Here is a 56,404-nt window from a genome sequence, read left to right as displayed (position 1 = left end):
AGACCTCGGGCGCGTGATGGGCCTGGCTGTGAGAAAACACCCGCGCCCCATGCGCCACCCCGCCCGATTTCGGATCCGCCGCACCATAATACACTCGCCGGATGCGCGCCGCAGCCAGCGCCGCCGCGCACATGGCACACGGCTCCAGCGTCACATAGAGGTCATGTCCCACCAACCGCTCGGACCCGGCGGCGGCGCAGGCCGCGCGCAACGCCACGATCTCGGCATGCGCGGTGGGATCGCAGGTCTCGCGCGTGCGGTTGCCCGCAGCGGCCACCACGCGCCCGTCGGGGGCCACGATCACCGCGCCCACCGGCACCTCGCCGCGCGCGCCCGCCGCGCGCGCCTCCGCCAGCGCCTGATCCATGTGCGATCTGAAAACCATGCCCGAACCTGCCCCGATCATCCATCTTCCGCAAGCGCGGCAAATGGTCTATTGCGCGGGCATGAGCAACACCCCTCCCCCCGGCGAGCGCATCGCCAAGATCCTGTCGCGCGCGGGCGTCGCCTCGCGCCGCGAGGCCGAACGCATGATCGAGGCCGGCCGCGTCGCGGTCAACGGCAAGGTGATCGACAGCCCGGCGCTGAACGTGACCGAGCGTGACCGCGTGACGGTCGATGGCGCGCCGCTGGCCGCCGCCGAACCGGCGCGGCTGTGGCTCTATCACAAGCCCACAGGGCTGGTGACCACGGCGCGCGACGAAAAGGGGCGCAAGACCATTTTCGACGACCTGCCCGAGGAGATGCCGAGGGTGATGAGCGTGGGCCGCCTCGACCTCAATTCCGAGGGGCTGTTGCTGCTGACCAATGACGGCGCCATCAAGCGGCAGCTGGAACTGCCCTCGACCGGCTGGCTGCGCCGGTACCGGGTGCGGATCAAGGGCACGCCCAAGGACGAGGATTTTGCACCGCTGCGCCAAGGGCTCGTCATCGAGGGCGAGCGGTTCCAGCCGATGATCGTGACGCTCGACCGTCAGCAGGGCGCAAATGCCTGGCTGACAGTCGGCCTGCGCGAGGGCAAGAACCGCGAGATCCGGCGCGCGATGGAGGATATCGGGCTGGTGGTGAACCGGCTGATCCGTATCTCCTATGGTCCGTTCCAGCTGGGCACCCTTGCACCCGGCAAGGTCGAGGAGGTGCGCCGCCGCGTCCTGCGTGACCAACTTGGGCTGGATGCCGAGGACAAGCCAACCGACGAACGCCCCGCCCGACCTCAACGCCAGCGCAAGCCGGGCTCGTCAACACAAGCGCTTTCTCGCGGAAACTCTTCGGCAAAGGGTCGCGCGAGTGGCCCCCCCAAACCCCGCGGCGAAGGCACAGGCAAACCGCGCGCGGCCGGGACGGCCAAACCCGGCACAGGACGGCGCAATGCGGGCCCCGGCGCCCGGCCTGCCGCAAAACCGGGCGGCAAACCGCCCCGGCGCCCCGGCGGCGGCAAACCGCGTTCCTGAGCCGCAGTTCGTAACCTTCCCCCTAGCAAGCCCGCGCCGCATCGCCTAGATTCGCGTCGATAGCCGCTCGGAGGGGAAACCATTGTCGCAGACCGGTGTGCAGAAACTGGCCTATGCCGCGCTGTTGGTGCTGCTCTTTGGCGTGAGTACCGGCTGGCTGGGAGGGCTCTGACCCGATGGCACGACGGTATGGCGGCAAATTCAGCCCCGAGGCAGAGCAACAGCCCGAACCCGCCCCGCGCGGCCAGTTCGACGGCGCCCGGGTCGATCCGGCGGGTGCCCGCGCCAACGCGCTGTTCGTGCCCGCGATTCCGCTGATCTTTACCTCGCTGAACGATGGCGCCATCGGGCTGGTGCTTGGGCTGGCGGCGGCCGGCCTTTGGACAGGCGCGGCGCTCTTGCTGCGCGAGGGGTTGAGGGCCGAGGCCGCCTATCACGCGCGCCGGGTCGCACGCCGTCCCGCAATTCCCCGCAAGCTGTTCGCCACCGCGCTGACCGGGCTGGGCACCGCGCTTGCGGTCTATAAATCCGGGATGATGTCAGGCGAAGCGTCGATCCTGGCAGGTGTGCTGTTCGGGGTCGCGGCCTCGGCGCTGCATCTTCTGGCCTTTGGCCCCGATCCGATGCGCGACAAGGGGATGGAGGGGGTCGACACCTTTCAGCAGGACCGGGTCGCGCGTGCCGTGGGCGAGGCCGAGCGGGTGCTGGACGAGATGTCCGACGCGATACGTCGCGCCGGTGATCGGCAACTGGACGCACGGGTCGAGAGGTTTCAGGCCACCGCGCGCGAGCTGTTTCGTACCGTCGAAGAGGACCCGCGCGATCTGACCGGCGCCCGCAAATACCTGACCGTCTATCTGCGCGGCGCCCGCGACGCGACGGTGAAATTTGCCGATATTCACGCCCGCACCCGCGATGCCGGCGCGCGCGCCGACTATCTGGCCCTGCTCGATGATCTTGAGCAGAACTTTGCCGCCCGAACCCGCAAGATGCTGCTGGATGACCGCAGCGATCTGACCGTAGAAATCGACGTGCTGCGCGACCGCTTGCAGCGCGAAGGCGTCCGGCTCGACTGACCGGACCAACCCGAAAGGAACCCCGATGTCCGACAGCATTCAGAAGAAAGCGGCCGAGGCGGTTGGCCTGGTCGAGGAAGTGACCGCCGTCATCCTGCCCGAACCCCGCGCCGAAGTGATACCGCTGGCCGAAGCCGACGAACCGGTCGGAACCGAGATCCGGCGCCGCATGGGCGAGATCGACATGGGCGACACCAATTCGATCGTGCGTTTCGGATCCGGCGCGCAGGCCGAGTTGCAGGAGATCAGCCAGGCCATGCTGGCCGATGTCCGCAACAAGGATGTGGGACCGGCAGGTGACAGCCTGCGCAGCATCGTCACCACCATTCGCGGATTTTCCGTCAGCGAACTGGACGTGCGCCGCGAACGCAGCTGGTGGGAAAGGCTTATCGGCCGTGCCGCCCCCTTTGCCAAGTTCACCGCCCGGTTCGAAGAGGTGCAGGCCCAGATCGACAAGATCACCGACAACCTGCTGGGCCACGAACATACGCTGCTCAAAGACATCAAGTCGCTCGACCTGCTCTATGAAAAGACGCTGCGGTTTTACGACGAACTGGCGCTTTATATCGCGGCGGGCGAGGAAAAGCTGACCGAACTGGACAGCCAGGCCATCCCGGTACTGGCCGCCGCTGTCGATGCGGCACCCGAGGGCGAACAGGTGATGAAGGCACAAGAGCTGCGCGACCTGCGCGCCGCCCGCGACGATCTGGAGCGCCGGGTGCATGACCTGAAACTGACCCGCCAGGTGACGATGCAATCGCTGCCCTCGATCCGGCTGGTGCAGGAAAACGACAAATCGCTGGTGACCAAGATCAACTCGACCCTAGTCAATACCGTGCCGCTCTGGGAAACCCAGCTGGCGCAGGCGGTCACCATCCAGCGCAGCGCCGAGGCCGCCGCCGCCGTGCGCGACGCCAATGACCTGACCAACGAGCTTCTGACCTCGAACGCTGCCAACCTGCGCGAAAGCAACAAGCTGATCCGGCAAGAGATGGAGCGCGGTGTTTTCGACATCGAAGCGGTGAAAAAGGCCAACGCCGACCTGATCGGCACCATCCAGGAAAGCCTCCAGATCGCCGACGAAGGCAAGGCCAGGCGTGCCGCCGCCGAGGAAGAGCTCAAGAAGATGGAGGCCGAGCTGCGCGACACGCTGGCCGCCGCCCGCGCCCGCGCCGATGGCACCGGCGACAATGCCGGCACCGCGGTTCCGGGTTGAACGGGTGAGCGGACACCGACAGATAGCCAGAACCTGCGCCGCCGTTCTTGCGGCGCTTACGCTGCTGGCGGGCTGCGACATGCCGCCCAAAAGCTCGCCGGTGCCGCCTTCGCGCCCCGCCGGGCTGGCTCCGGCGGGCGACGAGGTCACGCCGCGCTCTGCCGCCAGCGCCGATCTGGCCCGCTATTATTCGGCGGTGCAGAACGATCTGCTCACCCGGGGCCTCTTGCGGACCGACGGGGGCGGTCCCGACACGCCCTATGATGCCGAGGATCTGGAGCGCAACTTCATCAACATCGCCTTCTTCAACGAATATGACAGCGGCGCCGGTCTGCCTACCGGCGGCCGGTCGCAAGGCTTTCTCAGCCGCTGGCCCGGCCCGGTGAAGGTGGGGGTCGAGTTCGGTCCCTCGGTACCGCTCGACCAGCGCGCCAAGGACAAGGGCGCGGTCGAGAACTACGCCGCCCGGCTGGGTCGTCTGACCGGGCACCCGGTCTCGGCGGTGACGCGCGGCGCTAATTTCCACGTCTTCGTAGCCGGGCTGGATGACGGCCCCTTCGTGCAGGAGCGTCTGCGGCATCTGGTGCCAGGCATTCGCGACCAACAGCTTGACCTGTTCGTGAACCTGCCGCGCGATATCTATTGTTTCGTCTTCGCCGCCGCCGATCCCGACCGGCCCTATGGCTATATGCGGGCGGTGGCGCTGATCCGGGCCGAACATCCCGACCTGGTGCGGCTCAGCTGCGTGCACGAGGAGATGGCCCAGGGTCTGGGGCTGGCCAATGACAGCCCGGCGGCACGCCCGTCGATCTTCAACGACGATGACGAATTTGCCCTGCTCACCGATCAGGACGAGAAACTCTTGTCCATGCTCTATGATCCGCGCCTGACGCCGGGCATGAGCGCCGAAGAAGCCCGCCCGGTGATCCGCATCATCGCGCGAGAGAAACTGGGGCTGTCGCTCTGACCCCCACTTGAGAAAGGACCACTCGACATGGGTATATTCGATTTCCTGTCCGGCCAGTTCATCGACGTCATCCACTGGACCGATGACACCCGCGACACGATGGTCTGGCGGTTCGAACGCGAGGGCCACGAGATCAAGTACGGCGCCAAGCTGACCGTGCGCGAGGGGCAAGCGGCGGTGTTTGTCCACGAGGGGCAGCTGGCGGATGTGTTCACGCCCGGGCTCTACATGCTCGAAACCAACAACATGCCGATCCTGACCACGCTGAACCATTGGGATCACGGGTTCAAATCGCCGTTCAAATCCGAGATCTATTTCGTCAACACGACCCGGTTCAACGACCTCAAATGGGGTACCAAGAACCCGATCATGCTGCGCGACCCGGAGTTCGGACCGACCCGTATTCGCGCCTTTGGCACCTATTCGGCTCGGGTCACCGACCCGGCGCGCTTCCTCTCCGAGATCGTCGGCACCGATGGCGAATTCACCATGGACGAGATCAGCTTCCAGATCCGCAACATCATCGTGCAGGAGTTCTCGCGGGTGATCGCGGGTTCGGGCATTCCGGTCCTGGACATGGCCGCCAACACCGCCGATCTGGGCAAGCTGATCGCGGCGCAGGTGGCGCTGCCACTTACTGAATACGGGCTGGAGATGCCCGAATTCTATATCGAGAACATCAGCCTGCCACCCGCGGTCGAGGCCGCGCTCGACAAGCGAACCTCGATGGGGCTGGCGGGCGATCTGGGCAAGTTCACCCAGTATTCGGCGGCCGAGGCGATGACGGCCGCCGCCTCCAACCCTGCCGGTGGTGGGATGGCCGCCGGCCTTGGCGCCGGCATGGGCATGGCCATGGCCCAGCAGATGGCCCAGCCCGGCCCCTGGGGCGCTGCCCCCGCTACGGCCGCGCCCGCTGCCCCCCCGCCGCCGCCTGTCGAACATGTCTGGCACATCGCGGTCGACGGGCAGACCTCGGGTCCGTTTTCCAAGGCCAAGATGGGCCGAATGGCAACCGAAGGCACCCTGACCCGTGAAACCTATGTCTGGACACCGGGTCAGGACGGATGGAAACGGGCCGAGGATGTACGCGAACTGGCTCAGCTTTTCACTGTTCTGCCGCCGCCGCCACCACCGCCCGGAGCGTGAAGCGACGGAAATCACCGGCTGGTCCGTTGCATCCGGGCATGACTTGTCAGAGGAGCTTCTGAAATGACCTCACGCGCCGCCTACTCCCGTCTTCAGATCGCGCTGCACTGGGTCATCGCGATCCTGATCCTTGCCGCCTGGCTCACGCATGAGAACATGGGTCGCGCCCTGGAAAGCCGGATCAAGTCCGGCGCCACCGGGTTCGAGGGCAACACGCCGCATGTCTGGCTCGGCATCACGGTCTTTGTCCTCGTGCTGATCCGTATCGTGGTACGCCGCGTGCAGGGCGCCCCCGGCCCGCTGCCCGGCTCGACGCCATTGATGGAGATGGCCGCCACCTGGGGTCACCGCCTGCTCTATCTGCTGATGGTGCTGACGCCGGCCTTGGGCGCGGTGGCCTGGAACGCCCATTCCGAAACCGTGGGTGAGCTGCACGAGACGGTGGGAAGCGCCCTGATGCTGGTGGCGCTGGCACATGCGTTGGTTGCGATCTGGCATCAATATGTCAAAAAGGACGGAAGCTTGACCCGGATCACCAGACCACAGGGCTGAGGCATGACCGATCTCCCCCCGCTACCGCCCGGTGCCGCCCCGGCACCGGTGCAGGAACACCGCTTTCCCTGCGCCCAATGCGGCGCCGATTACCGGTTCAACCCGGGCGCGGGTACGCTGGTCTGCGACCATTGCGGCCATACCGAACCCATGCGTGGCGACCCGTGGAAGGGCGCCAGCCTGCGCGAGCTGGATTTCGAGGCCGCGATGGCAAAGGCCCTGCCCGAGGCCGAGATCGAGGAGACCCGCGTCCTCTCCTGCCCGAATTGCGCGGCTCAGGTGGAGTTCGATCCCGATACCCATGCCGCCGAATGTCCATTCTGTGCCACACCGGTGGTGACCGATACCGGCATCCACCGACATATCAAACCGCGCGGCGTGCTGCCCTTCTCTCTGGATGAACGCAGCGCTCACCAGGCCATGACCGACTGGCTGGGCCGGCTCTGGTTCGCGCCGAACGGGCTGCGCGACTATGCCCGCAAGGGGCGCCGGATGCAGGGCATCTATGTGCCTTACTGGACCTTCGACGCTGATACCAAATCCAGCTATCGGGGTGAGCGCGGCACCATCTATTACGAAACCCGCAGCGTGGTGCGCGACGGCAAGACCGTGACCGAACAAGTGCCAAAGATCCGCTGGTCACCGAAATCGGGTCGGGTGGCGCGGTTCTTCGACGATGTTCTGGTGCTCGCCTCGCGCTCGCTGCCGAAATCGCACACCGATGCGCTGGAACCCTGGGATCTGGCCGCGCTCGAACCCTATCGCCCCGAATATCTGGCCGGGTTCCGGGCCGAAGGCTATACCGTCGACCTCGCCGAGGCGCATGGAGAGGCGCGCGCGCACATGGCCCGCATCATCGAACGCGACGTGCGTTTCGATATCGGCGGCGACCAACAACGCATTCACGCCATAGACACCACGGTGTCGGACGTGACCTTCAAGCATATCCTGCTGCCAGTATGGCTCGCCGCCTACAAGTACCGCGGCGCCACCTATCGGTTCGTGGTCAACGGCCGCACCGGGCGTGTACAGGGCGAACGCCCCTGGTCGGCGATCAAGATCACAATTGCGGTGACCCTCGGCCTGCTCGTCGCAGCAGGGATAGGTTACCTGATGGCGCTCAACCAGTAACGCCACCCTTTCCTCTTGCTGCAAATATCCCCACCGGACGCAGAAGATTTTTCGTCGAAAAATCTTCCACACCTCAATACCCGGCCCGCGCGGTGCGCGCGGGCCGGGCAGGCAGGGTCAACCGCGCGAGATCGCGATTTTCTGTGCCACGGCCGGGGCCTCCTTGGCCCGTTTGGGCACGCGGACATGCAGCACCCCGTCCTTCATCGTTGCCTCGGCCTTGCCACCTTCGGCATCCTCGGGAAGGCGGAACGAGCGGCGGAACGCGCCGTATTGCCGCTCCGAGAAATACCAGGTGTCGCCCTTTTTCTCTTCATGGGTGCGCTTCTCGCCCCGGATGGTCACGACACCATTCTCCACAGACAGTTCGATATCGTCCTCGGACACACCCGGCAGTTCCATTGCGATGTCGTAGGCATTGTCATTTCCCGAGGCCTCGGTCGCGGGGCTGAGCCAATCCGCCAGCCGCGCACCGAAATTCCGGAACGGATCGTAAAGCGACGGCCAGAGGCCAGCGTGATCTGATTTTTCAACCATTGTCGGTCCTCCTTTGATGGTTTGATCTGATTCTGACACAGCCGCCGTCGCGCCTCCTTGATCCGGCGCAAATTGCCCGCCGATATGCTTGCGTCCGCCAATGCTCCCGGCCATTGTGCCGGGAAGAGGAGACCTATCCGATGACCCTGACCGAGTTCGAAGCGCTGCTCAGCGCGCGCCACTCCTGCCGTGCCTTTCGCGCCGATCCGGTGCCACGCGCCGAAATCGAGCGGATCGTCGCTGCCGCCTGCCGTGTACCCAGCTGGTGCAATGCGCAACCCTGGCAGGTGACGCTGACCAGCGGGGCCGAGACCGATGCCTTTCGTGCCGCGCTGATGAACGAGGCCATGACAGGCACACCCGGACCTGACCTTGCCTTTCCCTCCGGTTATTCCGGCGTCTATCAGGATCGCCGCCGCACCTGTGGCTGGGCGCTTTATGAGGCGGTGGGCGTCGAAAAAGGGGATCGGGCCGGCTCGGCGGAACAGATGATGAAGAACTTCTCGCTGTTTGACGCACCCCATTGCGCCATCATCTCCAGCCCGGCCGAGCTGGGTGGCTATGGCGCCATGGATTGTGGCGGTTTTGTCGCGGCATTCACGCTCGCCGCACAGGCGCTGGGGGTGGCGACCATCCCGCAAGCCGCCGTGGCCTCGTATGCGCCGTTCCTGCACCGCTACTTCGAGATCCCCGAGGACCGGCTGATCCTCTGCGCCATCTCCTTTGGCTATGCCGATACCGACCATCCGGCCAACAGCTTTCGTACCGAACGCGCCGCGCTCGACGAAATCGTCGACTGGCGCGGATAAGGGGCGTCGATGCGCGCCCTGATCCAGAGAGTCTCTCATGCCTCGGTCACCGTCGACGGTTCGGTGGTCGGTCAGACGGGGCCCGGCCTGCTGGTGTTGGTCTGCGCCATGGCGGGCGATGGCGAGGCGCAAGCCGACCAGCTGGCCGCCAAGATCGCCAAGCTCCGCATCTTCAAGGATGCGGCGGACAAGATGAATCGTTCGGTCCTGGATATCGGCGGCGCGGCGCTGGTGGTCAGCCAGTTTACCCTGGCCGCAGATACCCGCAGCGGCAACCGTCCGGGTTTCTCCAGCGCCGCCCCTCCTGCCGAGGGCGAGCGGCTGTACGAATATTTCGCCGCGCAACTGGCCGCGCAGGGGATGCCGGTCGAAACCGGCCGGTTCGGCGCCGACATGAAGGTCGAACTACTGAATGACGGGCCTGTCACCATCTGGATGGACATATGACAACGGCGCATGATCAGGCATTGGCGATCTGGCAAGCCGGGGTCGATGCAGTCGGTGGCTATGCCGCCACCTTTGCCGCGCTTGACGATCTGTCCCGCCCCGATCGCATCCTAGCGGTGGGCAAGGCCGCCGCCAGCATGGCGCGCGCCGCACTTGACCACTTCGGGCCGCTGCCCTGTCTGGTGGTCACCAAGGATGGCCATGGCGCCGAACTGCCTGCCTCGGTCCAGTTGATCGAGGCCGCGCATCCAGTGCCCGACGCCCGCAGCCTGATGGCGGGCCGCGCCCTGCGGCAGGCGGTCGCGGCGATGGCCGAGGGCAGTCACCTGCTGTTGCTGGTCTCGGGCGGCGCCTCCTCGCTGGCCGAAGACCTGGTGGCGGGAAAGACGTTGGAGGATCTGGCCGTGCTCAACCGCGCGATGCTGGCCGAGGGGCTGGACATCACCGCGATGAACGCCCGCAGGCGGCAGATTTCCCGGATCAAGGGCGGCGGGCTGCTGGCCGGTTTCAAAGGCAAGCGCGCCGATGTGCTGGCGATCTCGGATGTGCCGGGCGACGACCTGATGGTGATCGGCTCGGGCATCGGGGCGCTGCCTGATGCGTACGGTTTTGCCGCCAGCACACGCATCGTCGCCTCGAATTCGGTAGCACGGGCGGCGGCCTGCGATTGTGCGCGCGCGCTTGGTCTGGAGGTATTGCGCAACGAGGAAACCCTGCATGACGATCTGGCGGCGCTGGTGCCTCGCATCGGGGCGCGGCTGCGGGCGATGCCGCGGGGTGTGCTGGTTCTGGGCGGAGAGCCGACCGTGGTCCTGCCGCCGAATCCGGGTCGGGGTGGTCGCAATCAGGCGCTGGCCCTGGCCCTAGCCCGAGAGATCGCGGGTGACCCCGGATTGGTGGTGGTGGTCGGCGGCACGGATGGCACCGATGGTCCCACCGATGCGGCGGGCGCCATCGTCACCGGCCAAACCTGGGGCAAGGGCGCTGCCGAGGCGCTCACCGCAGCCGATAGCGGCAACTGGCTGGAACGGGCCGGGGCGTTGCTGGTGACCGGCCCCACTGGCACCAATGTAATGGACCTGCTGGTCGCGCTTCGCACCTGAAACGTCGCAATCCAACCCTGCGCCCACACAACAGCCTGAGAGAGTTGCGCATGACGCAAAAGAATACCCTGCGCGAGATCGAAGAACTGGCCGACAAGGGCATCACCCTGTCCGATGGCACCCGCCTGTCGGCCCGGGTTTGGCGTCCGGTCGATGCGGGCGACGATCCGGTGCCCGCGATCCTGGAATACCTGCCCTATCGCAAGCGCGATGGCACCTGCGCCCGCGATGCGCTGACCCATCCGTGGATCGCCAAGCGCGGCTATGCCTGCATCCGCGTCGACATTCGCGGCAATGGCGACAGCCAGGGCCTGATGGAGGACGAGTACACCCAACAGGAACTGGACGATGCCGTCGAGGTGATCCACTGGCTGGCCAAGCAACCCTGGTGCAGCGGCGCCGTTGGGATGATGGGGATCAGCTGGGGCGGGTTCAATTCGCTTCAGGTCGCGGCGATGCAGCCCGCGCCGCTTAGGGCGATCATCACGCTCTGTTCCACCGTCGACCGCTATGCGGACGATATCCATTTCAAGGGCGGGTGCCTGCTCAACGAGAACCTGGGCTGGGGGGCCACGATGTGGTGTTTCTCGTCCCGCGCGCCCGATCCGGCGCTGGTAGGCGATGCCTGGCGCGACATGTGGCTGGAGCGTCTGCGGGCGCAAACCTTCCTGCCCGAGACCTGGTTGCGGCACCAGACTCGCGACGCCTATTGGCAACATGGCTCGATCTGCGAGGATTTCAGCGCGGTCAAAACGCCCACGCTGGCCATCAGCGGCTGGGGCGACAGTTACATGAACACGGTACCGCATCTGGTGGAAAACCTGCAAACGGTGGCTAAGGGCATCAACGGGCCATGGATTCACAAATACCCGCATTTCGCCATTCCCGGCCCCCGCATCGGATTCCTGCAAGAGGCACTGCGCTGGTGGGATCGCTGGCTGAAGGGCATAGAGAACGGCGTCGAGGATGAGCCTGACTATCGCGCCTATGTGATGGACGGCATCCCGCCCGAGACCAAAAGCCGGTTCCGCCCCGGACGTTGGATCGCTGAACAGACGGGTGCGACCCGCCACCTCCCGATGGAAACCCTGCATCTGAGCGATGACGGGCTGGGACCCAAAGGACCGCTGACCGCGCAGGTCAGCACGCCCTTGCACGCGGGCATGGATTGCGGCGAATACGGGTCGTTCTGGGCCGGGCCGGAATTGCCGGGCGACCAGCGGCTGGACGATGCGCTGTCGGTGACCTTCGACAGCGCCCCACTGCCCCAGCGGATGGATATCGTCGGCGCCCCTCGCCTCCGGCTGCGGCTGAGCGCGGACAAGCCGCAGGCGCAGATCGCGGTGCGGCTGAACCATGTGCTGCCCGATGGCACCTCGGCCCGGATCACCTGGGGCGTGCTGAACCTGACCCATCGCGACAGCCATGCGGCACCGCAGGCATTGGAGCCGGGGCGGATCTATGACATCGCCTTCGACCTGGATCATATCGGATATCGCGTGCCCGCCGGGCACCGGCTGAGGGTGGCAATCTCGTCGTCATACTGGCCGATGATCTGGCCCTCGCCAGAGCGCACCTGCCTGACTCTGCACGAGGCCGCCATCGACCTTCCTCAGCGGCCGGCAGGCGAGACGGACGAATGGGTCTTTCCGCCCGAAGATGCAGACCCGCCCTGGCAGATCCGCACCCTGCGCGAAGGCTCGAACACCCGCCGCACCGAGATCGACAAGGCCACAGGCGCTGTAAGGCTGACCATCGTAGACGATGCCGGCCTGGTTGAGGACATGGAACATGGCGCCATCTCTGGCACCATCGCGCGCGAGGAATGGGTGATTCACCCCGACGATCCCGCTTCGGCCCGTGGTATCTGCCACTGGACCGCGGAAACCGGACGGGGCGATCTTTCTTTACGGACGGAAACCCGGAGCGAAATGTGGTCGGACGCAGAGCATTTCTACCTCAAAGCCTCGATTGAAGCCTATGAAAACGACGTAAAGATATATGAGAACGACAAATCCAGCCAAGTTCGGCGTGATATGCTCTGACCGCAGGAAAGACAGTCGCCAGACATTCCCGCTTGCCCGAAGGGGCGAAATACGCAAACCTTGATTCGTCAGTCAACAAAAACCGTGCTGTAAGAACGCGCGACCACTCAACAGGGGAGATTTAGATGAACGAACAACTCGAACATATGGCCGGACGGGTCACCGCCGGCAAAATGACCCGCCGCGAGTTCATGGGCAAGGCCGCCGCATTGGGCGTGTCGGCCGCCGTGGCCAGTTCGATATTTGCGCAGGCGGCACGAGCCTCGGAGCCCAAGCGCGGCGGCGTGGTCAAACTTGGCTCGGTCGGCGGTGAGTCGACCAACTCGCTCGACCCCGCCACCTATGCCAGCCAGGTACCCTATCACAACGGCAACCAGTTCGGCGATACGCTGGTGAACGTGGCCCCGGACGGTACCATCGAGAACCGGCTGGCCGAAAGCGTCGAGGCCAGCGCCGACGCCAAGACCTGGAGCTTCAAGATCCGTCAAGGCGTCGAATTCCACAACGGCAAGACCCTGACTGCCGAGGACGTGCTGAAGACGATGCAGCGCCACTCGAACGAGGATTCGAAATCAGGCGCGCTCGGCATCATGAAGGGCATCGAGTCGATGAAGGTCGACGGCGATTACTTCCATGTCACTCTGGGAGATGCCAACGCCGACCTTCCCTATCTGATGGCCGACTATCACCTGATCATCCAGCCCGATGGCGGCATGGACGATCCGGGCGCGGGCATCGGGACCGGCGCCTACAAGATGGAAGTCAATGAACCGGGCGTGCGCCACGTCTATTCGAAATTCGCCAACTACTGGGGCGATGACGGCTTTTTCGACGGCGTGGAAATCCTGGTCATCAACGATGCCACCGCCCGGACCGCAGCACTTCAGTCGGGCCAGGTGCATATCATCAACCGCGTTGAACCGAAGGTCGCCGGCCTCTTGAGCCGTGCGCCGAACCTGACCGTGCATTCGACCCCGGGCCGCGGCCACTATGTCTTCATCATGCATGTGGACAAGGCGCCGTTCGACAACAAGGATCTGCGCCTGGCGCTGAAATACGCCATCAACCGCGAAGAGATGGTGGAAAAGATCCTGCGCGGCTACGGCTCGGTCGGCAATGACATGCCGATCAACGCGGCCTATCCCCTGTTCGACAGCGCGATCCCGCAACGCGAGTTCGACCTGGCAAAGGCGGCCGAGCACTACAAGGCATCCGGTCACGACGGCTCGCCCATCGAACTCCGTGTGTCGGATGTGGCCTTCCCCGGCGCCGTCGACGCCGCCGCGCTGTTCCAGCAGACCGCGGCCGCCGCTGGCATCCCGCTGGAGATCAAGCGCGAGCCTGGCGATGGCTACTGGTCCGAGGTCTGGAACGTGCAGCCCTTCTGCGCCTCGTATTGGGGTGGGCGTCCGGTGCAGGATCAGATGTACTCGACCGCGTACCTGTCCACGGCAGACTGGAACGACACCAAGTTCAAGAACGCCGATTTCGATGCGATGCTGCTCCAGGCCCGCGCCGAACTGGATTCGGCCAAGCGCAAGGAGATCTACTCGAAGATGGGTATGATGCTGCGCGACGAAGGCGGCCTGATCTGTCCGATGTTCAACGACTTCGTGGACGCGACCAGCAACACGCTGGCCGGTTGGGAAACCGACCCCAACGGCGAGTTGATGAGCGGTCAGGTCACCCGCAAAATGTGGTTCGCCTGATCCGGGTCCGGCAGCATGCACCCGATCGTGAAACTTGTGTCCCAGCGCCTTGCGCTGGGACTCATGCTCCTCTTCGGCGCTTCAGCCCTGATTTTCGGCCTGACCGAAGCGCTTCCCGGAGACGCCGCGCAAGCCGTCCTGGGACAGTCCGCAACCCCCGAGTCCCTGGCGAACCTGCGCGAGGAAATGGGCCTCGACCGTCCCGCGCTGACGCGCTACTTCGAATGGCTGGGCGGCATTCTGCAAGGCGATCTGGGCAAATCGCTGACCAACAAGCTCGACATTGCCGAATCGGTCGGCGGGCGTCTGGGCAACACGCTATTCCTCGCCTTCTGGGCCGCCATCGTGTCGGTGCCGCTGGCGATTTTCCTGGGTCTTCTGGCCGTGCGCTATCGCAACCGCTGGCCCGACAAGGTGATCTCGGCGGTGACGCTGACCACCATTTCCATCCCCGAGTTCCTGATCGGTTACGTTCTGGTCTATTTCGTCGCGGTGAAGCTGGGCATGTTCTCGCCACTGGCGATGATCAATGACAGCATGAGCCTGGGGCAGAAGCTGAACGCCATCGCCCTGCCGGTGATCGTGCTGACCATGGTGGTGCTGGCGCATATGATGCGGATGACCCGCGCCGCCATCCTGAACGTGATGCAATCGGCCTATATCGAGACCGCCGAGTTGAAGGGGCTGACCAACTTCAAGATCATCTATCGCCACGCCTTTCCCAATGCGATCGCACCGATCGTCAACGTGGTGATGCTGAACCTCGCCTATCTGGTGGTGGGCGTTGTCGTGGTCGAGGTGGTGTTTGTCTATCCCGGCATGGGGCAGTATCTGGTCGATCACGTGACCAAGCGTGACGTGCCGGTGGTGCTGGCCTGCGGGGTCATCTTTGCCGCGATCTATATCGGTCTGAACATGGTCGCCGATATCGTTGCCATTCTGGCCAACCCCAGACTGAGGCATCCGAAATGAAGAATATTCCAATTTCCGCCGCCATCGGCCTGGTCCTGACGGCGATGTATTTCATCGGGGCGATCTTTGCCCCGCTGCTGGCCCCCTATGGCATGGCCGAGGTGGTCGGCGATGTGTGGGAACCGTCGAGCAGCGAATACCTGCTGGGCACCGACAATATCGGCCGCGACCTGCTGAGCCGGATGATCTATGGCGGGCGCACCACCATCTTTGTCGCCACCATGGCCACCATCCTCAGCTTTACCACCGGGTCGATCCTGGGCTTTCTGGCCGCCGTGCTGGGCGGGTGGGCCGATCAGCTGATGTCGCGCACGGTGGACCTGATCATGTCGATCCCCTCGCTGATCACCGCCCTGGTGGTGCTGGCCATGGTGCCGGTGACCATCCCGGTGCTGATCCTGGTGATGGGCTTTCTCGATGCCACACGTGTCTATCGCCTCGCCCGCGCCGTGGCGGTCGACATCAACGTGATGGACTATGTCGAGGCCGCCAAACTGCGCGGCGAGGGCCGCGTCTGGGTCATCTTTCGCGAGATCCTGCCCAACGCCCTGTCACCGCTGGTGGCCGAGCTTGGTCTGCGCTTCATCTTCATGGTGCTGTTCATCTCGACCCTGTCGTTCCTGGGCCTGGGCGTGCAACCGCCGCTGGCCGATTGGGGTGGCATCGTGAAAGAGAACAAGGATGGCATCGTCTATGGCATCGGCGCGGCGCTTTACCCGGCCGTGGCCATCGCCACCCTGGCCATCTCGGTCAACTTGGTGGCCGACTGGGTGCTGAACCGCACCACATCGCTGAAAGGAGGCCGGGGATGAGCGAACCGCTTCTCAAGGTCCGTGGCCTCAAGATCGGCGCCACCGTCTATCCGCCGGGAGAAAAGCCGCATGACATCGAAATCGTGCACGGGGTCGATTTCGACCTCGAGCGCGGTAAGGTGCTGGGGCTGATCGGTGAATCCGGGGCCGGCAAGTCGACAATCGGTCTGGCCTCGATGGCCTATGGCCGGGGCGGCGTGAAGATCACCGGCGGCGAGGTCTGGGTCAACGGGCGCGACATCCTCAAGACCTCGCTCAAGGATATCCGTGGCCTGCGCGGCGGCGAGGTCACCTATGTCAGCCAGTCGGCAGCGGCTTCGTTCAACCCGGCCAAGAAGATCATGGAACAGGTGATCGAGGCGGCGGTGGAACAGAACAAGTTCACCAAGAAAGAGGCCGAGGCGCGTGCGCGCGCCCTGTTTGCCAAGCTGGGCCTGCCCGATCCCGACAATATCGGCGAGCGCTATCCGCACCAGGTCTCGGGCGGGCAATTGCAGCGCTGCATGACGGCGCTGGCGCTGTGTCCCGAACCCGATCTGGTGGTGTTCGACGAGCCCACCACCGCGCTGGACGTGACCACCCAGATCGACGTTCTGATGGCAATCAAGGAGGCGATTCAGGATACCGGCGTTGGCGCGCTTTACATTACCCATGATCTGGCGGTGGTGGCGCAGGTAAGCGACGACATCATGGTGCTGCGGATGGGCGACATGGTCGAGTACGGCGAGACCGATCAGATCATCAACCGCCCGCAGCAAGAGTATACGCAGGCGCTGGTCTCGGTTCGCTCGATCGAGCATGAGGAGAAGAAACCGACGCCCGAGCCGGTGCTGTCGGTCAAGGGCATCTCGGCCCGCTACAAGGGGCTGGCCTTTGACGTGCTGCATGACGTCACCGTCGATCTGCATCCCGGCCAGACCCTGGCCGTGGTGGGCGAAAGCGGCTCGGGCAAGTCGACGCTGGCGCGGGTGATCACCGGCCTGTTGCCCCCGCGCGAGGGCGAGATCACCTTTGCCGGGCGCAAACTCAGCCGCGATCTGGCCGGGCGTTCGCGCGAGGACTTGCGCGAGTTGCAGATGATCTACCAGATGGCCGACACCGCGATGAACCCGCGTCAGACCGTGGGCACCATCATCGGCCGGCCGCTGGAGTTCTATTTCGGGCTGCGCGGCGCCGAAAAGCGCAAGCGCATCATCGAACTGCTGGACGAGATCGAGATGGGCGAGAAGTTCATTGATCGCTATCCGGCCGAGCTGTCGGGTGGTCAGAAACAGCGCGTCTGCATCGCCCGCTCGCTGGCGGCCAAGCCCAAGATGATCATTTGTGACGAGGTGACCAGCGCGCTTGACCCATTGGTGGCCGACGGCATCCTGAAGCTGCTGCTCGACCTGCAAAAGATCGAGGATGTCGCCTATCTGTTCATTACACACGATCTGGCGACGGTGCGGGCGATCTCGGATTCCATCGCGGTGATGTATCAGGGCCGGGTGGTCCGCTACGGGCCCAAGAGCCAGGTGCTGAGCCCGCCGTTCGACGACTATACCGACCTCTTGCTCAGCTCGGTGCCAGAGATGCGTCTGGGCTGGCTGGAAGAGGTGGTCGCCCATCGCAAGATGGAAAGCGCCGGAAACTGAAATCCAGACCCTGATACAGGGTCTGGCCTCAGATTTTTCGAAAAATCTGAGGCATTTTCTGTGCCAGAAAATGCGTCCCGAACCGGAGTTATCTCATGGACCGCAAGCTTCTTCTCATCATCCTAGATGGTGTCCCTTATCGGAACTTCCGGCGGCTTTTCGGCAATCTCGAAGGCTGGGTCGATAGCGGCGAGGCGCGAGTGTGGAAACTGCGCGCGGTGCTGCCCTCGATCTCGGCCAGTTGCTATGCCTCGATCCATACCGGGGTCACTCCGCAGGAACACGGCTGCACCGGCAACGGCAACGTGTTCCGGATGGAACACAAGGATATCTTCAGCCAGGTCCGCGCGGGCGGCGGTGTGACCGGCGCGGTTACCCACAGTTTCTGGTCGCAATTCTTCAACCGCCACCCGTTCGATTATGTGCGGGACATCGAATATGACGAGCCCGACAGCGCCACGATCAACCATGGCCGGTTCCATACGATGACCGGTTACGGCCATGACAACCAGATGACGCCCTCGGATGTGGACCTGTTCGCGACCCTAACCAATCTGTGCCTGCGTTTCGGGCTGAACTATGGCGTCCTGCACACCTGCACGCTGGACAGCATGGGACACCGGTTCCATCACGACTGCACCGAGATGGATCATGCCTGTTTCGTGATGGACGAGATGCTGGCCCCCTTCATCCCGCGCTGGCGGCAGCTGGGCTATGACGTGATCGTCACCGCCGATCACGGTCAGGACGAACGTGGCCATCACGGTGGGCGCCATCCGTTGCAGCAGGAAACCGCGCTTTATTACTTCGGTGATGCCGAGGGGCCGGACCCTGATACGGTGATCGACCAGCTGCAACTGGCACCGGCCATCCTCGATCGTTTGGGTGCACCGATTGCCGAGACGATGAAGGCAGGGTCTTTCCTGAAATAGCCGGGCGTGTCAGGCTGGCGGTGTTTCGATCAACCGCATAGTCACCGGAGAATTTACGATGCGCCGCCTGTTGGCCCTGCTCTTTGCCCTGCTCATTGCCCTACCACTGCCCGCTCTAGCCGATGACGGCTGTCACGACCTGTGGTTCACCCGCAACCTGATCATGGACCGGGCCGGGTATTGTTTCGGCTCGACGCTGGGTCAGGCGGTGTTCGACAATCGCGGTTGCACCGGAAAATCCGTTAGCCTGGGCGCCGACGAGCAACGGCTGGTCACCCAAGTCCGCGCGCTGGAGCAAAGCCATGGCTGCAAGGTAGATACCGGGCAGACCTGGCTGGATCTGGACGACGTGTTCTGGCGGAGACAGCTCTGGGTCCTGCCGGTGCGGGATGAGTTCGAAAGCGCCTGCCTGGGCTGGCTGGGGCCGGTGATCGCATTACGCGCCGGACCTGGCCATGGCACCGCACCGGTCGGGCAGGTTCTGCCAGGCGACACTGTCGGCTACGCTCATATTCCGGTTGGCGGCTGGACCTATGTCACCACCCACACCCCCGACTGGCAGGTCAAGAGCGGCGGCTGGTTCGACCTTTCAATCCCCGAGCAATGCCGGGATTTCGCGGGCTGAGCCCGCACTCTCGTCAATCGTAGGGCCAGAGCCCCTGCCCCAGCGCCTCGATTGCCAGGGTGATCCGCTCGAAACTGTCGGCGGCGCGGGTGACACTGGAGCGCGCCCGCAAATAGCCATGCACCAGCCCCTCTTCGTTGATCCAGGCGGCACGGCCACCGGCAGCAGTGATGGCGGCGCAATAGTCGCGCCCGTCATCGCGCAGCGGATCGCAACCGGCGGTCACCGCCACAGTGGGTGGCAGGCCTGCGAAATCGCTGTCCGACAGCGGCGCCCAGCCGGGATCGCCCTGGGGCACTGGCCCATCGAAACGGACCGACTGGTAAAAGGCCACGTCCGCCGTGCTCAGCATCGGTGCCTCGGCATGTTCGCGGTATGAAGGCGCCTCGGGCCGGGCCGACAACAGCGGATAGATCAGCACCTGCCCCCAGAACTCGCGGCGCTGGCCGCGCAAGCGATGCGTCACCGCGGCCATCAGATTGCCGCCGGCACTGTCACCGGCCAGCACGATGGGATCGCCGAATTCGGTCTCGGCCCACCCCACAGCCGCCAGACAATCGTCAAGCTGCGCCGGGTGACGGTGTTCCGGGCAAAGCCGGTAATCGACAGCCACCACGCGGTAACCGGTTCTGGCACAAATCTCGGCGCAGACATCGTCGTGGCTGTCCAGCCCGCCCAGCACGAAGCCGCCGCCATGGGCATAGACCACGGTGCGCGTGGGCTGTCCCGCCCGGTAGAGCCGGACCGGGACACCGTCGGCATCGCGATCCTCGGCCCGTACCCCCTCGGGCCGGCCCGCATGAAAGGCGCGGCACATGGCGTCATAGACCTGACGCTGACCCTCGATACTCAGCGAGACCGCATCCTCGGGGTAGCTCTCAGCCGTGCGCCGGACAAAGGCCCACGTTTCGGCATCGAGCAGCCGGTCATAATCTACCGGCTGTCCCTCGCCACTCACTCTGCCCATTCCCAGGGCCGGGTATAGGCGCCCAGCACCTTGGCCACCTCGCCCTCGGTCGCGCCATGTGCCGCAAGCTGCGCCACCAGCCCGCGTTTCTTGTCATCGATCACCGACACCACCCGCGCGGCCGAACCCGCCTCGGTCAGGGCACCGTTATAGACACGCGTGATCGCGTTCTTGCGCAGATCGGGCTTGAACACCTTGCCGACGGCGGTCTTGGGCAGTTCCGGCAGGATGGTCATATGCTTTGGATGGGCGGCGCGTTCATGCACATGCACCTTGCAATACTCCATCAGTTCGGCCTCGGTCACCTTGCCGCCCTCGACCAGTTCGACAAAGGCGCAGGGTACCTCGCCGGCATGGGCGTCGGGCTGGCCGATGGCCCCGGCAAAGGCCACCGCAGGGTGACCCAGCAGCGCCTCTTCGATCTCGGCGGGGTCGATATTGTGACCGCCACGAATGATCAGATCCTTGGCCCGACCGGTGATCCACAGATAGCCGTCCGCGTCGAAGCGGCCCAGATCGCCTGTGCGCAGATGGGTTCCGTAGTAGAAGAGATCCTTGTTCTTGTCCTCTTCGGTATAGGTGTGACCCGCATAGACGCCCGGGTTCGAGATGCAGATCTCGCCGATCTCGTCCACCGCGCATTCGACGGGGCCATCGGGCGTGCCCTTGATGATCTTGACGTCCGTGTAGGGGAAGGGAATGCCGATCGAGCCGATCTTTTTCTCGCCATCCACCGGGTTACAAGACACCAGACAGGTGGCCTCGGTCAGGCCGTAGCCTTCGATGATGGTGACTCCGGTCGCTTCTTCGAAGCGGCGGAACAGTTCCACCGGAAGCGGTGCCGAGCCGGAAAACGCCGTCTTGACGCTGGAGATATCCGCATCGACCGGGCGCTGCATCTTGGCCGAGATTGCCGTCGGCACGGTGATGATGAACGAGACCTTCCAGCGTTCGATCAGCTTCCAGAAATTGTCGAACACGCCGTCGCCGCGATAACCGGCCGGGGTCGGGAACACCACATGCGCGCCCGAGGCCACCGCCGCCATCACGATGACATGGCAGGCAAAGACATGAAACAGCGGCAGCGGACACATGATGGTGTCCTCTTCGGTAAAGAGAAGCGTATGCCCCAGCCAGCCGTTATAGATCATGCCGGAATATTTGTGCTGCGCCACCTTGGGCATGCCGGTGGTGCCGCCGGTGTGGAAATAGCAGGCCACCCGGTCGCCAGCGGAATCCGCGAATGTCAGCTCGGTCGGATGCTTGCGCATTTCGCGGTTGAAGCTGAGGTAATCGGCGTGGGCCAGATGTTCCTTGTCCGCCATCTTGGGCCGCACCAGCGGCACGATCCAGGATTTGGGCGGTGTCAGGTAGCGGTTCAGATCGACCTCGAGCACGGTGGTCACATGCGGGGCGTGGCGCACCGCCTCGGCCACCTTCTGCGCGATGTCGGTCTTGGGGAAAGGCTTCAGCGTGACCACCACCTTGGCGTTGGTTTCGCGCAGGATCGCCGCGATCTGCTCGGGCTCCAACAGCGGGTTGATCGGGTTGACGATGCCCGCCACCGCACCGGCCAGCATGGTGATCAGCGTCTCGTTGGTGTTGGGCAGCACATAGGCCACCACATCGTTTTCGCCGATACCAAGGCTGCGGAACAGGTTGGCGGCCTGGTTGACCTTGGACAGAAGCTGCGACCAGGTCAGGGTTTCGGCCTTGTCGGTCGGCCCCGACAACAGCTGATAGCTCATGGCGTTGTGGTTCGGGAACCGTGTCGCGGTCCGCGTCAGCAGCTTGTGCAGCGTGGCCGGAACGTCCCGCGCCTCCCACGGCATTTCGTTTTCGACACGTGCGCGGTCTTCGAGCCCGGCAAACGGCATGAGCAATCCTCCCCAAGGGCCCGTTTCCCGGGCCATTCCATCCTTGATCCCAAGATGCGAAGAAACGCATCCCGGCGCAAGCTGGCGCATAACCGGATGGCGCCGCGAAAGCGCCCGTGACGCAACGGCGAAAGGAAGGTGACGTTGCGCCCCCGAGCGCTTTGAGCGGTGAAATCAAGGGGGCGGCCCACCGTGTCGCCTCCTTTTGCAATTCGCCTGCTGATGTCAGGCCTGCGGAATACGCAGCATCTGGCCAGGATAGATCTTGTCCGGATGACTGAGCATCGGGCGGTTGGCCTCGAAGATCTCGTTGTAGCGGCTGCCCTTGCCCAGCGTCTTTTCCGCAATCGCCCACAGGGTGTCGCCCTTGGTTACCGTGTGGAACACCGGTTCGGCACCGCCACCGGTGGTCTGGTCATCCACCGCGCCCACGCCTTCGACATTGCCGACCGCCAGGATGATCTTTTCCTTCAGCTCGTCGCTTGCCGCCGCGCCGTGCAGCTTGACGGTATCGCCCTCGACCGAGATCTCGACACCGCTGGCGTCCAGTCCCAGATCCGCGATCTCTTTTTGCAGCGCCTCGACCTGCGGCTCTTCCGCGCCACCGCCAAAAAGCTTCTTGCCGCTATCCTTCACAAAGCTCCACAGACCCATGCCCGCTCTCCTTCGGTTCCAACTGGTTCCAAGGATGCGCCCGCGCAGAGTTGGGAATAAGGGGAATTATTCCGCCGCCAGCCCATCGGTGAATTGAAGCCGTGCCAAACGGGCATAGAGCCCGCCGCCGGTCACCAGTTCGTCATGGGTGCCCTGGGCGACGATGCGACCTTCTTCCAGCACCACGATGCGATCGGCCTTTTTCACCGTGGCCAGCCGGTGGGCCACGATCAGCGTGGTGCGATCGGCGCTCAGCCGTTCCACCGCCTGCTGAACCGCGCGCTCGCTTTCGGCATCCAGCGCCGAGGTCGCCTCGTCCAGGAGCAGAACAGGCGCGTCGCGCAGGATGGCGCGGGCGATGGCGATGCGTTGCTTCTGGCCACCCGACAACATCACGCCGCGTTCACCGACGAAACTGTCATAACCTTCGGGCAGGGCCGCGATGAATTCATGCGCCGCGGCTGCGCGGGCGGCTTCCTCGACCTCGGCGTCGGTGGCCGAGGGGCGACCAAAACGGATGTTCTCCCGCGCCGAGGCGGCAAAGATCATCGGATCCTGCGGCACCAGCGCCATATGGCGGCGGAATGCGGGCCGCGCCAGTGTCGTCAGGTCCTGCCCGTCCAGCAGTACCCGGCCCGATTGCGGGTCATAGAACCGCTGGATCAACTGGATCACCGTGGTCTTGCCGGCGCCCGAGGGGCCGACAAAGGCCACCGTTTCACCCGGCTGCACGGTCAGGCTCATGCCATCAAGCGCCACCTGATCCGGCCGTGCCGGATAACGGAAGGTCACGTTGTCAAAGGTGATTTCGCCCCGTACCGGCGTGTTCAGCGTCGCTGGAGCCACAGGATCATTCACCGTATCTTCGGCATTGAGCAGTTCGACCAGACGTTCGGTCGCGCCGGCAGCACGTTGCAACTCGCTCCAGATCTCGGAGAGCGCGGCCACCGCACCGGCCATGATCACCGAATAGATCACGAACTGAATAAGCGTGCCTTCGGTCATCACACCGGCACGCACGTCATTGGCGCCCATCCAGAGCACGCCCACAATGCCCGAGAACACCAGAAAGATCACGATCACGGTCAGCACCGCGCGCGTGGCGATCCGGCGGCGCGAGACATCATAGGCAGTTTCGGTCACCTCGGCGAATGCTGCCCGGCTGGCGATCTCGTTGGTATAGGATTGCACCGTCTGCACCGCGCCCAGCGCCTCGCCCGCGTTGCCGGAACTGGCCGCGATCCAGTCCTGATTCTCGCGGCTGATGGCGCGCAGACGGCGGCCCAGCACAAGAATCGGTACCAGCACCGCAGGCACCAGCAGCAGCACCAGCCCCGTCAGCTTGGCCGAGGTCAGCAGCATCAGCACCAGGCCGCCCGCAAACAGCAGCATGTTGCGCAGCGCGATCGAGGCCGAGGATCCCAGCACCGATTGGATCAGCGTGGTATCGGTGGTGATCCGGCTCAACACCTCGCCGGTCATGATGCGTTCGAAGAATTCCGGGCTCATTCCGATCACCCGGTCGAACACCGCCTTGCGGATATCGGCCACCACGCGTTCGCCCAGCCGGGTGACCAGCGCGTAACGGATGCCGGTGCCCAGCGCCAGTACCCCGGCAATACCCAGCGCGGCCAGGAAATACACATCCAGCAAGTCGCCATTTTCGATGCGGAAATTATCGACCACCCGGCGTACCGCCAACGGCAGGGCCAGCGACATGCTCGCCGTCAGCACCAGCGCCATCAGCGCGCCCGCCATCAGCAACTTGTAGGGCTTCATGAACGGCCAGAGCGCGGACAGCACGCCAACCTTCTTCGAGCCTGCGCGCTCTTCGCTGGCGACGGGGGCGGTGGGTCTGCGAGCCATGCGTTGCGATATCCTGCCATTGATCCGGATGCGCCCGGAAACCCGGGCTAGGTTCAGCTTCATGGAGGCGCGACCAGGCAGGGTCAAGCAATCTGCGTGCCCGGACCCTGTAAAAAGGTCCAAATGACGCAATCGGACGGATATGTCGGTGCTGATGTGTTGGAGCGGGCGGCGGGAATCGAACCCGCTTCATCAGCTTGGAAGGCTGAGGTAATAGCCAGTATACGACGCCCGCTCAGCAAGGGGATAGCTAAGACATGCATCCGGTGGCGTCAAGGCCCGGATTGTGCGCCATTCTTGCCCCACAAGGGAAGATGACTTGATGGTACGGGCGGCCGGATTTGAACCGGCACGGCCTATACGGCCCAGGCATTTTAAGTGCCATGTGTCTACCATTCCACCACGCCCGCATCTCGTGAATCCGGAAGGGGAGGCCGGCATTTCTGCCGGCCGTCAGGTCCAGGTGGAACTCGATAACAAACTCTGGAAAAACAGCAAGGCCAAGGCCCTGCAACTCGTAACGAACTCAAATCAACCACCGGCCCCAACCGGATCCTTCTCCCTCTAATCAGATAGAGGGCCAATCTCAATGTGACGCAGATCACGACTGGCAAAAAAAGTGAAGATTCGCCGTGCTCAGATGTCCTGACCCTTGGGCTCCAGGGCGCCTCCGGGTGCAACAAGTCCACGCTCTGGCAACCAGGGATTGAGTTTGAGCGCTTCGGCCAGGGCCATGCGCGCCTCGTCCAGGCGTCCCAGGCCCATCAGCGTCAGCGCCCGGCCGCTCATCGCGGCCACGTGGTTCGGAGACAGGGCCAGCGCCTTGTCGAGATCGGGCAGCGCGGCGGCATAGTTCTGCCGCAGGTATTGGACAAAAGCTCGTTGATTATAGCCCTCGGCATAGTCGGGACAGTAGTCGACCAGCCGGTCGAACTCGTTCAATGCTCCCAGCAGGTCCCAGGCCCTGCGGCGCGACATGCCGTTGTCGAGGATCGCTTGGGCGACCTCGTCCGGCGCGTCAGCCCATAGCTCCCACATTTGGTTCGATATGGTGCGCGCATGCATTTCGTTGGGCGCAACGCGGATGTCTTCGATCAGATGCGCGATTTGCTCGGAGTTGTCTGGTGCAGCGGGGCATTCCGACGCCAGTGCGGCACCGGGGACGAGCAGGAAACAGGCAAGGGCAAGATGTCTCATATGCCAATGCTGACGCAAACGGGCCTCGCGTCAAGTAACGCTTTCGAGCGCGCCCAGCATTCCGGGTTCCTTCACCGCCTCCATCGCAACAAAGGTCGAGGTACTGGAAACATGCGGCAACGACGAAATGCGCTCGGCCAATACGGTTCGGTATTCGGTCATCGAATGCGTCCGCACCTTGAGCAGATAGTCAAAATTCGACGCGATCATATGGGCCTGTTCGACCTCGCCGATGCGGCGCACGGCGGCGTTGAATTCGGCCAGCGCCTTTTCTCGGGTGTCGCTCAGGCGCACCTCGACAAAGGCCACATGGTCAAGTCCCAGCCGAATGGGATCGACCATCGCGCGATAGCCGGTGATGATGCCTTCGGCCTCAAGCCGTTTGACCCGCGCCTGGGTCGGCGATTTCGACAGGCCGATGCGGCGGGCAAGGTCGGCGACCGACATCCGCCCGTCGGCGGCTAGCTCGGCCAGAATCGCCCGGTCGTGCCGGTCGAGGTTAGGAAAGTCCGTTTGCATCGCATTTACCCACATCTTTGGTGATTTGGACTGCGTTATCACAAAAATCAGGCGAATGAACCTGCAGTTGCGATGTATCATGCGCCAACTGACCCGGAGGCATTATGACCCACGCCCTGCGCACCCAAATCGACACTTTCACCTATGCCGACCAATCGGCGCTGCTCGACGCGCTGGTTGCGCAAGCGGCGCTGAGCCCGGAGGATCGCGCCGCGATCAGCGCCGCGGCCGCCGGGCTGGTGCGCGATATCCGCGCCAGCACCGCGCCGGGCATGATGGAAGTGTTCCTGGCCGAATATGGCCTGTCCACCGACGAGGGCATCGCGCTGATGTGCCTGGCCGAGGCGCTGTTGCGCGTGCCCGATGCCGACACCATCGACGCGCTGATCGAGGACAAGATCGCGCCGTCGGACTGGGGCAAGCATCTGGGGCATTCCTCGTCTTCGCTGGTCAATGCCTCGACCTGGGCGCTAATGCTGACCGGCAAGGTGCTGGACGAGCGCAAGGCAAGCCCCGTGGGCGCGCTGCGTGGCGCCATCAAGCGGCTGGGCGAGCCTGTGATCCGCACCGCCGTTTCCCGCGCGATGAAGGAGATGGGCCGCCAGTTCGTGCTGGGCGAATCCATCCAGGCGGCGATGAAACGGGCGCAGGGGATGGAGGCCAAGGGCTATACCTATTCCTATGACATGCTGGGCGAGGCCGCGCGCACCGAGGCGGATGCCGCGCGCTATCACCTGAGCTATTCCCGCGCCATTGCCGCGATTGCCGAGGCTTGTACCCATGGTGATATCCGCGCCAATCCGGGCATCTCGGTCAAGCTGTCGGCGCTGCATCCGCGCTATGAGTTGGCGCAGGAGGCCCGCGTCATGGACGAGCTGGTGCCGCGCCTGCGGGCGCTGGCGCTTTTGGCGAAGGCAGCCGGAATGGGTCTGAACGTGGACGCCGAAGAGGCCAACCGGCTGGCGCTGTCCTTGCAGGTGATCGAGGCGGTGATGGCGGAACCGGCGCTCAAAGGCTGGGACGGGTTCGGCATCGTGGTACAGGCCTATGGCCCGCGCGCCGGGCTGGTGATCGACACGCTCTACGAGATGGCGCAGCGCCATGACCGACGCCTGATGGTGCGGCTGGTCAAGGGCGCCTATTGGGACACCGAGGTGAAGCGCGCCCAGGTGGCGGGGGTCGACGGCTTCCCGGTCTTTACGCAAAAGGCGGTGACCGATGTCTCTTACATCGCCAATGCGCGCAAGCTGTTGGGCATGACCGACCGGATCTATCCGCAATTCGCCACCCATAACGCCCATACGGTCGCCGCGATCCTGCATATGGCGCGGGATGGCCAGCCCTATGAATTCCAGCGCCTGCACGGCATGGGCGAGACGCTGCATAACCTCGTTCTGACCGCCAACAAGACCCGCTGCCGCATCTATGCGCCGGTGGGCGCGCATCGCGACCTGTTGGCCTATCTGGTGCGGCGCCTGCTGGAGAACGGCGCCAACAGCTCTTTCGTCAACCAGATCGTGGACGAGAATGTGCCGCCCGAGGTGGTGGCCGCCGATCCGTTCGAGACGGTCAAGGCCCCAGCCAAGCCACTGAAGCGCGGCCCGGAGCTGTTTGCGCCCGAACGCCCGAACTCGAAAGGCTTTGACCTCGGCCACCAGCCCACGCTGGATGCGATCGACGCGGCACGCGATCCGTTCCGCAACCATCGCTGGCAGGCCGGACCGCTGCTGGCCGAGGAGGCCTCGCCCGAGGCCGAGGAGGCCGTGGTCAATCCCGCCGATCCGCATGACGTGCCCGGCAGCGTGGCCCCCGCAAGTGCGGCGGATGCCGAACTGGCGCTGGCCCGCGCCCAGCCCTGGCAGGCCCCGGCGGCCGAGCGCGCCGCCGTGCTGAACCGCGCCGCCGACCTTTACGAGGCGCATTATGGCGAGCTGTTTGCGCTGTTGCATCGCGAGGCGGGCAAGACCCTGATGGACGCGGTGGCCGAGCTGCGCGAGGCGGTGGACTTCATGCGCTATTACGCGGCCAATATCCCCGATGCGGCGCCTGCGGGCATTTTCACCTGCATCAGCCCGTGGAACTTTCCGCTGGCCATCTTCTCGGGCCAGATCGCGGCGGCGCTGGCCACCGGCAACGCGGTGCTGGCCAAGCCCGCGCCGCAGACCCCGCTGATCGCCCATCGCGCGGTAGAGTTGCTGCACGAGGCCGGGGTGCCGCGCGATGCGCTGCAACTCTTGCCGGGTGGTCCGGCGGTGGGGGCGGCGCTGACCTCGGATGCGCGGGTTTCGGGCGTGGCCTTCACCGGCTCGACCGCAACCGCGCAGAAGATCCGCGCCGCCATGGCAGCACATATGCGCCCGGGCACGCCGCTGATCGCGGAAACTGGCGGGCTCAATGCGATGATCGTCGATTCAACCGCGCTGCCGGAACAGGCGGTGCAGGCGGTGATCGAAAGCGCGTTCCAGTCGGCGGGCCAACGCTGTTCGGCGCTGCGCTGCCTCTACTTGCAAGAGGATATCGCCGAGGATGTGCTGACCATGCTCAAGGGCGCGATGGACGCGCTGGGCCTGGGCAACCCCTGGGCGCTGTCGACCGACAGCGGTCCGGTAATCGACGAGGCCGCGCGCCAGACCATCGCGGACCATGTGGCGCGCGCTCGGGCCGAGGGACGGGTACTGAAGGAACTGTCCCTGCCGCCCGAGGGCACATTCGTGGCCCCGACCCTGATCAAGGTCACAGGCATCGGGGCGCTGGAGCGCGAAATTTTCGGCCCCGTACTGCATGTGGCCACCTTCCGTTCGGACGAACTGGACCAGGTGATCGACGCGATCAACGCCACCGGCTATGGTCTGACCTTTGGCCTGCAAACCCGGATCGACGACCGGGTACAGCATGTGACCGAGGCGGTGCATGCGGGCAATATCTATGTCAACCGCAACCAGATCGGCGCCATCGTCGGCAGCCAGCCCTTTGGCGGCGAGGGTCTGTCGGGCACCGGCCCCAAGGCGGGTGGCCCGAACTACATGGCGCGCTTCTGTGCGCCGGATCGGCAGCAGGCGGCGGCCGACTGGGCCACGCCCATGGCCACCCTGCCCCGCGCGACCGGCACGCCCGCGCCGCTGCGAACACTGAGCCTGCCCGGCCCGACCGGCGAGTCGAACCGGTTGAGTGAGATGGCGCGTCCGCCGCTCTTGTGCCTTGGCCCCACGGCAGAAGCGGTCGCAGCGCAGGCGCAGGCAGTCGAGGCACTGGGGGGTACCGCCATCCGCGCCATCGGTTCGCTGAACGCCGAAGCACTGGAGACGGTAGAGGACATCTCGGGCGTGTTCTGGTGGGGTGACGAAGAGACCGCGCGCGCCTATGAACTGGCCCTGTCGCGCCGGCCCGGCCCGATCCTGCCGCTGCTCCCCGGCCTGCCCGACCGCGCCCGTGTTCTGGCCGAGCGCCATGTCTGCGTCGATACCACCGCGGCGGGCGGCAATGCCGCGCTGCTGGGCGGTATGGGCTAAGGCAGGGAGCCTCCCGCCTGCCGCCGGATCTTGCGATCCGCGGCAGTTGGGCCGGGCGCGCCGCGGACGCGGCGCACCCGGCGCCCCTTGACCTCCGCCGCGTTTGACCGCAGCGTCGCGGGATGTTTCCGATCCGCGATCACAACCCCTCGGGCCGAACGCCCTATGTCGTCTACCTGCTGCTGGCGGCCAATATCGGGATCTTTCTGGCCACTCTGGGCATCATGGAGGATCCCCGGCTGGTCGGCCGGTTTTACTATGACTATGCAATCATCCCCGCCCGGATCTCGAACGGCGACGGATGGCTGAACCTGGTCACCTCGACCTTTCTGCATGGCGGCTGGATGCATCTGGGTGGCAACATGCTGTTTCTGTGGATCTTCGGCGACAATCTCGAAGACGAGATGGGCCATCTGGGCTTTGCCTTGTTCTACCTGGCCGCAGGGATTGGGGCCGGGCTGATTCATGTTCTGAGCGGGCCGGGGTCGATGGTGCCGACCATCGGCGCCTCGGGCGCGATTGCCGGGGTGATGGGGGGCTATCTGCTGCTGTTTCCCCGTGCGCGCGTCGATATCCTGCTGATCCTGTTCGTCTATTTCCGCATTTTCACGATCCCCGCCTTTGTGATGCTGGGCGCCTGGCTGGGGTTCCAGTTCCTGGGCGGGTTCAGTTCCGATCCCGATACCGGCGGCGTCGCCTATTGGGCGCATACGGGCGGGTTTGCGGTGGGGTTGGTTCTGACGCTACCGCTTTGGCTGAAGCGTGGCGGGCGCGGATTCTGGCAGCGTACCGAGGGCCACCCGCCGCATCCCGAGCAGAAGTACCGCCTGTCACCCAGCCGGATCCCCAAGATACCGCGCAGGTGAGCGCCACGAACGCAAAAACCCGGCCCTTGGCCGGGTGCAAGATTTTTCGACGAAAAATCTCGGCCGCGGCTTAGCCGCGGATCACCTTGGCAAAGGGATCGAATATGTCGCCGTTTGCGCAGATCACTTCGCCGCTGTCGAGGATCGAGATTTCGGGATCAAGCGCCTCGACCAAGCCGCCTGCTTCCTTGACGATGATGATGCCCGCGGCCATGTCCCAGGCATTCAGGCGCCGCTCCCAGAACCCCTCGTAGCGGCCCGCCGCCACATAAGCCATGTCGAGCGCCGCCGAACCCCAGCGCCGTACACCGGCGCAGACCGGCATCAGCCGAGCCAGATCCTGCAGGGTCATCGGCAGGTCAGCGCGCCCACCAAACGGCAGACCAGTTGCAAAGATCGACTCGATCATCCGGTGGCGACCCGACACCCGGATACGCTGATCGTTCATCCAGGCGCCTTCGCCCTTTTCGGCAAAGAACATCTCGTCCTTGGCGGCGTCATAGATGACACCGGCGACAACCTTGCCCTTGTGCTCGAGCGCTATGGAGATCGCCCAATGCGGCAGTCCGTGCAGGAAGTTGGTGGTGCCGTCCAGCGGATCGACGATCCAGCGCCGAGTCGGGTCTTCGCCCTCTTCCGAGCCGCCCTCTTCGGCCACCCAGCCATAGGTCGGGCGGGCATTGCGCAGCTCTTCCTTGAGAATATTCTCGGCGGCGATATCGGCCTTGGACACGAAATCGCCCGCGCCCTTCATCGACACTTGCAGGTTCTCGACCTCGCGGAAATCCTTCACCAGCGACCGGCCTGCCTTGCGGGCGGCCTTGATCATGATGTTGAGGTTCGCACTGCCAATCATCGGGGGAGCTCCTGTTCGGTCAAGCCGCGCGTATACTCGCGCGGGCGCGACTTGCCAAGGGGCTCTCTGTGCAAGGCGGTTGCCATACCGGTGCATGGCGCCGCGTCATCGGCTCGGCACGGTTTGCAGCCCGCGAGCAGCACTTTAGACTGTTTCCGAACAAAGGAGCATCTCCATGACCGACCGCATGTACCGCATCGCCCTCGCCAGCCGCCCGACCGGCGCGCCCGAGGCCGCCAATTTCTCATTTGAAGAAGCGCCCATTCCCACTCCCGGCCCCAGCGAGGTGCTGGTGCGGGTGCATTACATGTCGCTGGACCCCTATATGCGGGGTCGGATGGACGATGCCAAATCCTATGCCGCGCCGGTGCCCATCGGCGGCACGATGGAGGCCGGTGGCGTGGGCGAGGTGATTGCCTCGAACGATCCGAGGTTTGGGCCGGGCGACTTCGCCTTTGGCATGTTCGGCTGGGCGACACACGGCGTGCAACCGGGCAAGATGCTGCGCAAGATCGACCCCAAGGTGATGCCGATCACCACCGCGCTGGGCGTGCTGGGCATGCCGGGGTTCACCGGCTGGTTCGGGTTGCTGGAACATGGTCGGCCCAAGGCCGGTGAAACGCTGGTGGTGGCCGCGGCCACCGGGCCGGTGGGCTCGATGGTGGGTCAGGTCGCGCGCCTGGCCGGGCTGCGCACCGTGGGCGTCGCAGGAGGCGCCGACAAATGCCGCATCGCCACCGAGACATTTGGCTTTGACGCCTGCCTGGATCACCGCGCTTTTGAGACGGCAGCGGATCTGCGACGGGCGCTGGCCGCAGAATGCCCGGACGGGGTCGACATCTATTTCGAGAATGTCGGCGGCAAGGTGCTGGAAGCGGTGCTGCCGCTGATGAACAATTTCGGCCGCATCCCGATCTGCGGCATGATCAGCTGGTACAATGCCGGTGGCTTGGGCGCTGGCGCGTCGGACCCCGGGCTGACCGGCCCGGCAATCTGGCGCTCGATCCTGGTGAAGTTCCTTTCCGTGAACGGCTTCATCATCTCGAACCATTTCGACCGCTACCCTGCCTTCCTGACCGAAGTCGCACCGAAACTGGCCACCGGTGAGATCCGCTATCTCGAGGACGTGGCCGAAGGGCTGGAAAACGCGCCTGCCGCCTTCATGTCCATGCTGCGAGGCGGCAATACAGGCAAGCAGATCGTCAAGCTGATCTGATCCGGACCTGGCTGCGCTTCGCTTTTCGGTTCGAAAGCTGTGAAGCACAGCATCCATAAATTGCAATTTCGAGTGATTCTCTACTCTAAGATGTGATGTCGATCACATACCTGAACTCTTTTTCCTGTCAGCCTGATCCTGCTCGCATCGAGATTTGAGCGAGTTTGAAAGTCTAACGCTCAATCATATTAGGGCGGCGGCGCCTGCGTTTTCCGCCCGGAACAGGAGGAAGAACATGACCACCTATCACGAGTTTTCCCAGGAAGATATTCAGGGCCTGATCGACGCCGGCAAAGCCCATCACGACACCGTCAATCTCAAGGCGATGGGACCGTCCGATGCCATGCTGCACGCCTCGCCGCTGGTGCTGGGCGAAACCTGCATCTCGGTCACGGTCGAAGACCACAAGGTCTGTCTGCACCTGCCGATCATCGACAAGAAAATCTGCTTTCCGATCCCGGTTTCGGTGCCGAACGGAACCGCGGCAAAGGCATGCCTGAAGATCTGCACGACCATCGGCATCCCGACCGGTGTCTGCGTCACGATCTCGGCCCTGGGCATGCAGATTGTGCATCAATGCTTCGGCAAGTGCTGAACTGGACGCGTCAACCGGGGCCTTGTCCAAGACAAGGCCCCTCTATTGGTTTTGCAATTTGCGCGCCTCGGTCCGGGCAAGCCCGACCAGTTCCCGCACAAACGGTTTTTCCAGGTCCTCGCTGCGCACCGCCGCATAAAGCCGCCGGGTGATCCCCGTCTCGGTCAAGGGCCGCGTCACGTAGTCCGAGCTGTATTTCACTTCGCGCACCACCCAATCGGGCAGGACCGATACCCCCCGGTTCGACGCCACCAACAGCAGAATCACCGCCGTCAGCTCGGCCTGACGCACCTGCGCTGGTTCCACCTTGGCCGGGATCAGCAACTGGCTGAACACATCCAGCCGCGACCGTTCCACCGGATAGGTGATCAGCGTCTCACCCCGGAAATCCTCGGCCTCGATCCATGGCTTCGACGCCAGAGGATGGGTCGAGGCCGCGACAAACACCGCGTTGTAATCGAAAAGTTCCACGAACTCGACGCCAGGTATCTCCTCGGGGTCCGAGGAGACCACCAGATCCACCTCTTCCTTTTGCAGCGCCGGCAGCGCATCAAACGCCAGCCCGGGGCGGATATCCACATCCACATCCGGCCAGCTCTTGCGAAAGGCCTCCAGCACCGGAAACAGCCATTCGAAACAGGCATGGCATTCGATGGCGATATGCATTCGCCCCGATCGCCCGTCGCGCAAAGACGAGAACTCGGCCTGCATCGCCTCCACCTGCGGCAAGATCTGCTCGGCCAGCCTGAGCAGGCGCATCCCCGCCGCCGACAGTTTCATCGGCTTCGACCGCCGCACGAACAGCTCCACCCCCGCCTGATCCTCCAACCCCTTGATCTGATGGCTCAGAGCCGACTGGGTGATGTTCAGCTGATCGGCAGCGCGGGCCAGCCCGCCGCATTCATGGATCGCCTTGATGGTCCGCAAATGCCGGAATTCGATATGCATCCTATAGTATCACTCATGTTGTTCTTGAGTATTATGAAGTTGTCTCACAATGCTGCGGGTGCGACAAGAGGCGAAACACCGCCCCTTGCGCAGGATGACCGCCCAAATGACCACCCCCCAGATCTCCTTCGAATTCTTCCCGCCGAAAAACCTCGAAGCCTCGTTCCGGCTCTGGGATACGGTGCAGGTGCTGGCACCGCTGGCCCCCCGCTTCGTCTCGGTCACCTATGGCGCCGGCGGCACCACCCGCGAACTGACCCGCGACGCGGTCGCCACGCTGCACAAATCCTCGGGCCTCAACGTGGCGGCCCACCTGACCTGCGTGCAGGCCAGCCGCGAGGAAACGCTGGCCATTGCCGACAGTTTTGCACAGGCCGGTGTAACCGACATCGTCGCCCTGCGTGGCGACCCGCCCCAGGGCGCGGGCCGCTTCACGCCGCACCCCGGCGGTTTTGCCAATTCGGTGGAGTTGATCCAGGCCCTGGCCGAAACCGGCAAATTCGCCATCAGGGTCGGCGCCTATCCGGACATCCACCCCGAAGCCGCCAGCGCCCAGGCCGATATCGACTGGTTGAAGGCCAAGCTGGACGCAGGAGCGGATGAGGCGCTGACACAGTTCTTCTTCGAGGCGGACACCTTCTTCCGCTTCCGCGACGCCTGCGCCAAGGCGGGTATCGACAAGCAGATCACGCCCGGCATCCTGCCGATCGAGAACTGGAAGGGCGCTCGCAACTTCGCCCGTCGTTGCGGCACCCATATCCCTGCCTGGGTCGAGGACGCCTTTGACAAGGCCACCCGCGACGGGCGCGAGGATCTGCTGGCCACCGCCATCTGCACCGAACTCTGCTCGGACCTGATCGAGGGCGGCGTCGACAAGCTGCATTTTTACACGCTGAACCGCCCCGAACTGACCCGCGATGTCTGCCACGCGCTTGGCGTCACCCACAAGGTGGCGCTCCAGAACGTTGCGTAACGGTTGAGCATCCTGCGGCCCCTGCTAGCGTTCCTCCGACCTTGACCCGGAGGAACGCGCCATGACTTTCGCCAACGGACCCGAAGAGCTGCTGGGACCGGCCGACATGGCCAATATGTCGGGGCTCGATTTCATGCAGGGCATCCTCGATGGCCGCCTGCCCGCCCCGCCCATCGCGCGCACCATGGGGTATCACCTGCACGCGGTCGCGAAAGGCCGCGTCGCCTTTCGCGGCACGCCCAGTTTCGACGTCTGCAACCCGCTCGGCGCCGTGCATGGCGGCTGGTACGGCACCCTGCTCGACAGCGCCATGGCCTGCGCGGTGCAGACGATGGTGCCAAAGGGCGCGGCCTATACAACGCTGGAATACAAGATCAACATCATCCGTTCGATCCCGACCGGGACCGAGGTCGAGTGTATCGGGATCGCCGACCATGTCGGCCGCTCCACCGGCGTCGCCCATGGCGAGATCAGGGGCGTCGAGGACGACCGCCTTTATGCCACAGGCTCGACCACCTGCATCGTCCTGAATATCCCGCGCGGTTGATGTCGCGTATTTGCGACCAGAAAGAAGCGGCACCCCCGCCTTTTCATTCCGCCGAAAATACTCCCGCCGGAGGCATCCCACCTCTCAACCCGTTGCCGACCGGCACGCATTGCGCGACCTCACAACGATCACCCGCCCGAGGCGGCGGCACGCCGCCGAGATATCGTCTTGCGCCGCAGGCGCGCAATCTGGCAGCGGCCCGCTTAGCCGTAACTGCGTGAGCGCAGGTAGGGGGCCGGCAGGCCGGCGGGCAGCGCGTCGCCGGTTACGCTTTCATGCAACCGCTCGCTGGGGTCCTTGCCGACGGCGCGGGCCGAGCGCAGCAAAAATATCTTGCCCCACCCGTTCCATGTTCCGACCGAAGGCGCGTTGGGATCGGTGGGAAAGCGCGCGCGCCAGCCCTCGGGCAGCGGCAGGCCAAGGTTCTCGGCCCGCTCCAGCATCCAGACAAGCGAGAGATTGGCCAGAGGCCGGGCGCGCTCATCCCCGCCCAACTGCCCGCCCACATCACCATGCGTGCCACGGAACCAGACCTGCTCCACATGGCCACGGAATTCGGGCTTGCAGTCCCACAGGATCGGCTCGAATACGTCGCGCGTCTCGTTCAGCGCCAGCGCATGATAGCCATGGCGCACGCTACGGCCCAGATGGTGGCTGTGAAAGGCGTGCCGCTGTTCCGACAGGCGCCACAGCACCGGCAGCCGCAAGCCCAGCGCCTTGACCGTGTCCCAGACCCCGACCATTTCGATCATCACGTCGTGGTGGCAATAGAGATCGCGAAACACCTGCGCATGCGGTCCCTGGACGTCGCATTCATAATGGCGATAGGCTTGCCGGATATTGCGCACCGTGGCATGTTCGGCCTTCAACAGTCCCACCATGTCGATCACCCCGGCCAGACTGCGCACCGCATAGGCGCCGCGTGAATATCCCAGCAGAAAGATCCGGTCGCCAGGCCGATAGCGCGACGCAAGATATCCGTAGGCCCGGCGGATCTGGCGGTTCAGCCCTCGGCCCATCATCACGTCCGGCGTCGTGCGCCAGCTGGTCCATTGCACACCCGCCTCGTAGAAGACCGAAACCTGCGCCCCCATCTCGCACATCAGCCGATAGGTCTGGCCCGCATGGGTCTCGCGCCCCGGCTCCAACGTCGACATGGTCCCGTCGAGGATGATCACATGGGTTTGCGGTCCGCGCTGGCGTACCTCGCCTGAATGGGCGGCGCTGAGCGGCCGCCCCAGCCATCCCAGTAGCTTCCTACTCAGCCGCGACAGGTTCAGCATTCAGCATTTCCCATAGCCTGAGGGGGGTAAAGGGCATATCCGCCTGCCTCACCCCCCGATCCCAGATCGCATCCTGCACCGCGTTCGCAATCGCGGCCAATGCGCCGACCGTACCGGCCTCGCCACAGCCTTTCATCCCCATCGGGTTGGCTGTCGACGGCACCGGCACCGAGGTAAACCCGATGATGGGAACCTCGCTTGCGCGTGGCAAGGCATAGTCCATGAACGTTGCCGTGAGCAGCTGCCCCTCGTCGTCATGCACGACATGTTCGCAAAGCGCCTGACCGATCCCCTGCGCGACTCCCCCGTGCACCTGTCCTTCGGCGAGCAAGGGATTGATCAGGTTCCCGAAATCGTCCCAGACCCGGTAACGGTCCACCTGGGCATGACCGGTTTCCGGGTCGATCACGATCTCGGCAAGATGAGCGCCGTTGGGATAGGACCGACCCGGCAGTTTGGCCCGCGCGGCATGGCGCAGAAGGTCATTGCGCCCGTCGGCCCGTGCCATCGCAGCGGCCTCCAGCATCGAGGGCGTCAGATTGGAGCCCGGCGCCCGAAAGGTTTCGTCGTCAAATGTCACCTCGCTCTCCTCAACCCCCATCTTGCCCGCGAGAAAGGGCGTGAATGCGGCAACCATGCGTTCAACTGTGGCCAAAGTTGCATTGCTTTGCACCGTGACCGAACGCGAGCCGCCGGTACCGCCGCCCTGCGCGATGCGGTCGCTGTCGCCCTGCACCACCCGGATTCGGTCCATCGGCAGCCCGGTTTGGTCGGCCAGAAATCGAGCATAGACAGTCTCGTGCCCCTGTCCGTTCGATTGGGTGCCGACCATCAGGTCCACGGTGTCATCCTCGTTGAAAGCGATCTCCGCGCCTTCGGAAGGATCGCCCAGAATGCTTTCGATATAGTAACACACTCCGATCCCGCGCAGCAGACCTGACTGGGCATCGGCCTCGCGACGTGCCGCAAAGCCCTGCGCCTCGGCCTCGGCGAGCCGCAGCAAGCGGTCGAAATCACCCACGTCATAGGTCTCGCCCGTCGCGGTCTTGTAGGGGAACGCCTCGGTCCGGATGAAGTTGCGGCGCCGGATCTCCCAGGGGGTGACACCCAACTCGCGTGCGGCCCGATCCATGACCCTTTCCAGCACATAGATCGCCTCGGGCCGCCCCGCCCCGCGATAGGCATCTACCTGGGTGGTATTGGTGTAGTACCCCTCGACCTGCAACCAGGCGGTCTGGATGTCATAGACCCCGGTCAACACGCGCGAGAACAGCTGAGTCTGGATCGCTTGGCCGAAATGGCTGTTATAGGCGCCCAGGTTGCAGCGGGTGCGCACCCGGTAGGCGGTGATGCGCAGATCGGCGTCAAAGGCCAGTTCCGCCAGCGAGGTCAGGTCGCGACCATGATTGTCACTCAGCATCGCCTCGGTCCGGTCCGACATCCAGCGCACCGGTCGGTTCAGCACCCGTGCCGCATGGGCGACGGTGAAATATTCGGGGTATGGCATCGCCTTCATGCCGAACCCACCCCCCACATCGGGGGTAGTCACCCGCACATCCTCGGATGCGATGCCCAGCTTCTCGACCAGTTGCGCCTTCATCCCCCAGACACCCTGGCCGCCATAGGCGAAATGCAGTCGCCCCTCGACCATCTCGGCGTAACAGCCGCGCGGCTCCATCGAGTTGGTGATGACCCGGTTGTCGTCGACCTGCAACCCGACCACATGTGTGGCGCTGGCAAAGGCCGCCTCGGTTGCGGCCTCGTCGCCCAGCCCCCAATCAAAGGCACGATTCTCGGGAGCCTCCGCGTGGATCGCCGGGCCGCCCGGGCCCACGTCGGTTATTACCGGAAGGTCGCGGATATCCATGCCCATCGCTTCGATCGCGTCGCGGGCCTGATCGGCGGTTTCGGCCACCACCATCGCCACCGCCTCGCCGACGAAGCGCACGTGATTGCGCGCCAGCATCGGTCGTTCCGGCGCTGCCCCCTGACTACCATCGCGATTGGCCATGGTGGTGCCGCTCAGCCCCACCTTGACCCCTGCCGCTTCGAGATCGGCCAGTGTCAGCACCAGATGCACGCCCGGCATCTCGCGCGACGCGCCCAGGTCCAGATCGAGGATTTCACCATGTGCCACCGGCGAGCGAAAGAACATCGCCACCAGCGCGTCACCCGGAACCAGGTCGTCGACATACCGGCCCTGGCCGGTCAGAAAGCGTTGGTCCTCGATCCGCGTAACCGGCTGGCTTTTGCCGAATTTTTCCATTGCTTTCCCCTTCGCCCGCATTCTGCTTCACCCGAGACTAGCCTGTGCCCACGGCTTGTCCAGTCGCCCGGCGATACCGCAGAGTGCGCCTCTGAGCCCTACACCAGTGGTACCACGCTCAAGCGCGTGGATTTGTGCACGCAAAAGGCTTATAAGCGCGCATGTGCAGCTGGAACCCGGATGAGTGTTTCACCTTCGCCGCCCCGTTGGACAGCGGGCGCGAGGCCCGACACAGCGTGCATGTCAAAGGCTCCGGTCCGCCCATCCTGCTGTTGCAGGAACTGCCCGGTATAGGCCCCGAGACACTGGCACTGGCCGACCGTCTGATCGCGGCGGGGTTCACCGTCTACCTGCCACATTTCTTCGGAACCTTCGGCAAGACCACCCTTGTAACCAACGCCGTCCGCCTGTTCTGTGTCCGTCGCGAGTTCAACATGTTTCTCAGGGGTCGACAAAGCCCGGTTGCCACGTGGATGCGCGCCCTTGCCCGCCATATCCGCGAACGCGAGGGCAGGAGCGGCATCGGCGTGATCGGCATGTGCCTGACAGGCAGTTTCGCCCTGACGCTGATGGCCGATGACGCCGTTCTGGGTGCTGTGGCCAGCCAGCCGGCCCTGCCCGTTTTCGGGGGCGACGCACTGCCTATGAGCGAGGCCGACATTTCCGGTGCCCGTGCGGGCATGTCCGCCAAGGGGCCAGCCCTGGCCATGCGCTACCGCGACGACAAGATGGCCCCCGCAAGGCTGATGCGGAACCTAGAAACTGCGTTTGACGACGGGCTGGAAACGGTCGAATACCCCGGCAACCGGCATTCCCTTCTTACGCTGCATTTCCACGAACCGGCCTATGCGCGGGTCGAAACCTATTTCCGCGCGCGGCTGGGCGCCTGATCCGGCGCCACCCGCAGGTGATCCAGTAGCCACGACCGGAAGTGGCGGGCGGGCTCGCGTAGCCGCGCGCGATCCTCGCAGACAAGGTGATAGCGCTCCAGCCCCGCCGACTCGACCCCGGGCAGGCAGCGCACCAGACCATGCCGCGCCATCAGCGTATCGCTGGCAGGCGCCCGCGCCAGCGCCAGCCCGACCCCTTCGGCCGCCAGCGCCGCCGCCATCACCGTGTTGTCGACAAACAGGAACTGCCCCGCAGCCGGTGACAGGCGCAGCGCCTCGAAGAGGCGCAACCACCCCGCCCGATGCGCCGAAACGTCGATCAGCCGATGCCGCAACAGGTCCTCCGGGCGGGTGATCCCAGCCGCCAGATCGGGATGCGCCACGGGATACAGAAGCTCGCCCATCAGATCGTCCGCCTGCCCGCCAAATAGAGCCGGGTTGCCGAACACGATCTGCATATCCGCCACCGGCCCCTGGAAATCGGCCACGTCATTGCCGGTTCTCAAGCGCAGATCGACACCGGGATATGCCGCCATGAACCCGCCCAGCGCCGGGGCCAGCACGCCCTGGGCAAACAGCAGGATCGAGCGGACATAAACGATCTGCTCACCACCGCCCCCGAACAGCCCCGCCGTCGTGGTCTCGAGCATCAAGAGTGACTGCTGCACACCGGGCAGATAGGCTCGCCCCCTCTCGGTCAGCACCACCGAATGCGCCCGCCGCTCGAACAGCGCCACGCCCAGATGCCCCTCCAATGCCTTGATCTGCTGGCTGACCGCCGCCGCCGACATGTTGAGCTGCGCCCCCGCCCGGGCAAAGCTCTGCGTCCGCGCCGCCGCCTCGAAGACACGCAACCAGTTGAGCGAGGGGATCCGCGATACCATGACCGCAAGGCTAAGCTGAACTTGCTCTGACCGGCAAGACATACTGTTCTGAACCGCGCAACACCGCCGCTATCCTGCCGGAAACGCGAACAGACGGAGACCGCGATGCCCAGCCCCATTCCCACCGCGAACGGCCACCTCTCTGCCGAGCAGACCGCGCAATACTGGCAGGACGGCTTCCTGCACCCGTTGCAGGTGATGTCCGCGAGCGAGGCCGCCACCCTGCGCGCCGAACTGGAACAGATCGAGCGAGACTGGCTTACCGCCGAGCTGCCGCTGCCACTCAACATGTACAAGCGCGTGAATGCCCATGTGGTGATGCCGCTCGCCGCCCGCATCGCCCGCGATCCGCGCATCCTCGACCTGGTCCAGGGCGTGCTTGGCCCCGACCTCCTGGTCTGGTCGGCCGAATTCTTCATCAAGGAACCGCGCACCACCCATGTGGTCGGCATGCACCAGGACCTGACCTATTGGGGCATGGGCGAAACCCCCGACCAGGTCACCGCCTGGCTGGCGCTGTCGCCCGCGACGGTGGAAAGCGGCTGCATGGACTTCGTGGCGGGCAGCCACAAGAACCCGATCCTGCCGCATACGGATACCTATTCCGAAAACAACCTTCTGTCGCGCGGGCAGGAGATCGCCGTCGACGTGGCCGAGGCCGACAGGACCCATATCGAACTCGCGCCGGGCCAGATGTCACTGCACCACGGGCTGACCATCCACGGCTCCGGCCCCAACCGCTCGGACGACCGCCGCATTGGCATGGCGATCCGCTATCTCAATCCCAATGCGCGCCAATTGGTGGCCGAGCGCGATTATGCCATGCCCGCACGCGGCACAGACAGTTCAGGCAATTTCATCCCAGTCGACGCACCCGCGCGCCTCTTCTCCCCCGAGGCGCTGGCACTCTACGAGCGCATCCGCGCCGACCAGGCCAAGGCCCTGGCCCAGGGTGCCAGCAGCGCGGTGCCGCTCTATCAGACAGCCGGATAGACCCCCGGCGGTGCACCCGGCCCCACGGGTGCGCCATTTGAGTATTTGTAACCAGAAAGAAGCAGCAACGAAGCGCCCCGATCCGGTGGCCGTCCGTCCGCAAGGGGATAATCCTGCCGCGGGACAGGGGCGGCTTCTTCCTGGTGCGGTCATCGGCTCTCCAGCCTGTACCGCCTCCCCAGCTTGCGGCGATTCTGGTTAACAAAGACTTGCCGCTTCTTTCTGGTCAAAAATACTCATTTCCGCCCGCATCCGCCGGCGATCCGGCCCGAAGCAACAAGAAAACATGACCAGCCGCCTTTTCCTTCGCCCCGCCTTTGGGTAATTGATCCCTCGATTGACCGAAGGGATCCCCACGATGGCGATGGAAAAGACATTCGACGCGGCCGAGGCCGAGGCCCGCATCACCAAGGCCTGGGAAGAGGCCGGCGCCTTCAAGGCGGGCGCAAACCGTTCGCGCGACGAAAGCTTTACCATCATGATCCCTCCGCCCAACGTTACGGGCGCGCTGCATGTGGGCCACGCCTTCAACAACACGCTCCAGGACATCCTGACCCGCTGGCACCGGATGCGCGGTTTCGACACGCTCTGGCAGCCCGGCCAGGACCACGCGGGCATCGCCACCCAGATGCAGGTGGAAAAGATGCTGGCCGCGACGGGGCAGCCCTCGCGCCGCGAACTGGGCCGCGAGGAATTCCTCAAGAAGGTCTGGGAGTGGAAGGGCCAGTACGGCGGCACCATCGTCGATCAGCTCAAACGCCTCGGCGCCTCCTGCGACTGGTCGCGCAATGCCTTCACCATGGCGGGTGCCGCCGGCGACCCGCGCACCGGCCATGAAAATTCTCCGAATTTTCATGATGCGGTGATCAAGGTCTTTGTCGACATGTACAACAAGGGCCTGATCTATCGCGGCAAGCGTCTGGTCAACTGGGACCCGCATTTCGAGACCGCGATCTCGGACCTCGAGGTCGAGAATATCGAGGTCGCGGGCCATATGTGGCACTTTAAATACCCGCTCGCGGACGGCGCCACCTATACCTATGTCGAGAAAGACCAAGACGGCAACATCGTGCTCGAGGAAGAGCGCGACTATATCTCCATCGCCACCACCCGGCCCGAGACCATGCTGGGCGATGGCGCCGTGGCCGTGCACCCCTCGGATGAACGCTACGCCCCCATCGTGGGCAAGCTCTGCGAAATCCCGGTCGGCCCGAAAGAGCACCGCCGCCAGATCCCGATCATCACCGATGAGTACCCGGACAAGGATTTCGGCTCGGGCGCGGTCAAGATCACCGGCGCGCATGATTTCAACGACTATGCGGTCGCCAAGCGCGGCGGCATCCCGCTCTACCGACTGATGGACACGCGCGGCCAGATGCGGGCCGACGGCGCGCCTTATGCCGAAGAGGCGGGCAAGGCGCAGGACTATGCGCGCGGGCGAGCGTTCACCGAGAACCAGATCGACGTGATCAACCTGGTTCCCGACCATCTGCGCGGCCTCGACCGGTTCGAAGCGCGGGCGAAAGTGGTCGAAGAGATCACCAGCGAGGGTCTCGCCGTGATGACTGTGGCCTCGGACCCGCGCCTGGGCACCACCGCGCTGAAACCCGGCGCCGAGGGGGCGGATGCCATCGTGCCGCTGGTCGAGGCCAAGCCCATCATGCAGCCCTTTGGCGATCGCTCCAAGGTGGTGATCGAGCCGATGCTGACCGACCAGTGGTTCGTCGACGCCGAAAAGGTCGTCGGCCCCGCGCTGGACGCGGTGCGCGACGGCACGGTCAAGATCATCCCTGAATCGGGCGAGAAGACCTATTACCACTGGCTGGAAAACATCGAGCCCTGGTGCATCTCGCGCCAGCTGTGGTGGGGGCATCAGATCCCGGTTTGGTATGGGTTCGACCTGTCGACCAACGGCTTTTCCGACGATGAGAACGACGGAGCCCTCGACCTGGTCGAGATGGGCCGCCTGCTGTCGGAACAAAAACTGCTGCTGGGCGACGAACATCATTTCTGCGCACCTGATTTCGAGGCGGTCATCCGGCAGGTCGCCGATGCCGAGGCCCCCCTGCCCACGCCGCTGAACCATGCCCGCGTGATCGAGGTCGAAGACCGCGCCGCCGCCGTGCATGCGCTTGCGGCAGGGCTGGCCGAATACGAGATGTCGCAGGACCCGACCAAATTGGTCTACCCGGTCTGGCGCGACCCTGACGTGCTCGACACCTGGTTCTCCTCCGGCCTCTGGCCCATCGGCACGCTGGGCTGGCCCGAGGATACCGACGAGATGCACCGGTACTTCCCGACCTCGGTCCTGATCACCGGCTTCGACATCCTGTTCTTCTGGGTCGCCCGGATGATGATGATGCAGCTTGCGGTCGTGAACGAGGTGCCGTTCCACACCGTCTATCTGCACCAGCTCGTCCGCGACGAGAAGGGCAAGAAGATGTCCAAGACCACCGGCAATGTCATCGACCCGCTGGAGATCGTCGACGAATTCGGCGCCGACGCATTGCGCTTTACCAACGCCTCGATGGCGGCGATTGGCGGGGTGCTGAAACTGTCGAAAGAGCGGATCACCGGCTATCGCAACTTCACCACCAAGCTGTGGAACGCCATCCGCTTTGCCGAGATGAACGAGGTCTTTACCGACGCCGTGCCTCGGCTCAGCGCCGCCGAGCTGGCGCCCGAGGCCGCTGTCAACCGCTGGATCATCGGCGAAACCGCCCGTGTACGCGAAGAGGTGGATGCGGCGCTGGACAGCTATCGCTTCAACGACGCGGCCAACGCGCTTTACGCCTTTGTCTGGGGCAAGGTCTGTGACTGGTACGTGGAACTGTCCAAACCGCTGTTGCAGGGCGAGGATACCGAGGCCCAGGCCGAGACCCGCGCTACAATGCGCTGGGTGATGGATCAGTGCCTGGTCCTGCTGCACCCGATCATGCCCTTCATCACAGAGGAGCTTTGGGGGCTGACCGCCGAGCGGGCCAAGATGCTGGTGCATGCCGACTGGCCCGTCTACAAGGCCGCAGATCTGGTCGATGACGCCGCTGACCGCGAGATGAACTGGGTGATCTCGGTGATCGAGAACACGCGTTCCGCCCGCGCCCAGATGCGCGTGCCTGCCGGCCTCTATGTGCCCATGATCGTTACGGAAATCGACGATCACGGACAGGCGGCCTGGGACCGGAACGAGGCGCTGATCAAGCGTCTGGCGCGGATCGACAGCCTGACCAAGGCCGATGCGATGCCCAAGGGCTGCATCTCGATCGCCGCCCCCGGCGCGGCCTTTGGTCTGCCGCTGGCCGAGATCATCGACATCAGCGCCGAAAAGGACCGGCTGGAAAAGGCCAAGGGCAAGCTGGCCAAGGAGTTGGGCGGCCTGCGCGGACGTCTCAACAACCCCAAATTCGTGGAGTCCGCGCCAGACGAAGTGGTTGAAGAAGCGCGCGAGAACCTTGCCGCCCGCGAAGAGGAAGAGGTCCGGCTGAACGAGGCGCTGGCGCGACTGGCCGAACTCGGCTGATCCTTTCTCTGCGCCCCAAAAAGTGGCCATGAATACCCCCATCGGTGTCGCCACCGGTGGGGGTTTTTGCTAGGCTGCCCGCATGCTGAACACATTGCGCAGCCTGATCGAACGCCAGATCCTCAAGGCCCGGGCCGAGGGCAAGCTCTCGGGTCTTGAGGGCGAGGGCAAACCCCTGCCCGACCGCAGCCAGGAGGCCTTGAGCGACCCTGCTGTCGCGGCCGGTTTCCGGATCATGGCGCAGGCCGGAGTAATCCCCGAGGAGTTCTCTCTGAAAACGCAACTCGATGACGCACGCGCGGCCTTTGCCCGGCTGAGCGACCCGGCAGAACGCAAAGCGGCCATGGCACGGATCGCCGATCTCGAGATGCGCTACAACATGGCGCGTGACGCGCGGCGCGCCTTTCTGAAATAGGATCACGCAAGTCGGCGATATCCATGTATGATCGTCCGCAAGGGTGTAGGGCACTCAACGGGGGATCGGATCATGGAGCGTCGTCTCTGCGCCATTCTGGCTGCCGACATGGCAGGCTACACGCGCCTGATGGAGCGCAACGAAAGCGATGTTCTGGGGCGACAGAAACTCTATCGGCGCGAGTTGATCGACCCCGCCATCGCGCAGGCGGGTGGCCAGATCGTCAAGACGACCGGCGATGGCATGCTGACGCGCTTCGACACGGCGCAGGCCGCCGTGCGCTGTGCGCTCGAGATCCAGCAGGCCATGCAGCAGCGTGAGGCCGACACCCCGCGCAAGGAACGCATCCAGTACCGCATCGGCATCAATATCGGAGATATCCTTTTGGAGGACGGGGATATTTTCGGTGACGGGGTGAATGTCGCGGCCCGGCTGGAGGCGATTTCGGAACCTGGCGGGATCTGTATCGCGGACATCGTACACCAGATTACACAGGACCGGGTAGCGGAGTCTTTCACCGATCTGGGCCTGCAAAAGGTCAAGAACATCACACGCCCGATCCGTGTCTGGCAATGGGTGCCGAACCGTAACCAGGACAAAAGCCCCGATATCGCCCGTTCCCAGGCCCAGCATGTATCGTTCTGCATTGCAGCGGACGGCACACAACTGGCATGGGCGCGGATCGGCAAGGGGCCGAGTGTCCTGAAGGCACCAAACTGGCTCAACCATCTCGACTATGAATGGCGCAGCCCGGTCTGGGGGCCGTTTCTGGAGCAGATGTCGCACAGATGCGATCTTGTCCGCTTCGACCAACGCGGCAATGGGCTTTCCGATCGGGACCCGGCCGAGATTTCCGAGGACGCGATGATCTCGGACATCGGCAGCATCGTCGAGGCGGCTGGCCTGAACCGGTTCGTTCTCTTCGGCATCTCGCAGGGTTGCGCATTCTCTGTGCGCTATGCCGCTGAAAACCCGGAAAAAGTTTCAGGCCTGGTGCTGATCGCGGGCTATCTTCGTGGCGCGCTCAAGCGCAATTCGCCCGAACAAACGGCCCTGTCCGAGGCGACGAACGTTCTCATCCGCGAAGGCTGGGGATCACCCAACCCGGCCTATCGGCACCTGTTCACCGAAAGCATGATGCCGGATTCCACCGAGGCGCAAAAATCCAGCTTTGACGAGTTACAGCGGGTCTCATGCTCGCCGGATGTGGCGGCCCGGATCAATACGATGAACGCCTCGGTCGAGGTTTCAGACTATGCGCCCCGCATCAAGGCTCCAACACTGGTTCTGCATTCCGAAGGCGACCGACGCGTGCCTGTGGCTGAGGGGCGCAGGATGGCAGCGCTGATCCCCGGCGCGCGCTTTGTTACCCTGCCCGGGAACAACCATGCCCTGATCGATGACTCACCCGCACTGGACATGTTCCTTTCGGAATTCTCGTTGTTTATGGCAGAGATTGACGAAAGTTGAGAAAGAAGAGTAGCGGATTACATTGCCTCTTCGTACTTGGTGAGACCCCTCCTAGGAGTTCAGCCGGTAGAAGTGGAGAGCACGCATAGGTGCAGGTCAATTCCTGAAAGGAATTGGCACAAATCTTCGCCGAGGATTTGTCTTCAGACTTTCGCGAAAGTCTGAACCCACTACTTGAAGACCGGTGCGCGCCCTTGCATCTGGGCCGCGATGACTTCCATCTGATCCGGCTTGCCGATCAGTTGTGCCTGTTCTTGCGATTCCGCCAGCAAAATTTCGGTTCTCTGCTCCGATTCAGCAAGCTCGATCAACCGCTTGGCCGATCGCATCGCCGAGGGGCTCTTGCCCGCGATCTCTTGCGCCAGCGCGGTGGCCTCGGCCAGAGGATCATCAGCCAGCTCGGTCACCAGCCCCCACTCGGCTGCCTTGGCGGCCCCGATAGGCCTCGCGGTATAGGTGAGCAGGCGCAGCACATCCGAGCGCACCAGTTGCGGCAACAGAACCATGCCGCCCATATCCGGGATCAGGCCCCATTTCATTTCCAGCACGGATAGTTTCGTATCCGGTGCGGCAATCCGGATATCGGCGCCCAGCGCAATCTGTAACCCACCGCCATAAACCGCCCCGTTTAGCGCCGCGATCACCGGTACCGGCACCCTGCGCCAGACCAGCGCGACCTCCTGAAAGTCATTGGCATCGTGATGGCTGCGCGGCATCAGCATCTGGACCGGATCCTTGCCGGCAAAGGCCGCGAAGTTCGACACGTCGAGTCCGGCGCAGAAACTCTTGCCCTCGCCCGACAGCACCACCGCCCGCGCGTCCGAGGCCGCAACCTCTTGCCCCGCCGCGATAATCGCCTTGAACATCGCCTCGTCCAGCGCATTCATCTTGTCACCCCGGGTCAGGGTGACAAATGCGATATGGTCCTTGTATTCGACGGATACGCGCGCCATCTGGTTCTCCATTCCTGTTTGGCGCCAGACTGCCCGGTTCCGATCCGACTTGCCAGCAGGACGTGGGGGCAGATCAGGGCAGGTCGGCGGCATCCATGCGGGCGAAGCCGGGGCTATCCAGCGTCATGACATAGAACCGCTCGCCCACCTGCTTGCCGCCGGTGGTGATGCCCAGCCGGCCATCGGGGTCCTGTACCGTGCGCAGGATGCGCCCCGTTCCGTCGAACTGGATCAGCATGCCGCGATGGATCGGCGCGGGCCGCACCTTGGGGCCCAATCGCCAGACCACCTTGCGCAGAAAGGGGTGAGGCATCAGCGCCTCGGCCGGGACGCGCGGGCTGGCAAAGGCCAGCCAATAGGTGCCGTCGCCCTGCGCCTCGAGATTGTCGGGATAGCCCGGCAGGTTTTCCAGGAACACCTCTGTCTGTCCCGCCTTCTCGCCCTTGAGCCACAGCCGGTGCACCCGCGCCCGCCCGGTCTCGTTGATCAGCAGGAAATCCTCGTCCGGTGAAAGGGCGACACCATTGGTATAGACGAAACCGGTCGCGATCTTCTCGACCCTGCCATCGGGCGTGCGCCGGGCGACATAACCGGTATCGGACTGTTCCCAGACGGTCATGACCGAGGTGGGTTTGGTGCCACCCAGGGTCCTGGGATCGAACCGGTCGGTGGAGTTCGAGAAATAGATGGTTCCGTCGCGCCCCAGATCCAGCTGGTTGGCATAGATCACCGGTGCACCGTCGATCCGGTCCACCACGGTCTCGACCTTGCCGGGTGCTGTCCAGCGCAGGACGCCCCGGAAACTGTCCGCGATGTAAAGCGCGCCGTCCGGTCCGGCCTTGAGGCCCAGTGGCCGCCCGCCCAGCCGGTCGACCAGTTCCGGCACCGCGCCGTCGATGCGATAGAGATTGCCTGCAAGCGACGCCGTATAGACCGTGCCGTCCGGCATCACGGCCAGATCCTCGGGGCCGATTTCGCCGTCTGGGAGCGGTACGAATTCGACCTTGTCCAGAACCCGGTTCTCGGCGAAATCACCGATAAATCCGGGGTTTTCCGGCGGGTGATAGGCCACGGGCGCCACCGGAATGGGCCAGAACAGCAGATAGCCAAGGCCAGCGAGCAACAGGATCAGAACGTAACGCATGGGCACCTCTCTGCACTTGGGCGCACCATGCGAGGCGGGACCAGCAAAGGCAAGTCTTGCCCGGCGCCACGGCTTGCGCTTATGTGGCGCGCATGACCGGACCACGCTATACCCCGCTTGCCCAATCGCTGCCCGCAACCGTGCCCTTTGTCGGCCCCGAGACGCAGGAGCGTCAGCGCGGCGCGCCCTTCGCCGCGCGGCTGGGCGCGAACGAGAATATCTTTGGTCCCTCGCCCCGCGCCATCGCAACCATGCAGCAGGCGGCGGGCGAGATCTGGATGTATGGCGACCCGGAAAACCACGACCTGCGCGCGGCGCTTGCGGTGCATCACGGGGTTCGGCCCGACAATATCGTGGTGGGCGAAGGCATCGACGGGCTGTTGGGCTATCTCGTGCGACTGGTGGTGGGTCCGGGCGATCCGGTGGTCACGTCCGAGGGCGCCTATCCCACCTTCAACTATCACGTGGCGGGCTTTGGCGGGGTGCTGCGCAAGGTGCCCTATGCGGGCGACCACGAGGACCCGCAGGCGCTCTTTGCCAAGGCAGCCGAGGTGGGGGCCAAGCTGGTCTATCTCGCCAATCCCGACAACCCGATGGGCAGTTGGCTGAAGGGCGTCGATATCGTGGCCGCAATGAAGGCGCTGCCCGAGGATACGCTGTTGGTGCTGGACGAGGCCTATGTGGAATGCGCCCCCGAGGGCACCGCCGTTCAGGTCGATGCCGACGACCCGCGCCTGATCCGCATGCGCACCTTCTCCAAGGCCTATGGCATGGCGGGCGCGCGGGTGGGCTATGCGCTGGGGGCGCCAGAGTTGATCGCCGCCTTCAACAAGGTGCGCAACCATTTCGGCATTAACCGCGCGGCCCAGGCCGGGGCGCTGGCGGCGCTGGCCGATAGCGACTGGCTGACCCAAGTGCAGGAACAGATCGCCGAAGCGCGCATCCGGCTGGGCGAAGTCGCGCGCGAAAACGGACTGATACCGCTGCCGTCGGCCACCAATTTCGTGACCATCGACTGCGGCAGAGATGGTGCTTTTGCCAAACGGGTACTCGATAGCCTGGTCGCATCTGGCATCTTTGTGCGGATGCCCTTTGCCGAGCCACACAATCGCTGCATCCGCGTCAGTTGCGGACCAAGGGCCGATCTGGACGCGTTTGCCGCCGCCCTGCCCGCCGCCTTGGCGGCGGCACGCCGCTGATCGCAACGGATTTACCTGACATTCAGGCAATTTGCCCTAAACTGCGGATCATGGATGAACGCGGCATCGGGCGTGCGCCCGACTATACAGTCCCTGCCCTGGTCATGCTCGGGGTGAACCTGACCTGGATCCTGATACTGGTCTGGGCGCTCTGGGGCTTTGCCGCCACGCTGCTGCTGGCAGCGCTTGTTCACCATGGCATCACACGGCTGGCCGCACGGATGCGCTGAACAGCGCTCACCCCATCGCGAGGACCTGAGCCGCCGCCTCCAGCGCACCTGCGCCACGTGGAACGTCCAGCGCATGCAACCCTGCCTCGATCCCGCCTAGAAGTCCCATGACCATCTGCCCGTTCAAGTGCCCCATATGGCCTAGCCGGAAGAACTTGCCAGAGGCCTGGTCACCCGGCGCAGCCATGCCCAGACCGATGCCCAGCGTCAGGCCCAGATTGACCTCTGTCCATTCCCGCAGCGCCGCGCCCTTGCCGCTGTCCAGCCGCAAGGCAGTCACCGCATGACTGCGATAAGCCGGGTCGGCAACATTCATCACCAGATCGCCCCCCTCGGCCCAAACCGAGCAGGCGGCCCAGATCGCCCGCGCCAACACGGCATGACGGGCCCAGACATGTTCGATCCCCTCGGCGTGGATCATGTCGAGCGCGGTGCGCAACCCATAGAGATGATGCGTCGGCGCGGTGCCATCGAAATACTGGTAGAAATCGGTTGGGTTGGCGCGCGGCACCCAGTCCCAATAGCGCGAAACGCGTGGCATGGATGCCCGTTTTGCCGCCGCCCTTTCATTGAAGAAAACAAAACCAAGCCCCGGCGGCACCATCAGACCCTTTTGACTGGCGGTGACAGTCACATCAACGCCCCAGCCATCCATCTCGAACACGTCACAACCCAGCGAAGCGATGCAATCGGCCATCAGAAGCGCCGGATGCCCCACCTCGTCCAGAACCGCCCGCAGCCCGGCGATGTCATTGCGGATCGAGCTCGAGGTATCCACATGCACCGCCAACACCGCCTTGATCCGGTGCGCGGTATCGGCCTTCAGCGCCTCGGCGATCCGGTCCAGATCCCAAGGCGCGGATTTGCCAAAGTCGATGATCTGGCATTCGGCGCCCAGCCCCTCGGCCATCTCGGCCCAACCATGCGAAAACCTTCCCGAAGCAGGAACCAACACGACCTCGCCCGGCGCGATCACGTTGGACAGTGCCGCCTCCCACGCGCCATGGCCGTTGCAAATATAGATGGTCGCGTGATGTTCGGTCCGCACCACCCGGCGCAGATCGGTCATCAGGCCGGGCATCATATCGACCAATTCGCCGGCATAGATATTGGGCGCGGCGCGATGCATGGCACGCAGCACCGCGTCCGGCATCACCGAAGGCCCCGGAATCGCCAGATAGCCGCGCCCCTGCGCCAGAGAGATATTGCCTGTCATGGGTTTACCCGTTTCCTGAAGTCGCGCACAGCCTAGCCCGCGCCCGGGCGGCGTCAATCCGTGCCGCAACCTCGGTCTCGGAGAATCTGCATCCATGTCTTCACAAGCCCGAGACCGCCCCGAACACTTGCACCCTGCCCGCCACCTGCTTAAATGGCCCGGTCATGGTTTCTATCCTGCCCCCTCTCCCCCACATGAAGGCCGAAAGATGAGCGCTAAACCGATGTCCTCGCGCGAGCTGGTGGGCTGGCTCTGGCAGAACTATCTGAAAAGCCGGATGGGCCTCTTGGGCGTGGCCTTTCTGTTCATGCTGCTCGAAGGTTCGATGGTCGGCGCGATCAGCTACATGATGCAGCCGATGTTCGACGAGATCTTCGTCAACGGCAATGGCGATGCGCTGGTCTGGGTCAGCCTCGCCTTTCTGGTGATCTTCTCGGTACGAGGTCTGGCCAGCGTCGGGCAAAAGGTGCTGCTGGCGCGCATCTCGCAGGAAACCGCCGCGCATCTGCGGTTCGACCTGCTCAAACGGCTGATCCGACAGGACACCGCTTTTCACCAGACCCATCCACCCGGCTTCCTGATCCAGCGGGTGCAGGTCGATGTCGGCTCGGTCAACCAGGTCTGGCAGGTGATCATCACCGGTGCAGGCAAGGATCTGGTCTCGCTGGTGGTTCTGATTGGGGTGGCGGTCAATGTCGATCTGATCTGGACGCTGGTCATGCTGGTGGGCGTCCCGCTGGCCTTTCTGCCCATCGCCATGGCGCAGCGTTATGTGCGCAAGAAGGCTGCGATGGCCCGTGATCAGGGCGCGACGCTGGCCACCCGGCTGGACGAGATTTTCCACGGCATCGTACCGATCAAGCTGAACGCACTGGAGCGCTATCAGCTCGACCGGTTTGATGGCCACATGAAGACCTATGTAAGGTCCGAGGTGCGCGCGTCTTTCGGCACCGCCTCAATCACCGGGTTGGTGGATGTGATGGCGGGCCTGGGCTTCATGGGCGTACTGCTCTATGGCGGGGCCGAGATCATCGCCGGGGAAAAGAGCGTCGGCCAGTTCATGAGCTTCTTCACCGCCATCGGCCTCAGCTTTGACCCGATGCGGCGGCTGGCCTCGATTTCGGGCACCTGGCAGGCGGCGGCGGCGGCGTTGGAGCGGATCAAGGACCTGCTCGACACGCCGATCCTGCTGTTGTCGCCACCGAAGCCGGTGGCCGCGCCCTCGGGATTGCCCGCGATCCAGCTTGAGAATGTCTCGCTCTCCTATGGCGACGCGCAGGTGCTTCGCAACCTGTCACTCAGCGCCGAGGCGGGCAAGACCACCGCATTGGTGGGCGCCTCGGGGGCGGGCAAATCGACCATCTTCAACCTGCTCACCCGACTGGTCGATCCGCAATCGGGCAGGGTTGCCGTGGGCGATGTCGCGGTGGGGGACATGTCGCTGGAAAAACTGCGCGGCCTCTTTTCGGTGGTCACCCAAGAGGCGCTTCTGTTCGACGAAACCCTGCGCGAGAACATTCTGCTAGGCCGTACCGATGTCAGCGAGGCGCGCTTGAAGGAAGTGCTGGATGCTGCCCATGTCTCGGATTTCCTTCCCAAGCTGGAACACGGGCTCGACACGTTGGTAGGGCCGCGCGGCTCTGCCTTGTCGGGCGGGCAACGACAACGGGTGGTGATCGCCCGCGCGCTGCTGCGCGACACGCCAATCCTGCTGCTGGACGAGGCGACCTCGGCGCTCGATGCGCAATCGGAAAAAGTGGTGCAGGCCGCGCTGGATCAGCTCTCGGGCGGGCGCACCACGCTGGTTATCGCACACCGTCTCTCCACCATCCGCAATGCCGACAAGATCGTGGTGATGGAGCGTGGCGAAGTGGTGGACGAGGGCAGTCACGAAGACCTGCTGGCGCGCGGCGGCATCTATGCCGATCTCTATCGTCTGCAATTCGAAGGCGGCAAGGAGTTGGTCGACCCGATCGGCGCCGCCGCCCAGCAACGGCCCAGCACCGACGAGACGCAGCGCACCTCCGGCTGGTATCGGCGGTTGATGTCCCGCATCCTGGGCTGATCGCGCGCTTCGCATTTCTTCTGTTCGAAAATACCTCGGGGGAGTCGCGCCCGCGCGACGGGGGCAGAGCCCCCGGCTTATGCCCTCACCGCTCTAGCGCCTTGGTGCGAGTTCTGCTGCGAGCCAATCCAGATACTCCCGGATCGCCGCCTCGTCCCGCTGGCAATAGGACCATTTCAGGTGCCTCCGCACCGTTATGAAACCTGCCTGTTTCAGCAGGTCCAGATGCCTGCTGGCCGTTGACTGCGCAACGTCGAGCGCCTTGGCGATCATCGTCATGCACACCCCGAACTCTGCCGGATCCGCCGACCATTGATCCGCAAAGTGTCGCTGAGGTTCCGCCAGCAGCTGCAAAACCTTCAGTCGCGGCCCGCTGGCCATGGCTTTGATTTGAGTTGACCTGTCCATGGCCTCTCATCATATAGTCAATTAGCTAAATGTAAATGTGAGTTATGGCCATGCTGGATCTTCCCCATATGTCGATCATCGAAGGCACCGCAATTCGGTGGGGAAAGACCGGGAACGGCCCTCCGTTGGTTGCCATCCACGGCACGCCGTTTTCCTCGCAAGTCTGGCGCAGGATCGTCCCTTACCTGACGGACCATAGGACGGTCTATTATTTTGATCTGGCCGGATATGGCCAATCGGAAATGCGTGAAGGTCAGGACGTGTCCCTGGCGGTTCAGAACAGGGTCCTGGCCGGCCTGTTCCGAGGCTGGGACCTGGACCGCCCCGATGTTCTGGCCCATGATTTTGGCGGCGCAACGGCATTGCGTGGCTACTTCCTCGATGGTCTGCGCTTCAAGTCACTGACGATCTTCGACGCTGTAGCACTTGCTCCCTGGGGGTCGCCCTTCGTGCAGCACGTGCGTCAGCACGAGGCCGCATTTTCGGGAATGCCCGACTATATGCATCAGGCCCTGATGCGCGCCTATTTGCAGACCGCAGCGCACCGGCCGCTGCCACCGGAGGCGATCGATATCTATGCAGCGCCCTGGACCGGCCCGGTCGGGCAACCGGCCTTCTATCGCCAGATCGCCCAGATGGATCAGAAATACACCGACGAGGTTCAAGGGCTTTACCGTCAGATGGATTGCCCTGTCACCGTCCTATGGGGAGAGCGCGACGCCTGGATCCCCTACGACAAAGGCATGGAGCTGGCGGCTTTGATCTCAAGGACACCGTGCACTCCCATCCCCGATGCCGGGCATCTGGTTCAGGAGGATTGCCCCGAAGCGATCGTTGCCGCCGCACTGAAGCAAATCACCTGACCCTGGACGATCCGGCCCAATCTATTTCCGGCGGAGCCCTGCTGCGGCACGGGCCAGGGCCTCGATCCCGGCCCAGTCGCCCGCCGCCACCAGGTCCTTGGGAGCCACCCAGCTGCCACCGGCACAGACCACGTTGGGCAAGCTCAGATAGCTCTCGGCATTCTGCGGCGACACACCACCGGTGGGGCAGAACCCGATCTGCGGCAACGGCGCCCCGATCGCCTTGAGCGCGGGCGCCCCGCCCGAGGCCTCGGCCGGAAAGAACTTGAGCATGTCATAGCCCCGCTCCAACAGCCGCATCGCCTCGCTGGCAGTGGCCGCACCCGGCAGAAGCGGCAAGCCCTCCGCCTCGCAGGCGGCCAGCAATCTGTCGGTCGCGCCGGGCGATACACCGAACCGGGCGCCCGCGGCCTTGGCCGCGCGCACGTCCTCGGGCGTGACCAGCGTGCCGGCGCCGACCACGCCGCCGGGTACCTGAGCCATGATGCGGATCGCCTCCAGAGCCGCCGGGGTGCGCAGCGTCACCTCCAGCGCGGGCAGGCCACCGGCGACCATCGCCTCGGCCAGTGGGCGGGCATGGGCTGCATCGTCGATCACCAGAACCGGTACGATGGGCGCCATCTCGCAGATGGCGCGGGTCTCGCGGGATGACATGCGCTATCCTCCAAAAACGCTGGCGCCGGTATCGGCCGAACCGACCGCCGCGCGGAAGGCAGCAAACAGGTCTCGCCCGGTACCGAACTGATTGCCCGAGAGGTCGGCCGTGACCGGAGCGCGCGCCAGCACGCCCTCGGTCAGGATATCAAGCACGCCCGCCTCGGCATCGACCCGCAACAGGTCGCCGTCGCGCA

The 56,404-nt window shown here is 64.3% G+C and carries 51 protein-coding genes and 2 tRNA genes (2 of these 53 cut by a window edge); 32 read left to right on the top strand and 21 right to left on the bottom strand.

The genetic code is table 11. The features are described from left to right. Nucleotides 1–385: the 5' portion of a nucleoside deaminase gene (locus AC2FL1_RS05040; protein WP_234165956.1), read on the bottom strand. It extends 80 nt beyond the left edge of the window; the window shows 385 of its 465 coding nt (coding positions 1–385); it begins with the start codon at nucleotides 383–385; its stop codon lies beyond the left edge, outside the window. 61 nt (nucleotides 386–446) lie between these two features. Between AC2FL1_RS05040 and AC2FL1_RS05035 the strand changes: the two genes are divergently transcribed. From AC2FL1_RS05035 to AC2FL1_RS05005, 7 genes are all read left to right on the top strand, one after another. Beyond that, nucleotides 447–1,451 (top strand): pseudouridine synthase, encoded by a 1,005-nt coding sequence (locus AC2FL1_RS05035; protein WP_496876178.1) that lies wholly within the window; start codon nucleotides 447–449, stop codon nucleotides 1,449–1,451. Nucleotides 1,452–1,627: 176 nt separating this feature from the next. Further along, a complete protein-coding gene (locus AC2FL1_RS05030) occupies nucleotides 1,628–2,527 on the top strand; it encodes a 5-bromo-4-chloroindolyl phosphate hydrolysis family protein (RefSeq protein WP_496876177.1) in 900 nt (299 codons plus the stop codon). A gap of 25 nt (nucleotides 2,528–2,552) precedes the next feature. Next, nucleotides 2,553–3,743 carry a toxic anion resistance protein gene (locus AC2FL1_RS05025; RefSeq protein ID WP_496876176.1) on the top strand — a complete coding sequence of 397 codons (1,191 nt, stop codon included), beginning with the start codon at nucleotides 2,553–2,555 and terminating at the stop codon, nucleotides 3,741–3,743. A gap of 4 nt (nucleotides 3,744–3,747) precedes the next feature. Beyond that, nucleotides 3,748–4,710 (top strand): DUF2927 domain-containing protein, encoded by a 963-nt coding sequence (locus AC2FL1_RS05020; protein WP_496876175.1) that lies wholly within the window; start codon nucleotides 3,748–3,750, stop codon nucleotides 4,708–4,710. Between the two features lie 27 nt (nucleotides 4,711–4,737). Beyond that, entirely contained in the window at nucleotides 4,738–5,856 is a 1,119-nt protein-coding gene (locus tag AC2FL1_RS05015; protein WP_234144743.1) for an SPFH domain-containing protein, read from the top strand. A gap of 63 nt (nucleotides 5,857–5,919) precedes the next feature. Continuing rightward, nucleotides 5,920–6,408 carry a cytochrome b gene (locus tag AC2FL1_RS05010; RefSeq protein WP_234144742.1) on the top strand — a complete coding sequence of 163 codons (489 nt, stop codon included), beginning with the start codon at nucleotides 5,920–5,922 and terminating at the stop codon, nucleotides 6,406–6,408. Between the two features lie 3 nt (nucleotides 6,409–6,411). Next, nucleotides 6,412–7,539 carry a TFIIB-type zinc finger domain-containing protein gene (locus AC2FL1_RS05005; RefSeq protein WP_496876174.1) on the top strand — a complete coding sequence of 376 codons (1,128 nt, stop codon included), beginning with the start codon at nucleotides 6,412–6,414 and terminating at the stop codon, nucleotides 7,537–7,539. 117 nt (nucleotides 7,540–7,656) lie between these two features. Here the strand turns inward: AC2FL1_RS05005 and AC2FL1_RS05000 are convergent, their stop codons facing one another. Beyond that, nucleotides 7,657–8,076, bottom strand: a complete 420-nt coding sequence (locus tag AC2FL1_RS05000; protein WP_234139694.1) for an Hsp20/alpha crystallin family protein — start codon at nucleotides 8,074–8,076, stop codon at nucleotides 7,657–7,659. Nucleotides 8,077–8,216: 140 nt separating this feature from the next. On the opposite strand from AC2FL1_RS05000, the gene AC2FL1_RS04995 reads away from it, so the two are divergent. The 10 genes from AC2FL1_RS04995 (at nucleotide 8,217) to AC2FL1_RS04950 (ending at nucleotide 19,164) form a co-directional block, all read left to right on the top strand. After that, a complete protein-coding gene (locus AC2FL1_RS04995; protein WP_496876173.1) occupies nucleotides 8,217–8,885 on the top strand; it encodes a nitroreductase in 669 nt (222 codons plus the stop codon). 9 nt (nucleotides 8,886–8,894) lie between these two features. Next, entirely contained in the window at nucleotides 8,895–9,332 is a 438-nt protein-coding gene (dtd, locus tag AC2FL1_RS04990; protein WP_496876172.1) for a D-aminoacyl-tRNA deacylase, read from the top strand. Continuing rightward, nucleotides 9,329–10,435 (top strand): DUF4147 domain-containing protein, encoded by a 1,107-nt coding sequence (locus AC2FL1_RS04985; protein ID WP_496876171.1) that lies wholly within the window; start codon nucleotides 9,329–9,331, stop codon nucleotides 10,433–10,435. The genes dtd and AC2FL1_RS04985 overlap by 4 nt, the downstream gene beginning before the upstream one ends. 50 nt (nucleotides 10,436–10,485) lie before the next feature. Then, a complete protein-coding gene (locus AC2FL1_RS04980) occupies nucleotides 10,486–12,480 on the top strand; it encodes a CocE/NonD family hydrolase (protein ID WP_496876170.1) in 1,995 nt (664 codons plus the stop codon). A 125-nt stretch (nucleotides 12,481–12,605) separates the two neighbouring features. Next, a complete protein-coding gene (locus AC2FL1_RS04975) occupies nucleotides 12,606–14,189 on the top strand; it encodes an ABC transporter substrate-binding protein (RefSeq protein ID WP_496876169.1) in 1,584 nt (527 codons plus the stop codon). Nucleotides 14,190–14,204: 15 nt separating this feature from the next. Next, nucleotides 14,205–15,161 carry an ABC transporter permease gene (locus tag AC2FL1_RS04970; protein ID WP_164128392.1) on the top strand — a complete coding sequence of 319 codons (957 nt, stop codon included), beginning with the start codon at nucleotides 14,205–14,207 and terminating at the stop codon, nucleotides 15,159–15,161. Then, complete coding sequence (locus AC2FL1_RS04965; RefSeq protein ID WP_496828206.1) at nucleotides 15,158–15,973, top strand: ABC transporter permease; 816 nt, start codon at nucleotides 15,158–15,160, stop codon at nucleotides 15,971–15,973. Before AC2FL1_RS04970 ends, AC2FL1_RS04965 begins: the two co-directional genes overlap by 4 nt. After that, nucleotides 15,970–17,607, top strand: a complete 1,638-nt coding sequence (locus AC2FL1_RS04960; RefSeq protein ID WP_496876168.1) for an ABC transporter ATP-binding protein — start codon at nucleotides 15,970–15,972, stop codon at nucleotides 17,605–17,607. The genes AC2FL1_RS04965 and AC2FL1_RS04960 overlap by 4 nt, the downstream gene beginning before the upstream one ends. Before the next feature lie 95 nt (nucleotides 17,608–17,702). Further along, nucleotides 17,703–18,539, top strand: a complete 837-nt coding sequence (locus tag AC2FL1_RS04955; RefSeq protein ID WP_496876167.1) for an alkaline phosphatase family protein — start codon at nucleotides 17,703–17,705, stop codon at nucleotides 18,537–18,539. A gap of 58 nt (nucleotides 18,540–18,597) precedes the next feature. Beyond that, nucleotides 18,598–19,164, top strand: a complete 567-nt coding sequence (locus tag AC2FL1_RS04950) for a DUF4453 domain-containing protein (protein WP_496828212.1) — start codon at nucleotides 18,598–18,600, stop codon at nucleotides 19,162–19,164. 13 nt (nucleotides 19,165–19,177) lie between these two features. On the opposite strand, the gene AC2FL1_RS04945 is transcribed toward AC2FL1_RS04950, so the two are convergent. The 8 genes from AC2FL1_RS04945 to AC2FL1_RS04910 form a co-directional block, all read right to left on the bottom strand. Continuing rightward, entirely contained in the window at nucleotides 19,178–20,131 is a 954-nt protein-coding gene (locus tag AC2FL1_RS04945; RefSeq protein WP_496876166.1) for an alpha/beta hydrolase, read from the bottom strand. Further along, the gene (locus AC2FL1_RS04940) at nucleotides 20,119–22,008 is read right to left on the bottom strand and encodes an acyl-CoA synthetase (protein ID WP_234144733.1); all 1,890 of its coding nucleotides are present in this window, start codon (nucleotides 22,006–22,008) and stop codon (nucleotides 20,119–20,121) included. The genes AC2FL1_RS04945 and AC2FL1_RS04940 overlap by 13 nt, the downstream gene beginning before the upstream one ends. 225 nt (nucleotides 22,009–22,233) lie before the next feature. Then, the gene (gene lysM / locus AC2FL1_RS04935; RefSeq protein ID WP_496828218.1) at nucleotides 22,234–22,662 is read right to left on the bottom strand and encodes a peptidoglycan-binding protein LysM; all 429 of its coding nucleotides are present in this window, start codon (nucleotides 22,660–22,662) and stop codon (nucleotides 22,234–22,236) included. A 66-nt stretch (nucleotides 22,663–22,728) separates the two neighbouring features. Then, nucleotides 22,729–24,528, bottom strand: a complete 1,800-nt coding sequence (locus tag AC2FL1_RS04930; protein WP_496876165.1) for an ABC transporter transmembrane domain-containing protein — start codon at nucleotides 24,526–24,528, stop codon at nucleotides 22,729–22,731. Nucleotides 24,529–24,688: 160 nt separating this feature from the next. Next, nucleotides 24,689–24,763, bottom strand: a tRNA-Gly gene (locus AC2FL1_RS04925). An 88-nt stretch (nucleotides 24,764–24,851) separates the two neighbouring features. Then, nucleotides 24,852–24,938 (bottom strand) — tRNA-Leu (locus AC2FL1_RS04920). Nucleotides 24,939–25,164: 226 nt separating this feature from the next. After that, nucleotides 25,165–25,725 carry a tetratricopeptide repeat protein gene (locus AC2FL1_RS04915; RefSeq protein ID WP_496876164.1) on the bottom strand — a complete coding sequence of 187 codons (561 nt, stop codon included), beginning with the start codon at nucleotides 25,723–25,725 and terminating at the stop codon, nucleotides 25,165–25,167. Nucleotides 25,726–25,755: 30 nt separating this feature from the next. Then, complete coding sequence (locus AC2FL1_RS04910) at nucleotides 25,756–26,244, bottom strand: Lrp/AsnC family transcriptional regulator (protein WP_496828224.1); 489 nt, start codon at nucleotides 26,242–26,244, stop codon at nucleotides 25,756–25,758. Nucleotides 26,245–26,348: 104 nt separating this feature from the next. Between AC2FL1_RS04910 and putA the strand changes: the two genes are divergently transcribed. Then, nucleotides 26,349–29,753, top strand: coding sequence for a bifunctional proline dehydrogenase/L-glutamate gamma-semialdehyde dehydrogenase PutA (gene putA / locus AC2FL1_RS04905; protein ID WP_496876163.1), 3,405 nt, complete (start codon nucleotides 26,349–26,351; stop codon nucleotides 29,751–29,753). A 122-nt stretch (nucleotides 29,754–29,875) separates the two neighbouring features. Next, nucleotides 29,876–30,619 carry a rhomboid family intramembrane serine protease gene (locus AC2FL1_RS04900; RefSeq protein ID WP_496828228.1) on the top strand — a complete coding sequence of 248 codons (744 nt, stop codon included), beginning with the start codon at nucleotides 29,876–29,878 and terminating at the stop codon, nucleotides 30,617–30,619. A 70-nt stretch (nucleotides 30,620–30,689) separates the two neighbouring features. Here the strand turns inward: AC2FL1_RS04900 and AC2FL1_RS04895 are convergent, their stop codons facing one another. Continuing rightward, on the bottom strand, nucleotides 30,690–31,475 hold the full coding sequence (locus tag AC2FL1_RS04895) for an inositol monophosphatase family protein (RefSeq protein WP_496828230.1): 786 nt from the start codon (nucleotides 31,473–31,475) through the stop codon (nucleotides 30,690–30,692). 175 nt (nucleotides 31,476–31,650) lie between these two features. On the opposite strand from AC2FL1_RS04895, the gene AC2FL1_RS04890 reads away from it, so the two are divergent. Then, nucleotides 31,651–32,691 (top strand): NADP-dependent oxidoreductase, encoded by a 1,041-nt coding sequence (locus AC2FL1_RS04890; RefSeq protein ID WP_496828232.1) that lies wholly within the window; start codon nucleotides 31,651–31,653, stop codon nucleotides 32,689–32,691. 235 nt (nucleotides 32,692–32,926) lie between these two features. Next, a complete protein-coding gene (locus AC2FL1_RS04885; RefSeq protein WP_234218315.1) occupies nucleotides 32,927–33,286 on the top strand; it encodes a hypothetical protein in 360 nt (119 codons plus the stop codon). A 42-nt stretch (nucleotides 33,287–33,328) separates the two neighbouring features. Here AC2FL1_RS04885 and AC2FL1_RS04880 read toward each other — a convergent pair whose 3' ends face one another. Continuing rightward, a complete protein-coding gene (locus tag AC2FL1_RS04880) occupies nucleotides 33,329–34,234 on the bottom strand; it encodes a LysR family transcriptional regulator (protein WP_496828234.1) in 906 nt (301 codons plus the stop codon). Between the two features lie 106 nt (nucleotides 34,235–34,340). Between AC2FL1_RS04880 and metF the strand changes: the two genes are divergently transcribed. After that, nucleotides 34,341–35,207: a methylenetetrahydrofolate reductase [NAD(P)H] gene (metF, locus tag AC2FL1_RS04875; protein WP_496876162.1), complete on the top strand. Its 867-nt coding sequence runs from the start codon at nucleotides 34,341–34,343 to the stop codon at nucleotides 35,205–35,207. A gap of 61 nt (nucleotides 35,208–35,268) precedes the next feature. Then, nucleotides 35,269–35,754 carry a PaaI family thioesterase gene (locus AC2FL1_RS04870; protein WP_496828238.1) on the top strand — a complete coding sequence of 162 codons (486 nt, stop codon included), beginning with the start codon at nucleotides 35,269–35,271 and terminating at the stop codon, nucleotides 35,752–35,754. Nucleotides 35,755–35,957: 203 nt separating this feature from the next. Here AC2FL1_RS04870 and AC2FL1_RS04865 read toward each other — a convergent pair whose 3' ends face one another. Further along, entirely contained in the window at nucleotides 35,958–37,037 is a 1,080-nt protein-coding gene (locus AC2FL1_RS04865) for a T6SS phospholipase effector Tle1-like catalytic domain-containing protein (RefSeq protein WP_496828240.1), read from the bottom strand. Beyond that, the gene (locus AC2FL1_RS04860; protein WP_496876161.1) at nucleotides 37,012–39,303 is read right to left on the bottom strand and encodes a xanthine dehydrogenase family protein molybdopterin-binding subunit; all 2,292 of its coding nucleotides are present in this window, start codon (nucleotides 39,301–39,303) and stop codon (nucleotides 37,012–37,014) included. Before AC2FL1_RS04860 ends, AC2FL1_RS04865 begins: the two co-directional genes overlap by 26 nt. Nucleotides 39,304–39,464: 161 nt before the next feature. On the opposite strand from AC2FL1_RS04860, the gene AC2FL1_RS04855 reads away from it, so the two are divergent. After that, on the top strand, nucleotides 39,465–40,193 hold the full coding sequence (locus tag AC2FL1_RS04855; RefSeq protein ID WP_496876160.1) for a dienelactone hydrolase family protein: 729 nt from the start codon (nucleotides 39,465–39,467) through the stop codon (nucleotides 40,191–40,193). Here AC2FL1_RS04855 and AC2FL1_RS04850 read toward each other — a convergent pair. Then, the gene (locus tag AC2FL1_RS04850) at nucleotides 40,166–41,077 is read right to left on the bottom strand and encodes a LysR substrate-binding domain-containing protein (RefSeq protein WP_496876159.1); all 912 of its coding nucleotides are present in this window, start codon (nucleotides 41,075–41,077) and stop codon (nucleotides 40,166–40,168) included. The genes AC2FL1_RS04855 and AC2FL1_RS04850 overlap by 28 nt on opposite strands. A gap of 105 nt (nucleotides 41,078–41,182) precedes the next feature. Here AC2FL1_RS04850 and AC2FL1_RS04845 point away from each other — a divergent pair, with 105 nt between their 5' ends. From AC2FL1_RS04845 to AC2FL1_RS04830, 4 genes are all read left to right on the top strand, one after another. Then, entirely contained in the window at nucleotides 41,183–42,070 is an 888-nt protein-coding gene (locus AC2FL1_RS04845) for a phytanoyl-CoA dioxygenase family protein (RefSeq protein ID WP_496876158.1), read from the top strand. Between the two features lie 358 nt (nucleotides 42,071–42,428). After that, on the top strand, nucleotides 42,429–45,590 hold the full coding sequence (locus AC2FL1_RS04840) for a valine--tRNA ligase (RefSeq protein WP_496876157.1): 3,162 nt from the start codon (nucleotides 42,429–42,431) through the stop codon (nucleotides 45,588–45,590). Nucleotides 45,591–45,672: 82 nt separating this feature from the next. Beyond that, entirely contained in the window at nucleotides 45,673–46,005 is a 333-nt protein-coding gene (locus AC2FL1_RS04835; RefSeq protein ID WP_496828252.1) for a DnaJ family domain-containing protein, read from the top strand. 72 nt (nucleotides 46,006–46,077) lie between these two features. Next, complete coding sequence (locus tag AC2FL1_RS04830) at nucleotides 46,078–47,475, top strand: alpha/beta fold hydrolase (RefSeq protein WP_496876156.1); 1,398 nt, start codon at nucleotides 46,078–46,080, stop codon at nucleotides 47,473–47,475. A gap of 170 nt (nucleotides 47,476–47,645) precedes the next feature. Here the strand turns inward: AC2FL1_RS04830 and AC2FL1_RS04825 are convergent, their stop codons facing one another. Together AC2FL1_RS04825 and AC2FL1_RS04820 are read right to left on the bottom strand one after the other, a co-directional pair. After that, a complete protein-coding gene (locus AC2FL1_RS04825) occupies nucleotides 47,646–48,428 on the bottom strand; it encodes a crotonase/enoyl-CoA hydratase family protein (protein ID WP_496876155.1) in 783 nt (260 codons plus the stop codon). Between the two features lie 73 nt (nucleotides 48,429–48,501). Further along, on the bottom strand, nucleotides 48,502–49,572 hold the full coding sequence (locus AC2FL1_RS04820) for an SMP-30/gluconolactonase/LRE family protein (RefSeq protein ID WP_496876154.1): 1,071 nt from the start codon (nucleotides 49,570–49,572) through the stop codon (nucleotides 48,502–48,504). A gap of 92 nt (nucleotides 49,573–49,664) precedes the next feature. Here AC2FL1_RS04820 and AC2FL1_RS04815 point away from each other — a divergent pair, with 92 nt between their 5' ends. After that, entirely contained in the window at nucleotides 49,665–50,771 is a 1,107-nt protein-coding gene (locus AC2FL1_RS04815; protein WP_496876153.1) for a pyridoxal phosphate-dependent aminotransferase, read from the top strand. Nucleotides 50,772–50,821: 50 nt separating this feature from the next. Further along, on the top strand, nucleotides 50,822–51,001 hold the full coding sequence (locus AC2FL1_RS04810; protein ID WP_496876152.1) for a hypothetical protein: 180 nt from the start codon (nucleotides 50,822–50,824) through the stop codon (nucleotides 50,999–51,001). A 7-nt stretch (nucleotides 51,002–51,008) separates the two neighbouring features. Here the strand turns inward: AC2FL1_RS04810 and AC2FL1_RS04805 are convergent, their stop codons facing one another. Beyond that, nucleotides 51,009–52,217: a pyridoxal-phosphate-dependent aminotransferase family protein gene (locus tag AC2FL1_RS04805; RefSeq protein ID WP_496828264.1), complete on the bottom strand. Its 1,209-nt coding sequence runs from the start codon at nucleotides 52,215–52,217 to the stop codon at nucleotides 51,009–51,011. A 208-nt stretch (nucleotides 52,218–52,425) separates the two neighbouring features. Here AC2FL1_RS04805 and AC2FL1_RS04800 point away from each other — a divergent pair, with 208 nt between their 5' ends. Then, nucleotides 52,426–54,282, top strand: coding sequence for an ABC transporter ATP-binding protein (locus tag AC2FL1_RS04800; RefSeq protein ID WP_496876151.1), 1,857 nt, complete (start codon nucleotides 52,426–52,428; stop codon nucleotides 54,280–54,282). Between the two features lie 93 nt (nucleotides 54,283–54,375). Here the strand turns inward: AC2FL1_RS04800 and AC2FL1_RS04795 are convergent, their stop codons facing one another. Further along, the gene (locus AC2FL1_RS04795) at nucleotides 54,376–54,690 is read right to left on the bottom strand and encodes an ArsR/SmtB family transcription factor (protein WP_496876150.1); all 315 of its coding nucleotides are present in this window, start codon (nucleotides 54,688–54,690) and stop codon (nucleotides 54,376–54,378) included. A gap of 50 nt (nucleotides 54,691–54,740) precedes the next feature. Here AC2FL1_RS04795 and AC2FL1_RS04790 point away from each other — a divergent pair, with 50 nt between their 5' ends. Beyond that, complete coding sequence (locus tag AC2FL1_RS04790; protein ID WP_496876149.1) at nucleotides 54,741–55,553, top strand: alpha/beta fold hydrolase; 813 nt, start codon at nucleotides 54,741–54,743, stop codon at nucleotides 55,551–55,553. Nucleotides 55,554–55,574: 21 nt separating this feature from the next. On the opposite strand, the gene eda is transcribed toward AC2FL1_RS04790, so the two are convergent. Then, nucleotides 55,575–56,207 carry a bifunctional 4-hydroxy-2-oxoglutarate aldolase/2-dehydro-3-deoxy-phosphogluconate aldolase gene (eda, locus tag AC2FL1_RS04785; RefSeq protein ID WP_496876148.1) on the bottom strand — a complete coding sequence of 211 codons (633 nt, stop codon included), beginning with the start codon at nucleotides 56,205–56,207 and terminating at the stop codon, nucleotides 55,575–55,577. Nucleotides 56,208–56,210: 3 nt separating this feature from the next. Beyond that, nucleotides 56,211–56,404, bottom strand: the 3' end of a protein-coding gene (edd, locus tag AC2FL1_RS04780; protein WP_496876147.1) for a phosphogluconate dehydratase. 1,612 nt of this gene lie beyond the right edge of the window; 194 of the gene's 1,806 nt are visible here — the last part of the coding sequence; the start codon falls outside the window, past its right edge; the stop codon is at nucleotides 56,211–56,213.

It is taken from the genome of Ruegeria sp. YKSF070 (assembly GCF_059612725.1).
Note: the sequence above shows the minus strand (reverse complement) of the source record. Positions and strands in the feature narration are given on the sequence as shown.

Bases quoted from the DNA above. Each gene is read 5' to 3' on its own strand.
- AC2FL1_RS04815 (WP_496876153.1), top strand. From the start codon at position 49,665: ATGACCGGACCACGCTATACCCCGCTTGCCCAATCGCTGCCCGCAACC.
- lysM (WP_496828218.1), bottom strand. From the start codon at position 22,662: ATGGGTCTGTGGAGCTTTGTGAAGGATAGCGGCAAGAAGCTTTTTGGC.
- AC2FL1_RS04840 (WP_496876157.1), top strand. From the start codon at position 42,429: ATGGCGATGGAAAAGACATTCGACGCGGCCGAGGCCGAGGCCCGCATC.
- AC2FL1_RS04910 (WP_496828224.1), bottom strand. From the start codon at position 26,244: ATGCAAACGGACTTTCCTAACCTCGACCGGCACGACCGGGCGATTCTG.
- AC2FL1_RS04890 (WP_496828232.1), top strand. From the start codon at position 31,651: ATGACCGACCGCATGTACCGCATCGCCCTCGCCAGCCGCCCGACCGGC.
- AC2FL1_RS04970 (WP_164128392.1), top strand. From the start codon at position 14,205: ATGCACCCGATCGTGAAACTTGTGTCCCAGCGCCTTGCGCTGGGACTC.
- AC2FL1_RS04870 (WP_496828238.1), top strand. From the start codon at position 35,269: ATGACTTTCGCCAACGGACCCGAAGAGCTGCTGGGACCGGCCGACATG.
- AC2FL1_RS05010 (WP_234144742.1), top strand. From the start codon at position 5,920: ATGACCTCACGCGCCGCCTACTCCCGTCTTCAGATCGCGCTGCACTGG.
- AC2FL1_RS04835 (WP_496828252.1), top strand. From the start codon at position 45,673: ATGCTGAACACATTGCGCAGCCTGATCGAACGCCAGATCCTCAAGGCC.
- AC2FL1_RS04930 (WP_496876165.1), bottom strand. From the start codon at position 24,528: ATGGCTCGCAGACCCACCGCCCCCGTCGCCAGCGAAGAGCGCGCAGGC.
- AC2FL1_RS04810 (WP_496876152.1), top strand. From the start codon at position 50,822: ATGGATGAACGCGGCATCGGGCGTGCGCCCGACTATACAGTCCCTGCC.
- putA (WP_496876163.1), top strand. From the start codon at position 26,349: ATGACCCACGCCCTGCGCACCCAAATCGACACTTTCACCTATGCCGAC.
- AC2FL1_RS05000 (WP_234139694.1), bottom strand. From the start codon at position 8,076: ATGGTTGAAAAATCAGATCACGCTGGCCTCTGGCCGTCGCTTTACGAT.
- AC2FL1_RS04915 (WP_496876164.1), bottom strand. From the start codon at position 25,725: ATGAGACATCTTGCCCTTGCCTGTTTCCTGCTCGTCCCCGGTGCCGCA.
- AC2FL1_RS04820 (WP_496876154.1), bottom strand. From the start codon at position 49,572: ATGCGTTACGTTCTGATCCTGTTGCTCGCTGGCCTTGGCTATCTGCTG.
- metF (WP_496876162.1), top strand. From the start codon at position 34,341: ATGACCACCCCCCAGATCTCCTTCGAATTCTTCCCGCCGAAAAACCTC.
- dtd (WP_496876172.1), top strand. From the start codon at position 8,895: ATGCGCGCCCTGATCCAGAGAGTCTCTCATGCCTCGGTCACCGTCGAC.
- AC2FL1_RS04950 (WP_496828212.1), top strand. From the start codon at position 18,598: ATGCGCCGCCTGTTGGCCCTGCTCTTTGCCCTGCTCATTGCCCTACCA.
- AC2FL1_RS04965 (WP_496828206.1), top strand. From the start codon at position 15,158: ATGAAGAATATTCCAATTTCCGCCGCCATCGGCCTGGTCCTGACGGCG.
- eda (WP_496876148.1), bottom strand. From the start codon at position 56,207: ATGTCATCCCGCGAGACCCGCGCCATCTGCGAGATGGCGCCCATCGTA.
- AC2FL1_RS04885 (WP_234218315.1), top strand. From the start codon at position 32,927: ATGACCACCTATCACGAGTTTTCCCAGGAAGATATTCAGGGCCTGATC.
- AC2FL1_RS04900 (WP_496828228.1), top strand. From the start codon at position 29,876: ATGTTTCCGATCCGCGATCACAACCCCTCGGGCCGAACGCCCTATGTC.
- AC2FL1_RS04825 (WP_496876155.1), bottom strand. From the start codon at position 48,428: ATGGCGCGCGTATCCGTCGAATACAAGGACCATATCGCATTTGTCACC.
- AC2FL1_RS04805 (WP_496828264.1), bottom strand. From the start codon at position 52,217: ATGACAGGCAATATCTCTCTGGCGCAGGGGCGCGGCTATCTGGCGATT.
- AC2FL1_RS04955 (WP_496876167.1), top strand. From the start codon at position 17,703: ATGGACCGCAAGCTTCTTCTCATCATCCTAGATGGTGTCCCTTATCGG.
- AC2FL1_RS05015 (WP_234144743.1), top strand. From the start codon at position 4,738: ATGGGTATATTCGATTTCCTGTCCGGCCAGTTCATCGACGTCATCCAC.
- AC2FL1_RS04880 (WP_496828234.1), bottom strand. From the start codon at position 34,234: ATGCATATCGAATTCCGGCATTTGCGGACCATCAAGGCGATCCATGAA.
- AC2FL1_RS05030 (WP_496876177.1), top strand. From the start codon at position 1,628: ATGGCACGACGGTATGGCGGCAAATTCAGCCCCGAGGCAGAGCAACAG.
- AC2FL1_RS04850 (WP_496876159.1), bottom strand. From the start codon at position 41,077: ATGGTATCGCGGATCCCCTCGCTCAACTGGTTGCGTGTCTTCGAGGCG.
- AC2FL1_RS04865 (WP_496828240.1), bottom strand. From the start codon at position 37,037: ATGCTGAACCTGTCGCGGCTGAGTAGGAAGCTACTGGGATGGCTGGGG.
- AC2FL1_RS04940 (WP_234144733.1), bottom strand. From the start codon at position 22,008: ATGCCGTTTGCCGGGCTCGAAGACCGCGCACGTGTCGAAAACGAAATG.
- AC2FL1_RS04945 (WP_496876166.1), bottom strand. From the start codon at position 20,131: ATGGGCAGAGTGAGTGGCGAGGGACAGCCGGTAGATTATGACCGGCTG.
- AC2FL1_RS04895 (WP_496828230.1), bottom strand. From the start codon at position 31,475: ATGATTGGCAGTGCGAACCTCAACATCATGATCAAGGCCGCCCGCAAG.
- AC2FL1_RS05025 (WP_496876176.1), top strand. From the start codon at position 2,553: ATGTCCGACAGCATTCAGAAGAAAGCGGCCGAGGCGGTTGGCCTGGTC.
- AC2FL1_RS04855 (WP_496876160.1), top strand. From the start codon at position 39,465: ATGTGCAGCTGGAACCCGGATGAGTGTTTCACCTTCGCCGCCCCGTTG.
- AC2FL1_RS04960 (WP_496876168.1), top strand. From the start codon at position 15,970: ATGAGCGAACCGCTTCTCAAGGTCCGTGGCCTCAAGATCGGCGCCACC.
- AC2FL1_RS05035 (WP_496876178.1), top strand. From the start codon at position 447: ATGAGCAACACCCCTCCCCCCGGCGAGCGCATCGCCAAGATCCTGTCG.
- AC2FL1_RS04995 (WP_496876173.1), top strand. From the start codon at position 8,217: ATGACCCTGACCGAGTTCGAAGCGCTGCTCAGCGCGCGCCACTCCTGC.
- AC2FL1_RS04860 (WP_496876161.1), bottom strand. From the start codon at position 39,303: ATGGAAAAATTCGGCAAAAGCCAGCCGGTTACGCGGATCGAGGACCAA.
- AC2FL1_RS04980 (WP_496876170.1), top strand. From the start codon at position 10,486: ATGACGCAAAAGAATACCCTGCGCGAGATCGAAGAACTGGCCGACAAG.
- AC2FL1_RS04800 (WP_496876151.1), top strand. From the start codon at position 52,426: ATGAGCGCTAAACCGATGTCCTCGCGCGAGCTGGTGGGCTGGCTCTGG.
- AC2FL1_RS04830 (WP_496876156.1), top strand. From the start codon at position 46,078: ATGGAGCGTCGTCTCTGCGCCATTCTGGCTGCCGACATGGCAGGCTAC.
- AC2FL1_RS04795 (WP_496876150.1), bottom strand. From the start codon at position 54,690: ATGGACAGGTCAACTCAAATCAAAGCCATGGCCAGCGGGCCGCGACTG.
- AC2FL1_RS04790 (WP_496876149.1), top strand. From the start codon at position 54,741: ATGCTGGATCTTCCCCATATGTCGATCATCGAAGGCACCGCAATTCGG.
- AC2FL1_RS04845 (WP_496876158.1), top strand. From the start codon at position 41,183: ATGCCCAGCCCCATTCCCACCGCGAACGGCCACCTCTCTGCCGAGCAG.
- AC2FL1_RS04985 (WP_496876171.1), top strand. From the start codon at position 9,329: ATGACAACGGCGCATGATCAGGCATTGGCGATCTGGCAAGCCGGGGTC.
- AC2FL1_RS05005 (WP_496876174.1), top strand. From the start codon at position 6,412: ATGACCGATCTCCCCCCGCTACCGCCCGGTGCCGCCCCGGCACCGGTG.
- AC2FL1_RS04975 (WP_496876169.1), top strand. From the start codon at position 12,606: ATGAACGAACAACTCGAACATATGGCCGGACGGGTCACCGCCGGCAAA.